General features: G+C 71.3%; 82 protein-coding genes and 1 pseudogene. 8 read left to right on the top strand and 75 right to left on the bottom strand.

What is annotated here, in order from left to right:
- The first annotated feature begins 3 nt into the window (after nt 1–3).
- Entirely contained in the window at nt 4–300 is a 297-nt protein-coding gene (locus D1825_RS13505) for a hypothetical protein (RefSeq protein ID WP_118767936.1), read from the top strand.
- Here the strand turns inward: D1825_RS13505 and D1825_RS13500 are convergent.
- From D1825_RS13500 to D1825_RS13450, 11 genes are all read right to left on the bottom strand, one after another.
- Nucleotides 284–553, bottom strand: a complete 270-nt coding sequence (locus D1825_RS13500; RefSeq protein ID WP_118767935.1) for a hypothetical protein — start codon at nt 551–553, stop codon at nt 284–286. The two genes, D1825_RS13505 and D1825_RS13500, sit on opposite strands and share 17 nt — an antisense overlap.
- A gap of 32 nt (nt 554–585) precedes the next feature.
- Nucleotides 586–1,275, bottom strand: a complete 690-nt coding sequence (locus D1825_RS13495; protein WP_118767934.1) for a hypothetical protein — start codon at nt 1,273–1,275, stop codon at nt 586–588.
- A gap of 88 nt (nt 1,276–1,363) precedes the next feature.
- Nucleotides 1,364–1,876 carry a phage tail tube protein gene (locus D1825_RS13490; protein ID WP_118767933.1) on the bottom strand — a complete coding sequence of 171 codons (513 nt, stop codon included), beginning with the start codon at nt 1,874–1,876 and terminating at the stop codon, nt 1,364–1,366.
- Nucleotide 1,877: 1 nt separating this feature from the next.
- The gene (locus tag D1825_RS13485) at nt 1,878–2,063 is read right to left on the bottom strand and encodes a hypothetical protein (RefSeq protein WP_118767932.1); all 186 of its coding nucleotides are present in this window, start codon (nt 2,061–2,063) and stop codon (nt 1,878–1,880) included.
- Nucleotides 2,064–2,131: 68 nt separating this feature from the next.
- Nucleotides 2,132–2,494, bottom strand: a complete 363-nt coding sequence (locus D1825_RS13480) for a hypothetical protein (RefSeq protein WP_147356272.1) — start codon at nt 2,492–2,494, stop codon at nt 2,132–2,134.
- Nucleotides 2,495–2,541: 47 nt separating this feature from the next.
- Entirely contained in the window at nt 2,542–2,913 is a 372-nt protein-coding gene (locus tag D1825_RS13475) for an HK97-gp10 family putative phage morphogenesis protein (RefSeq protein ID WP_118767930.1), read from the bottom strand.
- A 1-nt stretch (nt 2,914) separates the two neighbouring features.
- On the bottom strand, nt 2,915–3,355 hold the full coding sequence (locus tag D1825_RS13470) for a DUF6093 family protein (protein WP_118767929.1): 441 nt from the start codon (nt 3,353–3,355) through the stop codon (nt 2,915–2,917).
- A gap of 4 nt (nt 3,356–3,359) precedes the next feature.
- The gene (locus tag D1825_RS13465; RefSeq protein WP_118767928.1) at nt 3,360–3,743 is read right to left on the bottom strand and encodes a hypothetical protein; all 384 of its coding nucleotides are present in this window, start codon (nt 3,741–3,743) and stop codon (nt 3,360–3,362) included.
- Between the two features lie 186 nt (nt 3,744–3,929).
- Nucleotides 3,930–4,985 (bottom strand): phage major capsid protein, encoded by a 1,056-nt coding sequence (locus tag D1825_RS13460; protein ID WP_118767927.1) that lies wholly within the window; start codon nt 4,983–4,985, stop codon nt 3,930–3,932.
- A gap of 11 nt (nt 4,986–4,996) precedes the next feature.
- On the bottom strand, nt 4,997–5,356 hold the full coding sequence (locus D1825_RS13455; protein ID WP_118767926.1) for a capsid cement protein: 360 nt from the start codon (nt 5,354–5,356) through the stop codon (nt 4,997–4,999).
- Nucleotide 5,357: 1 nt separating this feature from the next.
- Nucleotides 5,358–6,953, bottom strand: coding sequence for a hypothetical protein (locus D1825_RS13450; protein WP_118767925.1), 1,596 nt, complete (start codon nt 6,951–6,953; stop codon nt 5,358–5,360).
- Between the two features lie 92 nt (nt 6,954–7,045).
- Between D1825_RS13450 and D1825_RS18275 the strand changes: the two genes are divergently transcribed.
- Nucleotides 7,046–7,192, top strand: coding sequence for a hypothetical protein (locus tag D1825_RS18275; protein WP_158580735.1), 147 nt, complete (start codon nt 7,046–7,048; stop codon nt 7,190–7,192).
- Here the strand turns inward: D1825_RS18275 and D1825_RS13445 are convergent.
- Genes D1825_RS13445 through terL form a run of 4 tightly spaced genes read right to left on the bottom strand, consistent with a single transcriptional unit; the run spans nt 7,189 to nt 11,597 of the window.
- Complete coding sequence (locus D1825_RS13445) at nt 7,189–8,247, bottom strand: phage minor head protein (RefSeq protein WP_118767924.1); 1,059 nt, start codon at nt 8,245–8,247, stop codon at nt 7,189–7,191. The genes D1825_RS18275 and D1825_RS13445 overlap by 4 nt on opposite strands.
- On the bottom strand, nt 8,244–8,432 hold the full coding sequence (locus D1825_RS13440; RefSeq protein ID WP_199721597.1) for a P-loop NTPase family protein: 189 nt from the start codon (nt 8,430–8,432) through the stop codon (nt 8,244–8,246). Before D1825_RS13440 ends, D1825_RS13445 begins: the two co-directional genes overlap by 4 nt.
- Before the next feature lie 2 nt (nt 8,433–8,434).
- Nucleotides 8,435–10,054, bottom strand: coding sequence for a hypothetical protein (locus D1825_RS13435; RefSeq protein WP_118767923.1), 1,620 nt, complete (start codon nt 10,052–10,054; stop codon nt 8,435–8,437).
- A 10-nt stretch (nt 10,055–10,064) separates the two neighbouring features.
- The gene (gene terL, locus D1825_RS13430; RefSeq protein WP_233549900.1) at nt 10,065–11,597 is read right to left on the bottom strand and encodes a phage terminase large subunit; all 1,533 of its coding nucleotides are present in this window, start codon (nt 11,595–11,597) and stop codon (nt 10,065–10,067) included.
- Nucleotides 11,598–11,694: 97 nt separating this feature from the next.
- On the opposite strand from terL, the gene D1825_RS13425 reads away from it, so the two are divergent.
- Complete coding sequence (locus D1825_RS13425; RefSeq protein ID WP_118767921.1) at nt 11,695–11,883, top strand: YegP family protein; 189 nt, start codon at nt 11,695–11,697, stop codon at nt 11,881–11,883.
- Nucleotides 11,884–11,903: 20 nt separating this feature from the next.
- Here the strand turns inward: D1825_RS13425 and D1825_RS13420 are convergent, their stop codons facing one another.
- The 56 genes and pseudogenes from D1825_RS13420 to D1825_RS13165 all read right to left on the bottom strand — a co-directional run bounded on the left by D1825_RS13420 (nt 11,904) and on the right by D1825_RS13165 (nt 41,568).
- The gene (locus tag D1825_RS13420) at nt 11,904–12,140 is read right to left on the bottom strand and encodes a hypothetical protein (RefSeq protein ID WP_118767920.1); all 237 of its coding nucleotides are present in this window, start codon (nt 12,138–12,140) and stop codon (nt 11,904–11,906) included.
- Nucleotides 12,141–12,446: 306 nt separating this feature from the next.
- On the bottom strand, nt 12,447–12,968 hold the full coding sequence (locus tag D1825_RS13415) for a hypothetical protein (RefSeq protein ID WP_147356270.1): 522 nt from the start codon (nt 12,966–12,968) through the stop codon (nt 12,447–12,449).
- A gap of 256 nt (nt 12,969–13,224) precedes the next feature.
- Nucleotides 13,225–13,752, bottom strand: coding sequence for a DUF6221 family protein (locus D1825_RS13410; RefSeq protein WP_118767918.1), 528 nt, complete (start codon nt 13,750–13,752; stop codon nt 13,225–13,227).
- A gap of 2 nt (nt 13,753–13,754) precedes the next feature.
- Complete coding sequence (locus D1825_RS18270; RefSeq protein WP_158580734.1) at nt 13,755–13,901, bottom strand: hypothetical protein; 147 nt, start codon at nt 13,899–13,901, stop codon at nt 13,755–13,757.
- The gene (locus tag D1825_RS13405) at nt 13,898–14,194 is read right to left on the bottom strand and encodes a DUF3039 domain-containing protein (protein WP_118767917.1); all 297 of its coding nucleotides are present in this window, start codon (nt 14,192–14,194) and stop codon (nt 13,898–13,900) included. The genes D1825_RS18270 and D1825_RS13405 overlap by 4 nt, the downstream gene beginning before the upstream one ends.
- An 82-nt stretch (nt 14,195–14,276) precedes the next feature.
- On the bottom strand, nt 14,277–14,561 hold the full coding sequence (locus D1825_RS13400) for a hypothetical protein (protein ID WP_118767916.1): 285 nt from the start codon (nt 14,559–14,561) through the stop codon (nt 14,277–14,279).
- On the bottom strand, nt 14,558–14,845 hold the full coding sequence (locus tag D1825_RS13395) for a hypothetical protein (RefSeq protein WP_118767915.1): 288 nt from the start codon (nt 14,843–14,845) through the stop codon (nt 14,558–14,560). Before D1825_RS13395 ends, D1825_RS13400 begins: the two co-directional genes overlap by 4 nt.
- Nucleotides 14,842–15,522, bottom strand: coding sequence for a hypothetical protein (locus D1825_RS13390; RefSeq protein ID WP_118767914.1), 681 nt, complete (start codon nt 15,520–15,522; stop codon nt 14,842–14,844). The genes D1825_RS13395 and D1825_RS13390 overlap by 4 nt, the downstream gene beginning before the upstream one ends.
- A 3-nt stretch (nt 15,523–15,525) precedes the next feature.
- On the bottom strand, nt 15,526–15,741 hold the full coding sequence (locus tag D1825_RS13385; protein WP_147356269.1) for a hypothetical protein: 216 nt from the start codon (nt 15,739–15,741) through the stop codon (nt 15,526–15,528).
- Between the two features lie 77 nt (nt 15,742–15,818).
- Nucleotides 15,819–16,241 carry a hypothetical protein gene (locus D1825_RS13380; RefSeq protein ID WP_118767912.1) on the bottom strand — a complete coding sequence of 141 codons (423 nt, stop codon included), beginning with the start codon at nt 16,239–16,241 and terminating at the stop codon, nt 15,819–15,821.
- Nucleotides 16,241–17,299 (bottom strand): hypothetical protein, encoded by a 1,059-nt coding sequence (locus D1825_RS13375; protein WP_118767911.1) that lies wholly within the window; start codon nt 17,297–17,299, stop codon nt 16,241–16,243. Before D1825_RS13375 ends, D1825_RS13380 begins: the two co-directional genes overlap by 1 nt.
- 91 nt (nt 17,300–17,390) lie before the next feature.
- Complete coding sequence (locus D1825_RS13370; protein WP_138067671.1) at nt 17,391–17,690, bottom strand: hypothetical protein; 300 nt, start codon at nt 17,688–17,690, stop codon at nt 17,391–17,393.
- Nucleotides 17,687–17,926 (bottom strand): hypothetical protein, encoded by a 240-nt coding sequence (locus D1825_RS13365; RefSeq protein ID WP_118767909.1) that lies wholly within the window; start codon nt 17,924–17,926, stop codon nt 17,687–17,689. The genes D1825_RS13370 and D1825_RS13365 overlap by 4 nt, the downstream gene beginning before the upstream one ends.
- A complete protein-coding gene (locus tag D1825_RS13360) occupies nt 17,923–18,240 on the bottom strand; it encodes a hypothetical protein (RefSeq protein ID WP_118767908.1) in 318 nt (105 codons plus the stop codon). The genes D1825_RS13365 and D1825_RS13360 overlap by 4 nt, the downstream gene beginning before the upstream one ends.
- Nucleotides 18,237–18,446, bottom strand: a complete 210-nt coding sequence (locus D1825_RS13355; RefSeq protein ID WP_118767907.1) for a hypothetical protein — start codon at nt 18,444–18,446, stop codon at nt 18,237–18,239. Before D1825_RS13355 ends, D1825_RS13360 begins: the two co-directional genes overlap by 4 nt.
- Nucleotides 18,443–18,595, bottom strand: coding sequence for a hypothetical protein (locus D1825_RS18265; RefSeq protein WP_158580733.1), 153 nt, complete (start codon nt 18,593–18,595; stop codon nt 18,443–18,445). Before D1825_RS18265 ends, D1825_RS13355 begins: the two co-directional genes overlap by 4 nt.
- On the bottom strand, nt 18,592–18,969 hold the full coding sequence (locus D1825_RS13350) for a hypothetical protein (protein WP_118767906.1): 378 nt from the start codon (nt 18,967–18,969) through the stop codon (nt 18,592–18,594). Before D1825_RS13350 ends, D1825_RS18265 begins: the two co-directional genes overlap by 4 nt.
- On the bottom strand, nt 18,966–19,238 hold the full coding sequence (locus tag D1825_RS13345) for a hypothetical protein (protein WP_118767905.1): 273 nt from the start codon (nt 19,236–19,238) through the stop codon (nt 18,966–18,968). The genes D1825_RS13350 and D1825_RS13345 overlap by 4 nt, the downstream gene beginning before the upstream one ends.
- Nucleotides 19,239–19,309: 71 nt before the next feature.
- A complete protein-coding gene (locus D1825_RS13340; RefSeq protein WP_118767904.1) occupies nt 19,310–20,071 on the bottom strand; it encodes a hypothetical protein in 762 nt (253 codons plus the stop codon).
- Complete coding sequence (locus D1825_RS13335; protein ID WP_118767903.1) at nt 20,068–20,397, bottom strand: hypothetical protein; 330 nt, start codon at nt 20,395–20,397, stop codon at nt 20,068–20,070. Before D1825_RS13335 ends, D1825_RS13340 begins: the two co-directional genes overlap by 4 nt.
- On the bottom strand, nt 20,390–20,761 hold the full coding sequence (locus D1825_RS13330) for a hypothetical protein (protein WP_118767902.1): 372 nt from the start codon (nt 20,759–20,761) through the stop codon (nt 20,390–20,392). Before D1825_RS13330 ends, D1825_RS13335 begins: the two co-directional genes overlap by 8 nt.
- Nucleotides 20,758–20,946: a hypothetical protein gene (locus tag D1825_RS13325; protein ID WP_118767901.1), complete on the bottom strand. Its 189-nt coding sequence runs from the start codon at nt 20,944–20,946 to the stop codon at nt 20,758–20,760. Before D1825_RS13325 ends, D1825_RS13330 begins: the two co-directional genes overlap by 4 nt.
- Complete coding sequence (locus D1825_RS13320) at nt 20,943–21,128, bottom strand: hypothetical protein (protein WP_118767900.1); 186 nt, start codon at nt 21,126–21,128, stop codon at nt 20,943–20,945. The genes D1825_RS13325 and D1825_RS13320 overlap by 4 nt, the downstream gene beginning before the upstream one ends.
- Complete coding sequence (locus D1825_RS13315; protein WP_118767899.1) at nt 21,125–21,367, bottom strand: hypothetical protein; 243 nt, start codon at nt 21,365–21,367, stop codon at nt 21,125–21,127. Before D1825_RS13315 ends, D1825_RS13320 begins: the two co-directional genes overlap by 4 nt.
- A 44-nt stretch (nt 21,368–21,411) precedes the next feature.
- Entirely contained in the window at nt 21,412–22,722 is a 1,311-nt protein-coding gene (locus D1825_RS13310; protein ID WP_118767898.1) for a replicative DNA helicase, read from the bottom strand.
- The gene (locus tag D1825_RS18470) at nt 22,719–23,525 is read right to left on the bottom strand and encodes a hypothetical protein (protein WP_199721596.1); all 807 of its coding nucleotides are present in this window, start codon (nt 23,523–23,525) and stop codon (nt 22,719–22,721) included. The genes D1825_RS13310 and D1825_RS18470 overlap by 4 nt, the downstream gene beginning before the upstream one ends.
- Nucleotides 23,525–23,719 (bottom strand): hypothetical protein, encoded by a 195-nt coding sequence (locus D1825_RS13300; RefSeq protein ID WP_118767897.1) that lies wholly within the window; start codon nt 23,717–23,719, stop codon nt 23,525–23,527. The genes D1825_RS18470 and D1825_RS13300 overlap by 1 nt, the downstream gene beginning before the upstream one ends.
- Nucleotides 23,716–24,135 carry a hypothetical protein gene (locus D1825_RS13295; protein ID WP_118767896.1) on the bottom strand — a complete coding sequence of 140 codons (420 nt, stop codon included), beginning with the start codon at nt 24,133–24,135 and terminating at the stop codon, nt 23,716–23,718. The genes D1825_RS13300 and D1825_RS13295 overlap by 4 nt, the downstream gene beginning before the upstream one ends.
- Nucleotides 24,135–25,022 carry a hypothetical protein gene (locus D1825_RS13290; RefSeq protein WP_118767895.1) on the bottom strand — a complete coding sequence of 296 codons (888 nt, stop codon included), beginning with the start codon at nt 25,020–25,022 and terminating at the stop codon, nt 24,135–24,137. The genes D1825_RS13295 and D1825_RS13290 overlap by 1 nt, the downstream gene beginning before the upstream one ends.
- 103 nt (nt 25,023–25,125) lie before the next feature.
- Complete coding sequence (locus D1825_RS13285; protein WP_118767894.1) at nt 25,126–25,668, bottom strand: hypothetical protein; 543 nt, start codon at nt 25,666–25,668, stop codon at nt 25,126–25,128.
- A gap of 148 nt (nt 25,669–25,816) precedes the next feature.
- Nucleotides 25,817–26,008, bottom strand: coding sequence for a hypothetical protein (locus D1825_RS13280; protein WP_118767893.1), 192 nt, complete (start codon nt 26,006–26,008; stop codon nt 25,817–25,819).
- Nucleotides 26,005–27,633, bottom strand: coding sequence for a DNA cytosine methyltransferase (locus D1825_RS13275; protein ID WP_118767892.1), 1,629 nt, complete (start codon nt 27,631–27,633; stop codon nt 26,005–26,007). The genes D1825_RS13280 and D1825_RS13275 overlap by 4 nt, the downstream gene beginning before the upstream one ends.
- Entirely contained in the window at nt 27,633–28,526 is an 894-nt protein-coding gene (locus D1825_RS13270) for a phosphatase domain-containing protein (protein WP_118767891.1), read from the bottom strand. The genes D1825_RS13275 and D1825_RS13270 overlap by 1 nt, the downstream gene beginning before the upstream one ends.
- Nucleotides 28,523–29,626: an RNA ligase gene (locus tag D1825_RS13265; RefSeq protein WP_118767890.1), complete on the bottom strand. Its 1,104-nt coding sequence runs from the start codon at nt 29,624–29,626 to the stop codon at nt 28,523–28,525. Before D1825_RS13265 ends, D1825_RS13270 begins: the two co-directional genes overlap by 4 nt.
- Complete coding sequence (locus tag D1825_RS13260; protein WP_118767889.1) at nt 29,623–29,859, bottom strand: hypothetical protein; 237 nt, start codon at nt 29,857–29,859, stop codon at nt 29,623–29,625. The genes D1825_RS13265 and D1825_RS13260 overlap by 4 nt, the downstream gene beginning before the upstream one ends.
- Nucleotides 29,856–30,542: a hypothetical protein gene (locus D1825_RS13255; protein WP_138067669.1), complete on the bottom strand. Its 687-nt coding sequence runs from the start codon at nt 30,540–30,542 to the stop codon at nt 29,856–29,858. Before D1825_RS13255 ends, D1825_RS13260 begins: the two co-directional genes overlap by 4 nt.
- Nucleotides 30,539–31,078: a hypothetical protein gene (locus D1825_RS13250; RefSeq protein ID WP_118767887.1), complete on the bottom strand. Its 540-nt coding sequence runs from the start codon at nt 31,076–31,078 to the stop codon at nt 30,539–30,541. Before D1825_RS13250 ends, D1825_RS13255 begins: the two co-directional genes overlap by 4 nt.
- A complete protein-coding gene (locus D1825_RS13245; protein WP_118767886.1) occupies nt 31,075–31,290 on the bottom strand; it encodes a hypothetical protein in 216 nt (71 codons plus the stop codon). The genes D1825_RS13250 and D1825_RS13245 overlap by 4 nt, the downstream gene beginning before the upstream one ends.
- Nucleotides 31,287–31,490: a BldC family transcriptional regulator gene (locus tag D1825_RS13240; RefSeq protein ID WP_118767885.1), complete on the bottom strand. Its 204-nt coding sequence runs from the start codon at nt 31,488–31,490 to the stop codon at nt 31,287–31,289. Before D1825_RS13240 ends, D1825_RS13245 begins: the two co-directional genes overlap by 4 nt.
- Before the next feature lie 117 nt (nt 31,491–31,607).
- Nucleotides 31,608–31,916, bottom strand: coding sequence for a hypothetical protein (locus D1825_RS18655; RefSeq protein WP_233549899.1), 309 nt, complete (start codon nt 31,914–31,916; stop codon nt 31,608–31,610).
- Nucleotides 31,917–32,395: 479 nt separating this feature from the next.
- Nucleotides 32,396–32,518: pseudogene (locus D1825_RS18825) on the bottom strand (HNH endonuclease); the annotation flags it as partial.
- Nucleotides 32,519–32,652: 134 nt separating this feature from the next.
- On the bottom strand, nt 32,653–32,865 hold the full coding sequence (locus tag D1825_RS13230; RefSeq protein ID WP_118767883.1) for a hypothetical protein: 213 nt from the start codon (nt 32,863–32,865) through the stop codon (nt 32,653–32,655).
- A 112-nt stretch (nt 32,866–32,977) separates the two neighbouring features.
- The gene (locus D1825_RS13225; RefSeq protein WP_118767882.1) at nt 32,978–33,631 is read right to left on the bottom strand and encodes an exonuclease domain-containing protein; all 654 of its coding nucleotides are present in this window, start codon (nt 33,629–33,631) and stop codon (nt 32,978–32,980) included.
- Nucleotides 33,631–34,569 carry a hypothetical protein gene (locus tag D1825_RS13220; RefSeq protein ID WP_118767881.1) on the bottom strand — a complete coding sequence of 313 codons (939 nt, stop codon included), beginning with the start codon at nt 34,567–34,569 and terminating at the stop codon, nt 33,631–33,633. Before D1825_RS13220 ends, D1825_RS13225 begins: the two co-directional genes overlap by 1 nt.
- Nucleotides 34,566–35,465 (bottom strand): YqaJ viral recombinase family protein, encoded by a 900-nt coding sequence (locus tag D1825_RS13215; RefSeq protein ID WP_118767880.1) that lies wholly within the window; start codon nt 35,463–35,465, stop codon nt 34,566–34,568. Before D1825_RS13215 ends, D1825_RS13220 begins: the two co-directional genes overlap by 4 nt.
- Entirely contained in the window at nt 35,465–35,824 is a 360-nt protein-coding gene (locus tag D1825_RS13210) for a hypothetical protein (RefSeq protein ID WP_118767879.1), read from the bottom strand. The genes D1825_RS13215 and D1825_RS13210 overlap by 1 nt, the downstream gene beginning before the upstream one ends.
- Entirely contained in the window at nt 35,821–36,300 is a 480-nt protein-coding gene (locus D1825_RS13205) for a hypothetical protein (RefSeq protein WP_118767878.1), read from the bottom strand. The genes D1825_RS13210 and D1825_RS13205 overlap by 4 nt, the downstream gene beginning before the upstream one ends.
- Nucleotides 36,297–36,494, bottom strand: coding sequence for a hypothetical protein (locus tag D1825_RS18015; protein ID WP_138067667.1), 198 nt, complete (start codon nt 36,492–36,494; stop codon nt 36,297–36,299). Before D1825_RS18015 ends, D1825_RS13205 begins: the two co-directional genes overlap by 4 nt.
- A gap of 143 nt (nt 36,495–36,637) precedes the next feature.
- Nucleotides 36,638–36,877 (bottom strand): hypothetical protein, encoded by a 240-nt coding sequence (locus D1825_RS13195; protein ID WP_118767876.1) that lies wholly within the window; start codon nt 36,875–36,877, stop codon nt 36,638–36,640.
- Nucleotides 36,878–36,960: 83 nt separating this feature from the next.
- Nucleotides 36,961–37,131, bottom strand: a complete 171-nt coding sequence (locus D1825_RS18465) for a hypothetical protein (protein ID WP_199721595.1) — start codon at nt 37,129–37,131, stop codon at nt 36,961–36,963.
- Between the two features lie 60 nt (nt 37,132–37,191).
- Nucleotides 37,192–37,428 (bottom strand): helix-turn-helix domain-containing protein, encoded by a 237-nt coding sequence (locus tag D1825_RS13190; RefSeq protein ID WP_118767875.1) that lies wholly within the window; start codon nt 37,426–37,428, stop codon nt 37,192–37,194.
- A complete protein-coding gene (locus D1825_RS13185; protein WP_118767874.1) occupies nt 37,425–37,742 on the bottom strand; it encodes an XRE family transcriptional regulator in 318 nt (105 codons plus the stop codon). The genes D1825_RS13190 and D1825_RS13185 overlap by 4 nt, the downstream gene beginning before the upstream one ends.
- Before the next feature lie 575 nt (nt 37,743–38,317).
- On the bottom strand, nt 38,318–38,515 hold the full coding sequence (locus tag D1825_RS13180) for a hypothetical protein (protein WP_118767873.1): 198 nt from the start codon (nt 38,513–38,515) through the stop codon (nt 38,318–38,320).
- A 184-nt stretch (nt 38,516–38,699) separates the two neighbouring features.
- Nucleotides 38,700–39,848: a tyrosine-type recombinase/integrase gene (locus tag D1825_RS13175; RefSeq protein WP_158580732.1), complete on the bottom strand. Its 1,149-nt coding sequence runs from the start codon at nt 39,846–39,848 to the stop codon at nt 38,700–38,702.
- 404 nt (nt 39,849–40,252) lie between these two features.
- Nucleotides 40,253–41,110 (bottom strand): siderophore-interacting protein, encoded by an 858-nt coding sequence (locus D1825_RS13170; protein ID WP_118767871.1) that lies wholly within the window; start codon nt 41,108–41,110, stop codon nt 40,253–40,255.
- Between the two features lie 14 nt (nt 41,111–41,124).
- On the bottom strand, nt 41,125–41,568 hold the full coding sequence (locus D1825_RS13165) for a MarR family winged helix-turn-helix transcriptional regulator (RefSeq protein WP_199721594.1): 444 nt from the start codon (nt 41,566–41,568) through the stop codon (nt 41,125–41,127).
- 50 nt (nt 41,569–41,618) lie between these two features.
- On the opposite strand from D1825_RS13165, the gene D1825_RS13160 reads away from it, so the two are divergent.
- Entirely contained in the window at nt 41,619–42,851 is a 1,233-nt protein-coding gene (locus tag D1825_RS13160) for an MFS transporter (RefSeq protein ID WP_118767869.1), read from the top strand.
- 60 nt (nt 42,852–42,911) lie between these two features.
- Here D1825_RS13160 and D1825_RS13155 read toward each other — a convergent pair whose 3' ends face one another.
- Both D1825_RS13155 and D1825_RS13150 read right to left on the bottom strand, forming a co-directional pair.
- Nucleotides 42,912–43,757 (bottom strand): ABC transporter permease subunit, encoded by an 846-nt coding sequence (locus D1825_RS13155; protein WP_118767868.1) that lies wholly within the window; start codon nt 43,755–43,757, stop codon nt 42,912–42,914.
- Complete coding sequence (locus D1825_RS13150) at nt 43,754–44,710, bottom strand: ABC transporter ATP-binding protein (RefSeq protein ID WP_118767867.1); 957 nt, start codon at nt 44,708–44,710, stop codon at nt 43,754–43,756. Before D1825_RS13150 ends, D1825_RS13155 begins: the two co-directional genes overlap by 4 nt.
- A 188-nt stretch (nt 44,711–44,898) precedes the next feature.
- On the opposite strand from D1825_RS13150, the gene D1825_RS13145 reads away from it, so the two are divergent.
- The 3 genes from D1825_RS13145 (at nt 44,899) to D1825_RS13135 (ending at nt 48,288) form a co-directional block, all read left to right on the top strand.
- Nucleotides 44,899–45,738, top strand: a complete 840-nt coding sequence (locus D1825_RS13145) for a Bax inhibitor-1/YccA family protein (protein ID WP_118767866.1) — start codon at nt 44,899–44,901, stop codon at nt 45,736–45,738.
- Nucleotides 45,739–45,841: 103 nt separating this feature from the next.
- Nucleotides 45,842–47,227 carry a cystathionine beta-synthase gene (locus tag D1825_RS13140; RefSeq protein ID WP_118767865.1) on the top strand — a complete coding sequence of 462 codons (1,386 nt, stop codon included), beginning with the start codon at nt 45,842–45,844 and terminating at the stop codon, nt 47,225–47,227.
- Nucleotides 47,228–47,271: 44 nt separating this feature from the next.
- Complete coding sequence (locus D1825_RS13135; protein ID WP_118767864.1) at nt 47,272–48,288, top strand: acetylxylan esterase; 1,017 nt, start codon at nt 47,272–47,274, stop codon at nt 48,286–48,288.
- On the opposite strand, the gene D1825_RS13130 is transcribed toward D1825_RS13135, so the two are convergent.
- Nucleotides 48,222–48,812, bottom strand: a complete 591-nt coding sequence (locus D1825_RS13130) for a TetR-like C-terminal domain-containing protein (RefSeq protein ID WP_118767863.1) — start codon at nt 48,810–48,812, stop codon at nt 48,222–48,224. The two genes, D1825_RS13135 and D1825_RS13130, sit on opposite strands and share 67 nt — an antisense overlap.
- A complete protein-coding gene (locus D1825_RS13125; protein ID WP_118767862.1) occupies nt 48,805–49,668 on the bottom strand; it encodes an alpha/beta fold hydrolase in 864 nt (287 codons plus the stop codon). The genes D1825_RS13130 and D1825_RS13125 overlap by 8 nt, the downstream gene beginning before the upstream one ends.
- A gap of 116 nt (nt 49,669–49,784) precedes the next feature.
- Between D1825_RS13125 and D1825_RS13120 the strand changes: the two genes are divergently transcribed.
- Nucleotides 49,785–50,192 (top strand): FKBP-type peptidyl-prolyl cis-trans isomerase, encoded by a 408-nt coding sequence (locus D1825_RS13120; RefSeq protein ID WP_118767861.1) that lies wholly within the window; start codon nt 49,785–49,787, stop codon nt 50,190–50,192.
- Nucleotides 50,193–50,248 lie beyond the last annotated feature (56 nt).

Genomic DNA, 50,248 nt, shown 5'->3' with positions numbered 1-50,248 from the left:
ACGGTGATCGTCGTGTTGGTGGTGCTCGGGTCAGCTGCCCTGCTGTCGTGGCTGCTGATCACGCTGCTCGGCGCCGGGCAGGTCACCTCCGACGAGAAGGCCCGCGAGCAGGCCGCCGCGCAGGCGGATGCCCTGCTCGATGAGCAGTTCGCGGGCGACCCGCACGTCACCGCGAAGGTGACGCCCCGGACGTTGCCGTTCGAGGCGGTCGTGATCGGTGCCCAGGCCCGCGGCTACGACCTGACTGCGCAGAGCGCCGTCGACGACGAGCAGACGCTCGTGTTCACGAAGCGGGCGTAGCCGCGTCCTGCGCGGGCCTCACCGTCACGAACACGTGCGGCTTCTCGTTGCCGTCTTCCTTGGCCTTCTGGTCGCGGATTTCGCACGCCTCGCAGGGATGCGCGTCTGCGACCCACCCGCCCATCGAGCGCGGATCCCACGCGGCGTGCCGAGGCATCCCGCACCCGGGGCACAGGCTCGCCTCGTACTCGAGCAGCGCTTCCGCCTGACCGCGGTCCTGGGTCGACCACTTGCGGTAGGCCGACGGCTTCACGCCCCACGCGCGCGCGGCGCGCAGGGACAGGACTAGTTCTGGCCGTGCTTCGAGGACGGCCGCTGCCAGAAAGGGGCGGGGACCTCCACATCGGAGGCGGTGGCGTCCTGGGAGGCGTTCAGGAGCTGCTTCACGTCGTTCTGCCGGCCGGGCCGGGCGTGCATCGCCCGGAGCTGGGCGGCCGTCACGGCGGGGCGGAAGTCCTCGTCGAGGACTGTGCCGCGGGCGGTGGCGACGCCCTTCGACGTCGTGATCGAGACGATGGCCGCCTCGAGCTGTGCGTACTGGATGGCTTCGAGCGTGTCCTGCATGCGCTCGGCCCACGCCTTGAGCAGCGCCTCGTGCGCCTCACGGGTGCCGCGCGACGCGCCCTTGCCGGGCGTGGGCGGCTGGTCCTCGACGGGGTGCCGGGTGCGCAGGAGCTTGATCTCGTCGACGGAGAGCGCGCGGACGAGCCAGGTCTCCTTCGACTCCTCCCACTTCACCCACAGCGCCTCGAGTGCGGCGTCGATCTTGACGACCTCGGGGATCTCTGTGACCGAGGCCTCGGTGTCCTCCGCCTCGGCGACGGCTGCGGCGACCTCGCGGCGCTTGGACAGGACGTCGAGCTGGTCGGGGATAGAGCGGTCGTTGTGGAGCTCGACGGTGCGCTGTGCGATCGTGCCGGTCTCGAGCCAGGCGTCGAAGTCGAGCGGGTGGGTCTGGATCTGGGTCTTCGGCATAGCGGGTCAGCCTCCGGGTCTGCTCGGGTCGGCGGGTCGAACCGGTGGCGTCGCGGGACCCGTACCGCGACGCCACCGGGGTCTGGGGTCAGGAGACGACGGCCTTCTCGATCGAGAAGCGGCCCTGCTGGAGGATCGGGAACTTGGCCTTGAGGAAGCCGTCGCCCTGCCCGCCCGTGGTCTGCGGGTTGTCGATCATCACGAGGAAGCACGACACCTTGTCGGTGGCGATGAGCGGCAGCGCGGACGCCTTGCCGACGCGCTTCACGAGCCAGCCGACGACGCCGACGGTCGCGCCGATGACGGTCAGCGGGTCGTTCGCGCTCGGGGCGCCCGTGGTGAAGTCGCGGAACGTGTCGAGGGTGCCGCCGTAGTTGCCGACGGTCGGGATGACCGCGTTGGTCACGTCCGTGACGGCCCGCTCGTTGACGGTGTCCGACGCCTGGACCTGGATGTCGGTCGTCGTGACGACGTACGACGAGATGTCCTTCGCGGCGACGGCCGTCACCTCAGCGACGGTCGGGGCGTTGGGGTCGGCGATGCCGGCGACGCCGGGGATCCAGACCCACTTCGTGACGCCGAGGTCAGCGGTGCGAGGCATGTCAGTTCTCCTGCTTCTCGACCGCACCGGCGGTCGTGTCGGTGGGGCGGGTCCGGCGGTGCGGCTCGGAGACGAGCACCTCGCCGGGGACGTCGACCTCGATGGGCTCGAAGCCGGGGAGCTCCGTCTGGTTGACGACGGGGACCTCGATGGGCTGGAAGCCCGGCGAGGCGTTCTGCTTGGCCATGGGGACCTCCGTGGGCATGGCGAGGACCCCGCACGCGGTCGCGGCGGGGTGATGAGGGGGCGGTGGGGTCAGGCGGTGAGGCAGGCGAAGAACAGAGGCACGAACCAGCGGGGCGGGGACACGTCGGTGTCGCGCTGCAGGGTCACGGACCGCGGGGTCTCGTCGACGAGCGGGCCCGCGTTGGCGACCAGGACCCGACCAGCGAGCGTGGCGCGGACCGTGTGCACGGCCTTGAGGCACCAGATGACGTCGCCGGCGGCGACGGTGACCTGCTCGGTCCAGTCGAGCGCCCCCGACGTGTCGTGCACAGCGGACTCCTCCGCGGCGCCGCCCGGCGAAGGCCAGGCGACGGCGTACGGAAGGGCACGCCCGTCGGTCGACGTCGGGATGTTCGTCGGGACGGTTGCGTCGTACCCGGTGACCGTCGGCATCGCCTTCAGTACGGCGACGAGAGCCTCATGCAGCTCGGCGGGCGACGTCACAGAAGGCTCGCGGCGATCTGCTGCATCGCTGCCACGTACCCCGGGGTGATGCGGTCCAGGGCCGGACCCATGAACGCTTGTGGGCCGTGCTGCGACGTCCCGAACTCGACGTAGGCGCCGTACGACGCGGTCGGCCCGATCTCGATGAACCAGTCGCCCGTGTACCGCGACCCCTGCAGCTGGCTGTGGTTGATGCTGTTCCGCAGGAACCCGGTGTCGACGGGGGAGAACATCTTCGCCTGCGCGGTGACGTCCGTGGCGGCCTTGCGGAGCACGGCCTTCACGCGCGGCTCCGCGGCGCGGCCGGCGGCACGCAGCTCGGCGGCGATGACGTTCAGCTGGGATGCGTCGATGTTCGCGCCGGCCATGTCACACCTCCGGCTGGTTGGCCTGGTCGTCCGTGCACTCGAGGAGTTGCTCGAACGTGAGGGAGTCCGCGGCGACCGAGCCGACGGTCAGGACCCGGCCGACCAGGGCGTGGGGGCCGTTGCCGTCGACGGCGGTGATCTTCACGCGTGCGCCGTTGGCCTGGGCCGCGGCACTGCGGGGCAGGCCGACGAGGACGGAGCGGCTGGTGATGGTCTGATCGGCGGCGTCGGCGTCGCGCGCCTGCGTGGCGGCGTAGTCGACGCTGCACCGGCCGGTGTACGTCACAGTCGGGGTGCCCGGGGTCGCGCCGAGCTCGGGGTCCCAGTCGCCGCCCGTGCCGCCATGGGTGATGCTGCACGTCGCGTTCATGCCGCCCTCGGCGACGCCCGCGTGGTGCGCCGCCCAGTCGGGGTGGATGACGGTCGTCGACGGAAACGGCATCAGGTCACCAGCCGCCGTGGCTGCCGGGGTAGGGGGAGAACTCGATGACGTCGAACGCGCCGTCGCTGCCGCCCTCGTCGGTGTCGGCCTGGGCGCGCAGCGTCGCGGCCTGCTTGCGCAGGGCGTCGGCGACCTTCGCGCCGTCCGTGGACGTGCCAGCCTGGGTGCGGATGACCTTCGAGACCAGCGCCTCAGACGTCGCGATCGCGTCGAGTGCGTCGGCGGCGGCACGGGAGATCGCTCCCCGGTTGGCGACCCCGTCGGTGGGCTCGAGGCCCCAGCGGCCGAGGTAGCCGGCGATGTGGTCGTCGGTGAGGATCTGCCGGGTCTCGTCGAGGTCGGAGATCAGGAGGCGGACCTGGCCGGCCGCGGTCGCGTAGTTCGGCATGGCTCCTCCGATCGGGGGGGGTGGGCGGTGCCGGGCGCAGGTCGCGCTGCTGGCAGCGAGGAAAGGAACCCGGATGAGACTCGCCCAGCGGCCTTCGTGCGGTAAGCGTGGTTCCCCGGGCGCACGTTGACGCCCGGCACCGCTGGTCCGGCCACCCTCGCGAGGAGGATGGCCGGACCGGATGGGTCAGGACCCGATGCCGATGTACAGCGCGTCGTCCCAGAGGGCCGCCGCACCGTTCTCGTGACGGACCCGGTAGCGGATCTGGTCGTCGTCGAAGCTGCCCTCGAGCGGGTCGATGCTCCCGCCACCGACCCGGTCGCCCGCGTCGGACTTGACCCGCAGGTCGGGCGTCTCGTGACCGGCGAGGAAGGCCTCGACGATGTGGGGACGAGCCGAGTTCGGGTCGGGCAGGAGTGCCCACATCTTCGACACCGACGCGTAGCCGGAGCCGACGACCGTGAGCCACGGGTTGACGACGACCTCGGGGGTCGCCGACAGGCCGTTGCCCTCGATCTCGCGGCCCGTGGTCGGGTCCTTGACGCGCAGGGTCTTGACGATCGCGTTCGCGACGTTCGCGAGCGACGGCGGGACCATGAGACGCAGCCCGGGCGTGATGACCGGGCGGCCGTCCGCGTCCGTGCGGGTCGAGATCGCGTCGATCCCGCCCTGCAGGTTGTCCGCCGTGAGGTTCTTGCTCGTGACGTCACGGGCATCCGCCCACGTCGACAGGCCGGTGCCCGCGGCGTTGAAGAACACCGAGGCGGCGTTGCGCTCCTCGGTCTCCCGGGCGGCCGTCGCGAGACGGTCGGGCAGGCTGTCGAACGCGCCGAGGTCGTCGTTGATGAACATCTCCCAGGTCAGGGGGATGACCGCACCGTACTTCTCGACCTTGAACGACTTCTTGGACTCGGTGACGCCGCGTGCCTTGTACTCGGCGCCCTCCTTGACCTTGTCGAGACCGGCACGACCACCGAGCAGGTCGATGAGCGTGCGGTCCTTGAAGTTCGGCACGGTGCGGCGGGTCGCGAACGACGGCCAGATCGGGTCGATCGCGTTGTACGCCGAGATGAGCTCGCGGTCGTAGCCAGCACCGAGGAGGTACGGGAAGTCGCTGGTGGACAGCGCCTCCTGCAGGTCGGCGCGGGCACGGATGCCGCCCTTGAGGGCGCGCTCGAACAGCTCGCGGGCACCGAGCACGCGCTTGTTGCGCGGCTGGCCCTCCATGAACATCTTGGGCATCGTGGTCCTCCTCAGACCTGGGTGAGCACGATGACCAGGCTGCCCGCGGATGCGAGCGTCTTGGCCTCGAGCGAGTAGCCGATGACAGTGCCGGTCGTGGACGTCTTGTCGATCAGGCCGACACGACCGCCGGCGACTGCGCCACCGCCGGAGGCGTGGGCGTAGATGGTGTCGCCGGCCGCGTAGGTCGCGGCGGCGGCCGTGACGCGGTGGCCACCGTTGCGCTTGACGGTCGCGTTGCCGTCGGCGTCACGGTCGGTCTGGGCGACACCGACGAGGGCGCCGACGACGACGACCTCACCGGAGACGACACCGGAGGGGACGGGCAGCGGGATGCTGTTCGCGTCCTTGTAGACCTCGTTGGTTGCCATGTCAGGCCCCCTTCACGGTGGTGCGGCCGGAGAGCTTGGCGAGGGACTCGTCGAGCTCGTCGTCGGACAGGTCCTTGTCGGCCTCCTCGACGGGGGCGCCGACACCGCGGACGGAGCCGATGCCCGAGGCCTCGGCGACCTGCGCGAGGTAGGTCTCCTCCTCGGTGCGGGCCTTCTCGACGACCGGCGTGAAGGCGTCGGTGTCGAGGCGACCGGCCTCGGTGAGCGGCAGGTCGCCGCGGATCGCGTCGCCGACGATGCGAGCGACGCTGGCCTCGGCGAGGTCGCCGTTGGCCTTCGTGACGAGCTTGCGGGCGAAGTCCCGCGCGTAGGTGCCGGCCTCGGCCTGCAGGCGAGCCGACTTGGCCTCGTCCCGCTCCTTGACCGCGGTGTCACGCTCGGACTCGAGCGCGTGCACCCGGCCGGCGTCCTCCTCGAGCTGGCGCAGTCGCGCCTCCTCGATCTGGGGCATGGTGTCCTCCTCGGACTCCTGGGTGGTCTGCCCGGCCGGATGGCCCGGGACATTGGTGGGGGCGGCCTGCTCGGCCGCCGGGGTGGGGTCCTCAGCGGGCGCCGCGGCCTCGACGGGGACGAAGATGGTGGTGCGGCGCACCTCGGTGCGGTCACCGGTCAGGACGGTCGCGACGTCGTCGGTGACCGTGTACTGCTGGGACCAGGTGGACGACTCGTCGGGGGTGTCGATCTGGAACCAGACGGTGGTGGTCTCGTCGTCGAAGTCCGCGACCCACACCCACGTCTTGTCGCCGCCGTGCTCCTCGCGCAGCAGCGCGTTGAGCTGATCGCGGCGGTCGTTCGTGGGCGCCTCGGTGACCTCGCCGGTGGCTTCCTCCGCGGTGCCGGTGTCGGCTGGCGGGGTGTCCCACAGGTCCCGCTCGTACAGCTGCGGGGCCTTCTCCTCGAGCACGGCCGTGAACGCGTCGAGCGCGGCGCCGATCCCGTTGGAGAGGGTGATGCGCTCCGCGCGGGTGAGGCGGCCGTTGCCGAACATGTCGTCGGCGATCTCGGTGAACCCGGCGTGGATGCGGGACTCGACCCACTGCCCGACGTTGCGGGCCTCCTCGACCCGGCGTGCCGACTCGATGACCGCCAGGACCTTCCCGCCGCGGCCGGCGCGGGTCACAAAGTCGACGCTGATCGCCTCGGTGAGCTCGGTGATGACCTTCGCGGGCTGCCCGTTCCACTCGCCGGTCGTGGACTCGGCGTAGGCGCGGATGCTGACCCCGATGTCGTCGGCCATCTCGGCGAGGGCGGGCGCCCAGCGGGAGTAGACGCGGGCTTCGGCGACGAGCGCCTTCGCTTCCTTGTCCCAGCGGGCGTCCTCGACGAGCACGGCGGCCAGGTCCTTGAGGGTGCGCTCGGGGCGGTCGTACGACTCGTTCTCGCCGGGGTGGTCGATGAACATGTGGGTGCCGGCGGCGAAGACCTTGGACTCGGCCGCGGCCTTGAGGACCTCGGCCGGGTACACCCCGGACGAGCCCTTGCCGGCGTCGATGAGCCGGATGAGGAGCCGGCCGCTGCCGGCGGCCGGGGTGGCGGCCTCCGCAAAGGCGACGGACTCCGTGAGGATGACGGGCACGGGCACCTCCTGGGATGCTGGCCGGAATCGGACATGCGCGGGATGGCGCCGGTGGGGGCGCACGTTGAACGGGGTATGCGTGTGGCGACGGGATGACGGCCGACGAACCTGAGCACCTGTGGCGCCTGGTCGGTGTGGACGTCGACGAGGACCTCGGTGCGGTGACGGACTACGACTGCGAGTTGTGCGACGTGGTCCTCCACGTGATGCCCGGCGAGCCGCACCCACCGACCGCCTAGGCGATCCGGGCGCGCAGGTCCTTCACCGGTGTGGTCACCCACGAGTCGCGCCACCCGGGCGTCGACTTCAGCTGAGTGAGGTGCGGCAGGTCGAGATCGCCGTCGTCGAGCATCTTGAGGCGGGCCGGGCCCATGACCGCGAGCTGGTCCTTGCGGGGCATCGCGTCGAACACCTTGCGAGCGTCCGGCATGAGCGACTCGGGCTCGTCGATGTCGAACCCGAGCTGCTTCCACGTCTTCGACGTCGGGACCGCGGTGCAGCGCCCCTGCTGGTGGTCCTCGGGGCCTTGCTCGGCGATGTCGTGGTGCGACCCGTGTTTCGCCCAGCACGACGGGCACGTGCGGCGGTCGAGTTGAGCCAGCCACGTCCACCCGGTGCACACGTCGGCGTTGCCGACCCGCCACCCGCGGGCGGCTTCCCGGTGGGCGTCGAGCATCTCGGTGCGGGCGATGACCATGGCGCGGGTCAGGCCGCCGTTGAACGCACCTTCGACGCGGCGCAGCATCTCGGCGGCCGCGACGCGCGGGTTGTCACCGACGGCGACGCCGCGGATCAGGACCCGGCGCATCTGGTCCTGGGCCTGTCGGCTGAGGCGGCGTGTGTCGGAGGTGATGATCTGCCGGGTCCGGTTGACCATGGCGTCGAGCGCGAGCTCGTCGAGCCGGTTGAACGTGGCCGCGATCTTGGCTCGCTCGAGCGGCGGCAGCTGGGACGCGAGGATCTCCGCGAGTGCCGGGTCAACGGCCTCGATGACGTTGCCGACCTTGTCGATGATCGTGACGCCGGTGAAGTTCGCGAGGTCCACGATCGAGTCCATGGTTGCCGCGAGCGCCGCCTGCGCGCGTTCAGCCCGGGCGATGACCCAGGGGCTGGGCCAGTTCCCGTCGGTGGACGCCTGAGCGAGGTCCATCATCGCGTCAGACCACGTGGCGTGGAGCTCGTCCCAAGCGCGCGCCCAGGACTGCACGATGGCCCGCACGGTGGCGTCCACGTCCTTGTCGATGCGGATCCGCAGGGCGCGGGCGAGGCGCAGCGTCTCGTCGTTGATGCTCACGGTGTCTGGCCGGGGCCGGGCTTGGGGAGGTCCCGGTCGAGGGCGTCGCCGATGTCGTCGGCGATCGCCCGGTACCGGCGGGCGAGCATCGGGGTGTTGACCTCGATGTGGTCGGCCTGCTCGAGGAGCGCGTCGACGACGCGGGCGGCGTCGTGCGGGTCGGTGAACGTGACCTGCAGGGCCACGGTCAGGCCTCGTTGTCTTCGGGCGGCGGCTCGGGGTCGTCTTCGCCGCCGGCGCCGACGAGCGCGGCGGGGTCCTGGCCACGGCGGAACGCGTCTACCGCGGCCTGGCCAGCCGACGCGAGCGGGTCCACCCAGTGGCCGTCGTCGTCGAAGAACTCCTCGAGCAGCTCGTCGATGTCCTTCACACCCAGGGCCCGCAGCAGCAGCTTGACGGTCTCCTCAGGCGGGAGCTTGCCCGTGCCGTCGGCCGCGACGATCGCCTTCACGAGGGTGTCCATGTCGACGTCGTCGATCGCGGGCCACGTGATCTCGACCGTGGCGTCCGTGTCCTGCGCGAGAACGAGGGACTCACGCCCCGTGACGGGATCACGCGGCAGGCTGCCCTTCAAAGGACCCTGGGGTGCGCGGACGGCCTCACGGATGACGTGCTCATGAACGCGGTCGAGGAGGGACGTCCAGAACGAGCGGCGGCCGTTCATCTCCATGGACGTCGGCCGGTCGAGCGTCTCCGCGGTGGCACGGTTACCGGTGGTGCCCGGGTCGGCGAGCAGCATCGTGACCGGCACACCGAGTGCGGCGGCGACCATCGCAGCCAACGGGCGCCCCGACTCGGAGTCGATGGTCGCACCCGACTTCGGGATCGCTTCGAGGTTCTGCCCCTCGTCGAGCAGCACGGTCGCGCCGACGTTGTTCGGGTTCGCCGCTGGCGCCGGGGTGGTCGGCCGGCGGGTGAGTGCCTCACGGGCGCGCTGCGCCTTCGAGCCCTTGCGGGAGCCACGCCACGCGAACTGCGACAGCGCCTTGACCAGGGTCGCCCAGTCGATCAGGAAGTCCCGGTACAGGCGCGCCCACGTGATCGCCGCGTAGGCGTCGCCGATGCCGAACTTCCACCCGTCGAGCCGGTTCACCGAGCCGTGGATCATGGGGGCGTCCCACACGACTGGGTGCCCGTCGATCGTCTTGTACCGCGACCGGGGCCGGTACCCGACCGCCGGGTAGTACGCGACCATCTGGGTGGTCGTCCGGTACGCCGTGGCGGGGTCGATGGTCTCCTGCACCCACTGGCGCCGGTAGAACCACGGGTCGTCCCGGTCGTCGGGGTTGCAGATGACGTCCGTGATCTCGTCGAACAGGATCGACCGGACCTGCACGAACCCGGTGCGCGGGTTGGTGAAGCATGCCAGGCACACGTTGCCGTCGGTGCCGAGCGCCCGCTCGAGCTCCTCACGGGCCTGCGCACCGGTCAGGGCGGCCTTATTGCCGGGGTCGTCCATGAACGCGGTGATGACCGCGTTGACGTCCTGGGCGCCGTTGTTGCCGTCGGCGCGGGCCGCGATCTCAACGCCCTGACCCCACACGTACGAGTGCCGGAGCGCGAGGCCCCGCTTGATGAGCGGGTGCTGGATCGCCAGGACGCGCGCGACCTTCGCGGCGCGCGTCAGGCCTGCGCGGGAGAACTCCCGGTCGGCGCCGCCGACGAGCCGCTCCCAGCCCTGGTCCTCGAGCATGAGCTCGAGGTCGGCCATACCTTCCTGCAGGATCTCGACGGACGCCTCAGCGGCGTAGGCCCGGCTGCTGGCCTCGGCGATGGCGGTGTCCCGCTTGCGGGTGAACAGTCCCACGGGCACCTCCTCAGTAGCCGCCGGCCCACGAGTGGGGGTCGTCGTCGATCAGGTCGTCCGACGTGACGGTGTCGTCGTCGGGGTCGTGCAGCGGCCACAGCAGGAGGCGGTTGATGGCCTGCGACAGGGCGTCGACCGTGTCGTCGTGCGCCCAGTTCGGGAACGCCTTGGCTTCTTCGAGGAGGTCCTCGACGTTGGGCAGCAGCTCCGGCTCGGGCAGGTGCACGTTGCCGGAGTGCGTGAACGGGGAGATCGCTGCGGCGCGCGCGAACTTCGACCCCTCGGGTTCCACGGGGATGAGGCCGGGGATCTGCCGGGCGAGCGCGTTGATGACGGCGGGCCCGTTCGCCTTGTCCTCAACGAACTTCGCGGCCGCCTGCGGCCACTTCGCGGACAGGGCCCGGATCGCGGCGAGGGTCGCGGTGAACGACAGGCGGGCACGGACCTGGTCGAGCAGGTAGGCATCGACCCCGACCCGCAACCACACCTGCCCGACGACGTAGTCGGAGGACTTCGTGTCCTTGAACGCGAGGTCCCAAGACTGGACGATCTCGTGGTCGGTGCCGGGCACCCAGCAGGATCCGTCGGCGTGCACGACGTGCAGCGGAGTCGAGTACCGGGACCACTCGGCGGGGAACAGGTCACCGGCGTCCGGCGACGGGCGCCCCTGGTAGAGGCTGTTCCAGACGCGGGGCCCGACCTCGCGACGGGTCCGCTCCCAGTCGTCGGGGGAGCGCTCAGCGCCGGTGCGTTCGTCGCGGCGCGCGGACCCCATCCACTGACCAGGCTCGCGACCGAGGACGTCGCTCTCGCCGCGCTCGGGCTTGTGTTCAGCCTGGGCGGGGATGTTGATGACCCGCCACCGGTGACCTTCCTCGGAGGCGAGGATCCGCCCGGCGAGATCGTCGTGGTGCCACCTGGTCAGGATCAGGACGACCGGGGCGCCCGGGGCGAGGCGGGTTCGGCCGACGGACGTCCAGAACGACCACGCGCGGTCGCGGTACGTCTTCGACTCGGCCTGCTCGAGGTTGCTGATCGGGTCGTCGATGAACAGGACGTCCGCGGGGCGGCCGGTCAGGCCACCGGCGATGCCGACGGACCGGACACCACCGATGCCGAGGTCGGGCCGCAGCTTCCACGCGGTGACGGCGCCGTTGTCGTCCGCGATCCGTAGCCCGAGGTCGAGGGTGTCGTCCTGGCCGGCGTTCGAGGTGATGTACCCGCGGATGTCGCGGCCGAACTCCATGGCGAGGGATTCGGCGTAGGACGCGACGACGATGCGCCGGTTCGGGTTGCGGAGCAGGAACCACAGCGGCCCGGTCTTGGTGACGCGGGTCGACTTCCCCTCCTGTGGGGGCATGCTGATGATGAGCCGGTCGCAGCGCCCGGCTTCGACGTCGACGAGCGCCTGGTCGATGACGTCGAGGGCGGCGGTCTGGATGGTGCCGGGCTCGATGGCCTTCGCGAGGACACCGGGCGTGGGCCACGGGTCGGCGCGGGCCTCGAACGCGCGAGCTGCGTGCTCCCACATGGTGAGGCTCACACGATCACCCGCCCGGGGAATGTGCGGCCGGCGCGAGCACCGTTACCGTCGAGCGAAGCGCGGCGACGGGGCCGCGCACGACGCAGGGGAGTAGATCGTGGCCGATCAGAGCGAAACGAAGTTCGAGGTGTACGAGCGCACCGATGGCCGCTGGGCGTGGCGGCTCCGTGCGGGGAACAACCTGATCATCGCGACCGATGGAGGCCAGGGCTACGAGAATCGGGAGACGTGCGAGTCGCTCGGGTGGGGTGTCGTCTCCGGCTACTTCAAGCCCTCGGAGCGATAGGGGAGCCCGTCCCGGTCGGGCTAGGCCTTCTTCTGCTGCTCGCGTTCAGCCTTCGCCTCAGCGAGCCGGCACGTCTCGGCGCACGTCTGCGCCGCAGCGGGGGTCCCGCGGTACGTCTTGCAGACCACGCAGTGGGAGTCGCGGTGCACGCAGTGCGCGCACGACTTCGGGCAGGAGGCCGGCTGCAGGACGTCGCAGTGCGGGCACTGACCGGTCGGCATGCGGTTGCGTCCGCAGCGGCACGTCGCGTTGGCCATGGTGACCTCCGGGGTTAGTCCCGTCACGGGCAGGTCTCATCCACCAGGGTCCCGTGGCCGTGTGAGGTGGGGTGCGCTGCGCTGTGACGGGGGCTGGGGTGCATGCCGCGCACGGGCCCTAGGTGTGTGACCGCGACGGGCCCGTGCGCGCGCTATGCGGGGCGGCAGGCACGCCGCCCGGTTGTACCCAGCTGCGCCGCTGGGGGCATGCGAAAGGCCCGGGAGCGGATGCTCGACCGGGCCTTCTCTGGGCGCGCTTGTAACCACGTCCGATGTCAGGAAGGTAGCAGGTGGTGTCGTCTCGTGTCACGCACTGATCGCGCGGCGTGGCGTGATGACCGGAGGCCCGTACTCGTCTCGCACCGCGGCGACGTGCCCGAGCAGCTCGTCGACCGCATCGAAGTCCTCGGTCTTGCCGTGACGGATGGCCCCGAACTGTGCGTGGCGCAGGATCTCGAGGTCCCGACCACCGGGCTCGGTGGCGAGGACGGCGTCCTGGCGGATGCGGAGCGCTCTGATCCGGGTGTACAGGTCGGCGGTGTAGCCGATCTTGATGAGCCCGTCGCGCATGCGCGCGTAGTAGACGACGCCCGGGCGTGGGGTCTGCGGCGTCTTGGTGGGCACGTCGCCGCGCATGAGCGCATCGATGTCGCTGAGCCAGTACAGCGCTCGCCCCTGGGGTGTCTGCTCGGCTGAGGTGAGGCGGCCGCGGAACGTCCAGACGCGCAGGGTCATGGGCTTGAGGGCGGGGAGCATGACGAGAGCCTGCTCGGCGGTGACGAGCCAGTCGCCGGGCTTGGCAGACGCGGCGGCGAGCTCGTCGCTCATGCCGCGCCATGCGCTGACGCCGTGGTACTTGCACAGCGGCACGCGGAGGTTCGGTAGGGCTGCCCGACGGCAGCCGGGGGAGCAGCACTTCTGGGTCCATCGATCCGGTGGGTCAGGCCTCGGAAGTGGTGTTCGAGCACCCTCCGGGGCCGCTTTCATGCTACGGGCGACCACCCACACGACTACCGCCTGCGGTCGATCACCCATGCGGTGATGAGGCCCAGGCCGACCGCGCCGAGCCCGACCGCCACGTAGATCACGGCCGCCATTCCTCGCGGTAGTCCGGGTGGTCGGCGTAGGGCAGGGCCAAGTACCTGAGCGCACGCTCAGCCATGTAGCCCTCGCCGTTCCCGCCGTCGACCGCGTCGACGAACTCGGCGACCGCGGCCCGCTTCGCCTCGCACTCGGCCAGGACGCGGGCGGCACTGACGGTGTAGCCGCCCTGACGGTAGTCGACGTCCCAGTAGACCGCCGCGGCCGACCCGTCGGCGTGCTCGTAGTAGCCGGGGTACCCGCGGTCGCCGACCTTCGCCTGCACCTCGCGCACCACCGCCTCGTCCTCGGCGATGCGCGCGAGCAGGAACACGAACATGACCTTCGGGCCGTGCGCGGTTCCGTCGCCGCTCATGACCGAGTGCGTGGGCACGCCGGGCGCGGGGCCGACGTCTTCGCCGAGCCACTCGAGGATGTCACGGAGGCCGTGCCGGACGATCCTGACGGCGTCCTCGCCCGGGGTGGGTTCCATGGGCAGCAGGGCGCTGACGATGACGGGGATCCCGAGCATGGTCAATGGCCCTTGCCGGCGCGCGGGAGCGCCTTGCCGGCCCGGCACCAGTCGGCGTCGGTGATGTCGCCGAGGCCAGCGTCGTTGCGGAGTCCGCGGCGGATGCGCCACGCCAGGTAGCGGTCCAGGAGCGACCGGCGGCGGGTCACCAGCGTTCCTCTCGTCCGATGGCGGCTGCGGCCTCGAAGCACGTGCCGCACGCGGTCAGCGCGACCGTGGAGTGCTTCGGCACGAACCGGTGACCGCACAGGGCGACGACCTCGGTGCCGTTGAGCCGTGCCAGGTCGATGACGTCCTGTGCGGTGACGCCCTCACCCTTCGGTCCGTTCGGCACCCCGTTGTCGATGGGGCGGACGATGTGGGCGCGGAGGTTCGGGTCGTCGGAGTGCTCGAGCGGGGCGAGGTCGATCTCGACGTCGAGTCGGCTGTCGGTGTCGGTCACGTGCGTCTCCGGTTCCTGCGTCGGGTCTTGGCCCGGTACGCGGTGTGCATGCGGGAGAGGCTGACCTCGACGCTGCTGCGGCTCACGGGGTCACCCCTACGCGCGCCTCGAGCTCGTCGGCCTTCCGGGTCGCGTTGCCCCGAACCTCAGCGAGGGCGAGATACAGCGCGCTCGTCGCTGCCGCAGTGAACTCGAGCGGGCGGACCGACGGGTCCTCCTTGTGGCGCCGCCAGAACCCGACCCGCCCCTTGCGCACCTCGGGCTTCTCGCCGAGCCGGATCTTCGTCATCGCCCAGTCGGCGCCGTCCGCGAGGGCACGCTGCTGGTCGGCTTCCGCGAGCAGTTCCCGCGGTGTCTGCTCGGTCACTGGTCCACCCACGTTCCACGCTCGACGCAGTACGTGTACGGGGTCATGACCTTCCCGACCATCGTGTAGCCCGTCTCCTCGCGCAGGCACGGGCCCTTCGCTTCCTCGTCGCGGGACGCCTGCACGAGCAGGGCGACGCCCACGATCACGAGGATGGCGAGCGGTGCGAAGCGCACGATGATCCCGCAGTCGAACTCGTCCGCCGCCGCGACCGCCCACCAGATCGCGGCGAGGAAGGCGACGAGCCCGACGAGGACGATGACGCCGATCAGGAACGGGTTCACCGGGCCGCCTCCGTGACTCGGACGCCTTGGGCGTGGAGGTCGCGTGCCATCGCGTCGAGCGACACCCGGCCAGGGCCACCTGTCTTCGCGAGGGCGGCGACGATGCGGGTGATCTCGGCCTCGTCCACGGGCGGGTGCTCGCGGAGGTACTCGGAGCCGGCCAGCCACCGCAGAGCGATCTCGCGAGCGCTCTCGGTCGTGTCGCCTTCGAACAGGATGAGCGCCCCGCCCTCGACAGCCAGGCGGCCCCTCGCGCCGACGGGCTCCACCTCGGGCAGGTCCGCCCGCTCGATCACGATCGCGTCGATGGGCACGACCGGGACCTCTTCGATGGTGGGGTCGGCTGCCTCGAGCTCACCCATCTCGTGGATGTGGCCCTTGTGGTTGCGCCAGTAGCGGGGCGTGCGGTGGACCGGCGTGGTCTGCACGGCGCCGGCGTCGCGGCTCAGGACGTTGGTGACGTTCAAGACGTTCACGGTCTTCTCGCCGCCGATCGTGACGTCGAGCTCGGTCTCGATGGCTGCGAGGAGGTCGGTGCGGGGGACGTGGATGTCGGCGAGGTAGCCGTTGGGGCCGTGGCCGATGCGTAGGTGAACCTGCTGCTCGGGGCCGGCGGGGCCGGCGGCGAGCGAGAGCTCGCGGCCCGTGCCCTGCGCGCTCTTGACGTTCGTGGTCATCGGTCAGCCCTCCGGAGCCTCGAGGGCGGCCAGCTCGCGCAGGCGGTTCTGCCCTGCCTCGCGTTCCCGCTCCGGCTGGCGCAGGCGCCAGTCTTTGATCCGGGCGCCGACGATGTCCCCGATCGCGTCCGCGTCCTCGAGCGTGAGGGCGCCGCTGTGCGGGAACTGGTAGTCGATGGGGCTGGTCTTGGCGGTGCGGTCTTCGCAGTCGGCGGCCATGGACGGGACCGCGAACCCGGTGCCGTGACAGGTGCAATGCCACGGGGTGGGGCCGTGCCCAACACGCTGCGGGGCGGTCACGGCCGCTTCCTTCGGTACGAGCGCCGGTGGTGCCAGGCGAACCAGATGACGTGCCGCCACGGGTAGCCGACTGCGCGCCCCTCCCAGATCCGGCCGACGAACATCGCCACGGGCCCTTCCGAGGTGAGCGTCCAGTGGCTCAGACCCCACCGGGAGCCGTCGGCCCACGGCATCGGGTCTTCGTAGTAGACGTGCCCGTCTCCGATGTGCAGGTAGTGCGGGTCGGGCCAGGTGGGCTCCGCGGCGACACGGGCTGGGCCCTTGCGGGTCATGTAGTTGCGGGGCTGTCGGAGCGTGCCACCCATGACCGGCACGGCGTCTGGTGTGGGCGCCGTGTCCCCGGGGACGAACCAGCCGAGCAGCTCGTACCCGTGCGGTTCGTAGGACCATCCGGGTTGGGCGTCCTCATCGCGGGCCATCAGCCGGCCGCCTTCCGTTGGACGCGGGCGTCGATGTCACCGAGCCGGTACAGGAACTGCCCGCGCACATCCCGCACCGGCATCCCGTGCTCGTCGACCTCAGCGTCGAGCCGGCCGCGCTTCACCCACGTGTCGAACAGGTTCGGACGCACCCGCCCCTTGTAGATCCGCTTCGCGTCCTCGATCGTCACCAGTTGGTCCGGGTGCGTCTGCGGCAACGCGGAGTGGGCTTCCCGGACGGCGAGCATGAAATGCGCCTCCGACGCCCACGTGAGGTGGCAGGTGTCGCACTCGTGGACGTCGTCGAGCCCGGACCGCCCCCACCTCTGGATGATCGACCCGGAGCAGTACGGGCAGGGCACCCCGGCCTGCTGCGGTGCGCTCGACTGGCCGGTGAGGTTCCGGAGACGGCCGCGGAGCCCGGCGAGGTCAACCAGGTACTCGGCCCACAGGCCGGAGTGCTGCGCGGCCCACGTGGTGTGCAGGACGAGGTACTCGACGGCGGCGTCGACGGAGGTCCGCATGGCGGCGTTCTGGTCCTGCTCACCCCGCCACGTGTCTTCCCACCCGGTGAGGACGGCCAGGACGGACGGCGGGTCGGCGGCTTCCGCTTCGAGGAGGGCCGGGTCGATGTGGGTTTCGTTGCGGCCGGCGCGGGTGAAGGTGGCGCCTCCGCCGGCCATGACGAACGCGGTGCCGCCGATGATGGACGTGTCGGTGGGCTTCTTCGTCTTGGAGCTGCCGCGCTGGTCGTACCGGATGGCGTGGAGCCCGGCGGCGGCGGCGATCACGTCGGGGAGTTGCCTGTACATGTCACGGATCTCGCGGAGGTTGTTGCGGGCGCGGGAGACGCAGTCGTCGCAGGTGCGGCCCGCGGTGAGCAGGACCCGCCCGCAGGGGACGGTCTTCCCGTCGCGTCGCAGGGGGCTGGTGCAGGCTTCGGCGGTGGCGGGGCACTCGGGATCGGCGCACACGAACGCGGCCGCGTCGGGGTCGTGGTGCTCGTGCTCGACGTCAAGGACGGGGTTCGGGGTCCACGAGTGCCGGTGCAGGGTCATCGCTCGTACCACGTCCCGATGCCTGAGATGTGCGGGCAGTGGCGGCCGTTGCGGAGGCGGCACAGGATCAGCGCGGCGATGTGGCGGAGGCTCACGCGCCACCTCGCAGGGGGTCGAACTTGAACCCGAACGTGCTCATCGGGCCCGTGTAGTCGCACTGCTGGCAGGCGCCGAGCGTGGCGCCCATGACCTTCTGCCGGCGGCCCTCACATGCGGGCTTGGTGACGACGTTCCCGCACGCGGGGCAGGTGCTGCGCATCCACCACTCGGCGGGCCCGGTGGCGGTGTGCCGGAACGGGTGGGTGTCGCCGTGGTGGTTCGCCTCGCACGGCAGCTCGGGTTGGAAGTCGAGGGCGGCGAGCTCGTCGACCGCGGGCGCAGTGGTGGTCATCGCGACCACCCGTCAGGGATCAGCTCGGCGGGCATGTCCTCGTCGGTGATGACGACGTGCGACTGCGGGTGCCACCAGACGGAGGGCAGCCACATGTACGCCCAGTCGTCGCCCGCGCGCACCGCGGCCTCGCACGTCAGATCGGTGACGCGGGTGATGCCGGCGTCGGTGAGGAAGACCTCGTCGAGTGTCGTCGTGAGCGGCAGGAAGATGAGGCGCGGCTGGTCGGCGGTCATGGGCGGTCCTGCGGGGGCGGCGGGGCCGCGGGGGACAAGCCCGAGGCCGCATCCTCAACCGGGTCACCTGTCTCCGGCGCGGGGTCAGCCGCGTCGTGCCCCGGGGTGGTGTCGGGAGCGTCAGCCCCCGCAGGAACAGCGGCTGGTGACAGGAACCCGACGACGATGTGCTGGGTGATGTCGATGCCGTAGGCGACCCCGTCGGCGTTCATCGCGACGAGGCGGCCGGCGCCGTCGTCTACGAGTGCGTCGGGGTTGGTGATGGGGAACCAGGTGACGCGGCCTGCGGTGAGGTCGACCGGGCGGGGGCTCATGAGTGCGCCCCGTGCGGACGCAGTCCCGGTTCCACACCCTCCGCGGTGAACCGCGTCGCCACCTGGTGCTGGTGCATGGCCCGCCAAGTGGCGACGGCGTTCTCCTCGGCGACGTTCCGGTAGCCGGTGTTGTCGGCGTCGCGGGTGGTGATCGCCGTGTAGTCGATGACGATGCTGGCGCCGCAGCTGCGGGTTTCGCTGATCATCGGACGACCACCGCGCCTGTGCTGAACCCGGGCGGTGGGGTAGTCGTCGCGGCGGGTTCGATGGTGAGCTTCCACCCGAAGGCGGCGACGACGGCCTTGACCTCGTCGAGGGTGAGGGTGCCCGGCAGGTCCGGCAGCGGCGTGCTCACTGGGCGCCCGCCTCACGGTCGTAGGTCGCCAGCGCGAAGAGCTGCTCGACGGCTGCGAGCTTCGCGCGCTCGTCACCGTCCGAGGTGATCGGGTCGACGCCGTCCCCGGTGATGTCCCACCCGAGGACGACCCCGTCGTCGAGGCCCGTCTCGGCCTCGACGTACAGCGCGAGCGCGAGCCCGCGGGGCCACAGGGCGGTGCGGTTGAGGTACCAGAGGAGCCCGGTGGTCTGCAGGTCCCGGAACGAGCGCCCGACCTCGAGGCGTTCGGGTGCGACCGCGGCCCGGAGCTGCTCGACGACCTGGTCGGCGGTCCACTCGCCGCGGTCGTGACCGGCGATGAGGTCCCGGAGGTACTCGATGGTGGTGGTCACAGCCCGTTCACCTTCCCGGTGACGACGCCGCCCGCGAACCGGACGTCCACCCGGGACGGGTCGGTCAGGCCCGCATACCAGGGGCCCACCGCAACGATCGTGGTCGTCCGGCCTGGCACGGGCGTCGACTCGAGGTCCGTCAGTGCCCGGTCCTCGACGGACTCCGTCTCGGTCTGCACCCCGTTCAGGCGGCCGGTCACGGTCCAGTTGGGGTGGGTGAGGGTGACACGTTCGCCCACGTGGGCTGGTGTCAGGTCGAGGACGTTCACAGGGTGCCTCCTGGGGTCTCGCGGTGAAACTACGTCCGCCCGGGTGGTGCTGTCTAGTGACTCGCCGGACATTAGTCACCGGCGATGCTGCGGAGTTCGCGGGGCACGATGTCGGCGATGGCGGCCTGCCAGGCGTCCCGGAGCTGGTCGTCGGTGAGGCCGGCGGCGAGGAGGGCGCGGTAGAGGCCGTCGAGGATGCGGCGGATGAGGTCCACGACGATGTCGCCTTGCTGCTCGGCCAGGCGCACACGACGCTCGTCGCAGCCTGCCGAGCGGGCGGAGGCCGCGAACTTCACGAGCTGGTCCTCCGCGGTGCGGAGCATCTGCCACCAGATGTTCGCGCCCGCAGCGGCGGTGATCTTCGTCGCCGGGCCCTTGTCCTCCGGGGCGTCGTCGATGTCGCCGTGCCCCGCCATCTGCTCCGACTTCGTCGTGCCCCACACCCGCTGCGAGTCGTCGAGCTGGGCGACCTGACGGCGCAGGGCGACGCACTCCGCGTACTTCCAGGCGACTGCCTTGAGCATCGCTTCGGCGAGGTCGATCTCGGGGACATCGTCGCCGTAGGCCTCGGCGAGGCCGCGCGCGAGGGCTTTCGAGGCAGCTTCTTCGTCGAGTCGGCGTTGCGCGGCGGCGAGGGCGTTGGGGCTGCTGCCGCCGTGGAACCCGCACTTGGTGGCGCCCTTGCGGGGGTCCTTGGTGCAGGGCACGAGGTTGCCGCTGGCGTCGCGTTCGGACTTGTGGCCGGTGCAGGCGGGGCCACCACGCCAGGTGAGGTGCGGCAGCCCGCACTTCGCGCATGGACCGTCGGGGTTGACCTTTGCGCGCGTGCTCACGTGTCGCCTCGCTCGATCCGGTCAGCGCGTTCCCGCAGGAACTCTCGATCGCTGGTGCCGAACCAGTACGGCCCGCCGCCCGCGTAGGCCGCCGCGTCCCGCAGCGCCTTCGCAGCCACCTCGGCGTCGTGCTTCGCGAGCCACCTGCGGAACGCCCGGTGCGGGTCGATGCCGGGGCGCCCGTTGATGCGCATGGCGACGACGTAGTTCGTGAGGACCGCGTCGGTGTCGGGCGTGTAGGCCAGGTCCTCGGCGGTGGGCTCGACGTGCTCGAGCTCGGCACGGGTCTGCGCCGGGCCGAGCCTCACCAGCTGGTCGTCAGGCATCGAAGTCCTCCGTCTCGGGGGTGGGGTTGAGCGGGTCGACTGCGGGGGCGATCAGCGGGAAGGGCTGCACCGGGGCGGGCGGCTCGGGGTGGACGTAGCCCGTCAGGATGGGCCGCCCTGCGTACTCCAGGCGGACGTGCGCCGGACCCTCCTGAGTCGTCGTCACGGTCCAGGCCGTCGGCTGCACCGGGGCGAGAGCGGCCAGGGCGGCGAGGAACCGGTCGGCCTGCTTGTGCCACTCCGTCTCCGGGTGGCGGGCAAGAATGCGCCCCCACATGTCCTCGCCAACTTCCGGCGTCACGGGGTCCATCTCGGACAGGAACAGCGCCCGCGCCACCGCCTCCCGCTGCTGGTCGCCGCTCACGGCCGCACCTCCTTCGCGTGCTCGGGGCAGAACGCCTCGTCCTTGGTCCGGTCGACCTTCCACGTAAACAGCGGGTCAGCCTCGGGGACCACGTAGCGCCCACCTGTCGCCTCGGTGTCCAGCTCCCACTGGTCGCAGCCTTCCTCGTGGTCACACATCTGGATCGGGTGCGTGGTTGCGCTCACGGCCGCACCTCCTCCTTCGCGTCGAGCTCACGGACGAAGGCGTCTAGCGCCCCTTGCCAGCCTTCGGCGTAGGCCGTACGGACGCGCTCGTCCCACGAGTTCCAGTCGGCCGCGAACTCTCCGGGCGTCACCGGGTACGCACCTTCCTGGCTCGGCGTCGTGGCGCCGTCGATCGCGCTCACCTGCCCGCCCCCAGGAGGTCGAGCGCAGCACGGATCGCGTCGTCGGCGAGGTTGATGCGCTTGCTCAGGTCGCTCTCGTGCGTGTTGTTCAGGTTCGAGATCGCGCAGTCGAGCCATGCCTTGACGGTGAGGACCGGCTGGTCCCGCGTCTCGGTGACGGTCGTCTCCGGGTGCTCAGCCGCGTACTCCGGCTTCACGAACCGGCCCGACCCTGCATCCCTGCTGTCCTTCGCGTTCATCACTACCTCCATGGGGTGTGTGTAACTACCAGACATTCCTTGGGTCACCGAGGACCGCCCTGCGGCGGCTGCGAGTTCAGCGCCCGCGTGGGCGACCACTGCGCCGTGTCCATCCGGGAGAACCAGCCCCGGCGAGTGAGCTCCACAGAACCGCGGGCTCCGTGACGGTTCTTCGCGATGAGGACGTCGATCGCCGTGTCGTCTTCCTCGTGCTCGTGGAGCAGCAGCACGACGTCGGCGTCCTGTTCGACCGCGCCAGATTCGCGAAGGTCCGCGAGGGAGGGGCGCTTGTCCTGCCGGTTCTCCGAGGCCCGGTTCAGCTGGGACAGGGCGATGACGGGGCAGGCGAGCTCCTTCGCGAGGAGCTTGAGCTGCCGGGAGTAGTCCGCGACGACTTCGTGCCTGGGGCGGCGTTCGCCGCGTGGTGAGGCCATGAGTTGCAGGTAGTCGACGATGACGGCGACGAGGGGCCCGCGACGGCTGACGGTGCGGGCGTGCGCCCGGACATCGGTGGTGGTGACGGCGCCGCGGTCGTCGATGGCGACGGTCATCGCACCGATGGCGGCGCGGACTCCGGCGATCTTGCGCCAGTCGTCGTCGGTGAGGGTGCGGGAGTCCATGCGGTTGATCGGGACGAGTGCTTGGTGGGCGAGGATCCGGTGCATGAGCTCGTCGCGGGGCATCTCGAGGGAGGAGAAGGCGACGTGGCCGCGTTCGGCGAGGCCGATGGCTGCTTCGATGCCGACGATGGTCTTGCCGATGCCGGGCCTGGCGCCGACGACGTAGAGGGCTCCGGGGCGCCAGCCGCCGATGATGTCGTTCAGGTCGGTCCAGGGGGTCGGGGTGGCGGGTGAGGGCTGTTCGAGGGCGTCGAGGGTGTCGTCGATGGTGTCGCCGACGTACGTGACGGTGGCTGCTGCGGTGGCGGAGACGGCGTCGACTTCGGCGCGGGACTGTTCGACGATCTCGGCGACGTCGCCTTCGCCGGAGGCGGAGAGCTGGACGATGCGCGTGCCGGCGGCGTGCAGGCGGCGGCGGGTGGCGTGTTCGGCGACGATCCGCGCGTAGTAGGGCGCGTTGGATGTGGCTGGGGGTGTCGCGTACAGGTCGGCGAGGTAGAGGGCGCCGCCTGCTGCTGCGAGTTCTCCGGTGCCAGTGAGGTACTCGCCGACGGTGAGCGGGTCGATCGCGAGGCCGCGCGCGTCCATGGTGATGATCGACCGGTAGATGACCTCGTGCCGAGGGGCGTACATGTCGGCGGGCTGCACGATCTCGACGACGTCGCTGACGAGCGCCGGGCGGTTCAGCAGCGAGCCGAGGATGTGCTTCTCGGCTTCGTCGTGGGGGATGGTCATGCTGGCCCCCGGGTGTACGAGCGGTCCCAGGCGGACACGCCGGTTGGTCGGGCACCGCCGGGGCCGGTTGAGCGGGCGGGCAGTGGTTCGTCGTCCCAGCGGCCCTCGTTGAGCCAGGTCGAGGGGTGGGGGATGAACTCCTTCTCGGGGAGGTTCGGGTCTTGGGCGTACCGGTGTGCTGCTGCGAGGAGCTTCGCGGGTGTGACCGTTCTGGTGGCCTTGCCGTAGGCGGTCCGGGCTGCCTGCTTGCCGACCTTGCGGGGGTACTGCTCCCAGAACTGGTCGAACCCGTGGGTGATCGGGGTGGCGCGCGGCGTCGCCGGCGGAGCCGGTGACGGAGAGTCTTTCTGCCCTGTTCCTCTGTTCCCCTGTTCCCCTGTTCCAGGCGCGAGGGCTCGCGAAGTTTCGCGAGGGCTCGCGAGGGTCTCGCGAATCTCGGACGAGCCGTACTCGGTTGTGCCGTCTGGCCTGGGCAAACGTCCCTTGCCGGGCTTGTCGATGCGCTGGAACGACTCCCAGAAGGCCACGTAGAGCAGCGGGGTGCCTGCGCCGTCGTATCGCCACAGGAGACCGGCGGTTTCGAGCTCGGTGAGGGCTTCGGACACCCTCGCGAGGGTTCGCGAGGGCTCGCGAACGAGGTCGCGTTGGAACAGGTCGCCGACGATGAGGGCGAGGTCGTCCTTGCCGACGCCGTTGTCGTCGACGTACGACTCGAGGCCCTTGAGGACGAGCCGGGCGTCCCAGGTGACGGAGGCGACGCGCTCGGAGCGCCAGAACTCGGGCTTGGTGGAGCGGATGCGCATCAGGCGTCCTCGCAGTCGCAGGGCTGAGTGAGCCAGCAGGTGGTGCACACGACGGCGGGCTTCTCGGGTGCGGGCGGCTGGCAGTCGACGTGCACGAGCTCGTCGTCGACGTAATGCACGGTGTCGCCGGGCTCGATGGGCTGCCCGCAGGCGGCGGCGCAGCGGCCCGGGTAGCGGGCGGTGAACGTGGTCACCAGAGGCTCCCTTCGACGTGGGTGGAGCCCTCGGGGCCGTAGTCGCTGTCGTCGAGGTCCCAGACCTCGTCGGTGCGGCGGTCGTGGACCTGGTCGTGGCCGCAGCCGGTGCAGCGGCGTGCGAACAGGGCGAGCACGGGCGTCGCGGCGCGGGTCTCGGTGCGCCAGTAAGTGCGCCCGGACGGCAGGCGCTTCTCGTGCTGCACGGTGGTGGTCTCACCGGGCAGGGGCCGGACGGTGCCGACGGCGCAGGGTGATTCCTCGATGAGGCCGCAGGCGGGGCACGCGAAGTCTGCGGGCGGCAGGTGCCACACGAGGCTGGTGCGCACGTCGTGCCACGGCCCCCAGATGACGGTGCGCCCGTCCCACGCGCGCGGCAGCTCGCGCGGTGCGGAGACGACGGAGAGGTGGACCATCACCAGCGCCTCCGATCCGGGGCGGTGGCGGGCAGGCCCGCGCGCGCTCGGCGCAGCCCGGCCTCGAGGTCGTCGAGGGCCTTGCGGACGTTGGTGAGGTCGGTGCGTCCGTACCGGTCGGCCAGTGCGTCGACCGCGCCCTGCAGTTCGGTGTGGTGGGCCAGGAGCGCCGCGAGGTCCGTGAGCCGGTCGGGGCCTGCGGTGTGGAGGCTGCCCTCGTCGTGGGTGACGAGCTGGACCCCGAGGGCGTCCTCGACGACCTTGAGGCGCTGGCGCAGGCTGTCGGTCTGGGCGCGGCTGGCCTCCATCCACTTGGTTTCGGCGTCGGCGGCGGCCGCGAGCTCGTCGGCCACGCGCTGCCGCTCCTCGTCGCGGATGGCCGCGCGCGCTTGGCTCTGCAGGGTGTCGAGTCTGGCGATGATCGACCGCGTCGCGTCCCACGACGGTGAGTGGGTGTCGGGCCGGCGTCGCGCCGGGGTGACGACGCGCATGCGGGTCCTGCTCGGGCCGGGCACCATGTGACCCCAGCCAGCAGGCAGTTCGCCGGGGTGCACGATGCCCGGGGCGGTGACGAGCCACCACTCGTGGCACTGATCGGCCCACGCGTCGGCCTTGCCGGGCTTGCTCAGCTCGTTGAGCCAGTCGGAGCGGGAGGCCTTGACCTCGTGGCCGACGAGCATCCGCCCGGACGATCCGGTGAACCCGATGAACAGGGCGTCGCACCGGCTCGGGTGGACGCCGCCGTTCCACCCGACCTCGGGGAGGAACACCCCACCGGGCAGTGGCGCGGACGGCTTGATGTAGTGCCGCTGCAGCCGGGCCATGAGGTCCTCGGTGATGGTGCGGTCGCTCGCCTTGGGGGTCTCGAGGTCGTCGAGGACGCTCATCGGAGCTCCTTCCCGAGGGCGCGGTAGGCGATCGCCTTGACGACGAGCGCCCACGCGCGGACCAGCCAGACGAGGGACGGGATGAACCCGATGCGGTTCGTGGTCATGACGCGGCCGCCATGGCGAGAGCACGGGCGGCACGCTCGCGCTCGCTGTAGGCGTTGCTGCACGGGCGGCAGTAGTAGACGGTCCCGCCGTTACGGTCGTCGACGTCTCGCCGAGGGTCGATCTCGGTGGCGATCTGCTCGAGCCGTCGCGCCACGTACGTCTCACCATCGATGAACCGCCCGGCGGGGATGCCCACACAGGCGCGCTCGTCGAGGTGGTGGGTGCACCAGCGGTCCCAGCCCCAGGGCTCGCTGAGCGCGGTCACCGCGGTCGCGCCACGCCCTGGTCCGCTGGCGTACACGTACCGCATGCCGTAGCCGCACGGGACCTTGCGGACCCACGTCTCGGTGACCTCCCACTCGCGGAGGCCGGCCTCCCAGTCGTAGTCGTACTCACCCTCGACCTGGCTGTGCAGGAAGAGCTCGACGTCGTCGATGGTGTGCCCGTGCCCGAAGAGGTGGAACCCGGAGGTGCGGCCGAACTCCCCGTCCTCGTCCTCACAGACCGTCTCGAAGGGGATCGGTGACATGAAGCTCATGACGCGCGCTCCTCTCTTGGCCGTGTGCACGTGTGCGCGCGTCGCCAGTCGGCGAGCACGGGCACCCGCCACAGGGACGTCTTGGACGCCCCGCATGCGTCGCACATCAGCGTGTGCGTGCCGTCTTCGGTCTCCCGCAGGGTGAAGCTCATGCGCGGGCCTCCTGGTCCAGGCCCAGGGCGGCCAGGAGCCGGCGGGCGTCGTCGAGGTTGGTGGCCGCCTGGCAGACGGTCAGTGCGGCCGCCCGGCACACGGCCGGGTCCGTCGCGATGAGCGGCTCGAGCTGGGTCATGGCGGGCACGGGCGAGGCCCCGATGCGGTCTGGGGCGGTCCTGGTCATGCGGCTTCCCCGGTGATGGCGGCGACCACGGTCGCGACGAGGTCGCGCGCGGCCGGCGGGGTGACGGCGTTGCCCGAGAGCTTCACCTGCTCGCGGCGGTTGCCGACCATGACGTAGTCGGCGGGGAACGCCATGGCCTGCTTGATCTCGCCGGGCTCGAGCATCCGAAACCGGACGTCCTCGATGTTCACCGTCTGGCCCTGCAGCACCGACTGGTGGCCGCCCGTGGTGAGCGTCCGGACGGGCTCGTAGTCGGGCGTCGTCATCTCGGCGCCGCCCTCGTTGTGACGCATGACCAGCCCGTAGGCCTCCCGCGTGTGCAGGGTGCGCAGCGGGTCGCTCGTCGGGCGCGCGTCGTCGTTCCACGTGCCGCCCGCGGGCACGACGAGCCCGTGGTGGCGGCCGGACGCCGTGACCGTGGAGAGCGGGTCGGACGACGCCCGGACGGTGGAGCCGCCGCCGCGGAGCTCGGTGAGGAACGGCGGCAGGGCCATGCCCGTCTCGGACCGGGTGGTCATGGTCCGCATCGGGTAGAGCATCGACGCGGGCTGCTTCCCCTCCCGGCCCTCGACCGGGACCATCACCGGGTCGTAGGCCAGGGCCTTGGACTCACGGGTGTGCATGGTGCGGGTGACATCGTCGAGCGGCCACGCCCGGTAGTAGGACGACGGGTCCATGAACCTCGGGTGCTTCGGGTCCGCGGCGTCGTACCCGTTGCCCTTCTCCTCGAGCAGCACCGGCGACCAGTAGCGGTCGATGCCCATCTGGATGCGGCGCATCGTCTTGTCCGCCAGGGGCTTGTCGCGGTCACCGATGCGGGTCCCGGGCAGGGACCAGTCGATGATCGACGACGCCGGGAGCCACGCGGGCTCGACGATCTGCCCACGGCAGGAGTGCTTCGGGCAGCGGTAGACGTACTGCGAGCGGTACCGGCCCGTGCGGGTGCCGGGGCGCTTCCACGTCTGGATCGACTCGACGACCTCGGTGCAGCTGGGGCAGTACGCGCGCGGCCGCTGCATGTGCTCGAAGTCCGGGGCGCGCTCGCCCTTGCGCCAGAACGCGATGTACACCCGGTCCCGGGACTGCGGCGCCGGGAGCCCGTGGGCCTGGGCGTGCATCGAGTTCATCGAGATGATGCGGTGCTGGTAGCCCATCGCGAGCATCGTCGAGAGCCACGCATCGAACAGGACCCCGACCGGGGCGCCGTCGGGCGCCCAGTCGACGACCTCGACGACGTTCTCGACGAGGATCGCCCGGTACATGTGCGCCTCGGTGAAGCGCACGACGTCCCACATCGTCGCGCGGGACCGGTCGGCGGCGGCGTCAGGCAGGGTGTCGCCGAACAGGTCGGCCTGGAAGATCTTCTTGCGGCCCTTGGCCCGGGAGTGGTTGGTGCACTCCGGCGAGGCCCAGAGGATGTCCGTGGACGGGATGTACCGCGGGTCGGTCTGGGAGATGTCGGCCTGCAGGTGGTCCGTGTCCGGGTGATTCGCGTTGTGCGTCTCGATCGCCCGGTCCCAGTGGTTCGCCGCGAGGCGCACCGTCAGGCCCGGGACGGACACGGCGCCCGTCGAGCTCCCGCCGGCGCCGCAGAACAGGTCGGTCATCGTCAGGTTCGCGCTCATCAGAAGTTCCCCTCGGCGACCTGCAGGCACGTCAGGCCCATCGCCCGCCACATGCGGACGACCTGGTCCCGGTCGTCGAGGACCCCGACGACGTTCCACCGGTCACGCACGTGCTGGTCGAAGAGCTCGGCCTTGACGATGTAGTCGGCGCGGCCGTCGCCGGCTGGTCGCATGTGGAGGGCGGCGTAGTCGCCGAGGTTGTGCTCAAGCCACGTCTCGGTGTCGGCGCGGCAGCCCTCGTCGCGCCCGGACATGACGACGATCGAGGCGCCGGTGGCGCCGAGGAGGCCCACGAGGTCGGCGATCACCGTGTGGCAGGTGTCCTCAAGGACGCGGGTGATGTCGTGGGGGGACCGCTCGCCCATGTTGGCGAGGGTCCCGTCGACGTCGACCATCCAGGCGGGCGGCAAGGACAGGTTCGCCTCGTACGCCGCGGGCGGGGTCTCGGCAGTGCGTTCCGACGGCAGGACCGGGGGGAGCGGGAACCGGAAGCGCGCGGCCATGTCGCGGATGACCCGCTCACCCACGACGCGGGCACGGTTGGCGTCACGGCGGATGCACTCGTCGACGGGCGTGTCGACGTCGATCACGACGAACGGCACGTCCTTCTCGACGGCGAGGTCGGCCCAGTTGCGGGCGTGCCGCAGGCGCAGGTTGGTGTCGTCGACGATCACGTCGCGGCCAGCCGTGAGCAGTGCCCGAACGGCGGCGTGCTGGGCGGCCGTGATGGTCTGCTCCTGGGCGAAGGTGAGGCCCTGGTGCTGGCAGTAGAGGTTGCCGCGCAGGTCGTCCCGGTTGACGCGGGCGCGCTGCTCGGGGTCTTCCGCGACCCACGCCTGGGCGTAGGTCGTCTTCCCGGACCCGGGGTATCCGCGGGTGATGATGAGGGTCACGCGACGTCCTCCGAGGTGTGCATCATCGGGGTGAACCCGACGGGCTTGATGGCGCGCCACACGGCCTGCGAGGGGTCGCGGCCGTCGAGCAGCTGGAAGCAGTACGGGGCGAGGTCGGGGTCGCTGTCGCGGATGGCGAGCGCGTAGGCCTTGCGGCTCTCGGCGCCGACCTGGGCGACGGTGGCGTCGTGCGCGACCTGTGCGCGCTGCACGATCAGCCAGTGCTGACCGCGCAGCCGCTCGGCGACTTCGCGGACCCACCCGTGGAACTCGTCGGGGATCGCGGCGAGCAGCTCGGTGTAGGCGCCGTCGTGGGCCGACAGGTGCTCCCACACGGACTTCTCCGACAGGCCGGTGACGAGCCGGTGCAGGGCGACGTAGTCGTCCTGCTTGAGCTTGACCATCAGCCCGGTCGCGTGGAACCGGACGACGACGCCCTCGGCGTTCGGCCGCGGCGCGAGGGTCAGGGCCTCAGCGAGGGTGCCGGCAGCGAACGACGCCGTGCGCGGCCCGGGCCAGTCCGGGACGTCGAGCGGGCCGAATGCCTGCCCGTCGCTGATCCGGACAGCGCCCAGGAGCAGCAGGTCGTCGGTGGTGCCGTAGTCGACGACGATGCGGTTCGCGGAGTAGATGATCTCGAACAGGTAGGTCCACCCGGTGGCGGGCTCGAACGTCGCGTACCGGTCGCGCAGGACGGCGGTGGCGTGCTCGGCCTGCTCGGACGCGAACGAGCCGCGAGTCGCGATCGCCCACCCGTCCGGGCCGGGGTACAGGATCCCGAGGGACCCGTCGAGCTTGTCCGTGACCTCGACCGGCGCGGTCAGGTCGAGGGTGCCTTCGGGGTGCTGGCCGTAGTTGAAGAACTTCGACCAGGGGCGGGCGATCACGGTGTCGTCGCCGTCGACGATCAGGCCTCGGCAGGTCTGCGTCTCGTTCGTCCAGACGTGCTCGTACTGGGCCTTCTCGGTGTAGTTCAGGATGCGCAGGGTCGGGTCGGTCGGGTGGGTCCGGACCCGGACGTACCCGTCGGCGAGCGCGGCCGCGAGGGCGTCGCTGTCGACGAGGTCGTAGAGGCCGACGGCGGTCGTCGTCGTGGTCATGGTCGGGTCCCTTCGGCGGTGCGGACGGTGGCGGCGGTGAGCGCCCGGTTGTAGGCGGCGGTGGCGGTGTCGAGTCGGCCGGACGCGGCTGCCCAGTCGGCGGGCGCACACTGGTGGCGGCGGTTCGCGTGGTCGGCCTCGTCGAACGCGGCGCGCGCTTCGGCCATGACCTCGCGGGCGCGAACCACCGTCGGGTCCTGCATCGCGGCGGCGACCTGCTCGTCGTAGGTCATCGCTCACCTCGCAGGTGAGCGGCCGCACGCTGGACCTCGTCGAACGAGACCGGGATGCCGGGCCACGCTGTGTCGGGATGGGTGTTCCGCTTCGCGAGCCGGATCACGGAGTCGCGGTCGAGGTCGCCGTCGAGGAACGCGTCGACGTCGTGCTCGCGCGTCCGCTCGGAGGTGTTGACCCGTGCTCCGCGGACCAGGATCTCCGCCGCGCGCCGGGCGGTCATGGGCGCGTCGGTGACGATCGCGGGGCCGCGGCCGATCTGCCGGTAGCCGCGGTACTGCTCGCCGGAGCGGGCGGCACCGTACCGGTCGACCGCGCGGAGCGCTTCGAGGGTCTTCGCGACCGCGTAGACGTTGTGCTGCCAGACCTCCATGGACGAGCCCCAGGAGCCCCACCCGTAGGCGTCCGAGCGGTAGAGCAGCGGGCCGTGCTGCGACTCGAAGGCGACCACGACCGCGGGCGCGCCGATGGGCTTCGCGTTGGCCCGGAGCATCCCGTCGAGGCGTAGGTCTTGCTCGCGGATGTCGATCTCGATGACGAGGTCGTGCCCGTCGATCCATTCGAGCTCGCGCTCGAGGAGGTCCGACGCCTGGGACCACGAGACCTTGAACTGCGAGCGCGTGCGCTCGTCGTCGGCGCGCAGCCACGTCCGGTCGGACAGGGGCCGGGTCGTGTACCTCATGCCGCCACCGCCGCTTCGCACTTGCGGCACGTCACGGTGTCCGAGGTGTGGCTTCGGTCTGTGCTCCACGAGGCGGCGTGGCGCGAGCGGACCGCGCCACAGAGGGCGGGCGGGACATCGGCCCAGGCGTCGACCGCAGCCTCGGGGACGATGTGTCGGCGACGGGTCCTGCGGCCGGAGTGCCACCGGTCGGTCGTGGCCCACGCGTGGCCCTCGGGAGCCTTGATCTCGACGACACCCCACTTCGGTTCGTGCTCGCATCCGAAGGGGGTTGCGCGGTACTGCTCCTGGGACATGAGCCGGAACACGAACCCGTCCTCGGCGTTGCGCTCGGCGAGCGCTTTGATCCCGGCGTTCATGTCGAGGCGCGCCTGGTCGGCGGTGAGCAGGACGTCGCCGTTCCCGCGGTCGACGGTCATGGCGCCGCAGAGGCAGCCGCACGGCGCGAACTCGCCCCAGAACAGTCCGGACGCCGAGACGGGCTGGCCCTCGAACTCGAGGAAGACGCCACTCAGGACGCGGGCGCTCGGGCTCATGCCGCCACCGCCTGCCGTGCGGCGAGGTGCCGGTCCATGCGTCGCGTCGCCATGACGACGCGACGCGCGGTCGGACGCTCCACGTTCTGCTCGAACATGACGCGTAGGACCTCGGCGTCGAACAGGTCGGCGCGGGACTCCGCCTCAGCACGCTTCACCTCGCGGTGCGCGCGGGCCGAGCCCTTGCCCTGGGGGCCGGAGAAGGCGCTCATCGCGCACCCCCGCTCGTGGTGGAGGCGATGAGGGCGCGGACGTCCCGGTCGCGGAAGCGGCGGTGTCCGCCGAGGGTCCGCAGGCACGGGAGCTTGCCAGCCTGGGCCCAGCGCGTGACCGTCTTCGGGTCGACGCGGAACAGGTGGGCGACTTCGCCCGGTGTGAGGAGCGGTTCGGGCTCGCTCGTGGGAGTGGTCACGATCGTGCCTTTCGTGAGAGGCCCCAGCAGATGACGCCGAGGACGGAGAGGATCGCGACGGCCATGAGGCCGACGCCTGGGTCGACGCCAGTGACGGCGAGGACGTGTGCGGACGGTTCAGGACCGTCCGAGGGCGTCGCCGAGGGCACGCCGGATGTCGGCGTCGGGCTCGGGACCGAAGACGTGGTCGACGGCGACGGGGAGTCGGTCGGCACGCTGGTGGGGGATGGAGTCGAGGTAGGCGAGCTCGATGGGTGTGAGGTGGGCGCAGAAGGGGAAGGGCCGGTCGGTGATGGGCTGGGCGCAGTCGGCTCGGGGGCAGGTTCGGAGGCCGTCACGGATGGTGTCGGGGTCGCACTCGGCTCCGCCGTCGCTGTAGGCGTCGGGCTCTGTGTCGGGCTGGGGGACTGGGTCGGTGTCACGCATGGCGGCTGCTCCTCGAAGGTCCAGGACTTCGCCCACCCGTGGTCCTCGCCGTACGTGAGGAGGCCGTCGTCGAGCAGGGCGTCGGTGCGGGCGCGCTCCGCGTCCGTGCTGTACGGGTAGAGGTCCCACTGGACCCAGACGCCGCACTGGCCGGTGAACACCGGCTGCGGCCACGTAACTCGGGCAGGCGTACCGCCGTCAGGCAGGACCCAGCCGAGCCGGATCGTTCCGTCGTGGTCCCCGCCGGCCGCCGCGGGCAGCGAGAGGCCGACCAGGGCGACGCCAGCAAGGGCCGTGGCGGCGAGCGCCCGGGCGGCGCGGGAGCGCCGTGTCGACGCGCGCTTGCATGCGCGGCAGAACCGGTGCCCCTGCGCATTGCGCAGCGTGTTCAGCTCGTCGTACTCGTGACCCGCCGGGCAGTGCGTCTTGGCGGCGTTCTGGGCTGAGATCACGTACGGCGAACGGTGGACGTGCTCAAGGCGCGTCACGGGCTCGACGTGAGCGGGGTTGCAGCAGAGCCGCACGCGGCAGAGGTGGTCGAGGTCGAGCCCGGGGCCGATGGGGCCGACCAGTGTCGAGAACGCGTGTCGGTGCGCGAGCACGGGGTGGTGGTTGATCCCGAACTGGCCGTAGCCGGAGCCGTTGAGGCTCGCGGTCCACTCCCAGCACCCGGTCTCGGCGTTGACGGCGACCTTGTCCCAGAACCGCTGGGGGAGGCGCGGGTCTCCGAAGGCGCTCACAGCAGCGCATCCACGATGACGGCGACCACGGTCGTGAGCGCCGCGATGAAGATGACGGCGGCTACGAGGACGAACGCGGCTCCGAGGCCACGTGCACGCCGGTACGCGGCGTCACGCTCGTCCTCCCAGGCGTCCTCGGCGCGCAGCTCGCGCTTGATCGCGGAGTCGAGGGCGTCCTGCATGTCCTGGGGAAGACGGTCCGCGCTCATGCCGCACCGTCCTCGTCGTTCGACGAGACGAGGGGGCAGACACCGAACTCGAGCGCGGCGAGCAGCTGGGCCCGCCGGTCGCCGGTTGGGTCAGGGATCGGGCGGTGGCCGGTCATGCCGCACCGCCGATCCCGGCGAGCTGACGGACCGGGTGGACCAGGGACCGGCACTGCTCGGCTCGCCAGATCACGAGCCGACGGTGCAGCTCGGCCGCGTCCTCCGGGGCGCCGGGGTACTCCCGGGCGATCGCACGCGCGACGTGCACGGCGGCCAGGGCGTCAGCCTCGGCGGTGTGCGCGTCGAGCAGCTCGACGCCGTAGATCTCGCAGCAGCGGGCCAGGGTCCGCTTGCCGCGCCGGTACTGGTCGACCTTCTTGTCCAGGACGAACGGGTCGATGACCCGGTCCGGGTCGAGCGGGGCCAGTCCGTGGCGGCGAGCCTCGCGGTCCAGGACCGTGAAGTCGTAGGCGGCGTTGAACGCGACCAGCGGGTGCGGCTGCGAACGCAGGACTTCGAGGATCCGCGAGACGGCAGCCACGGCGGGCCGGCCGTGCTCGCGTGCGTGGTCGGTCGTGATTCCGTGCACGGCGGTCGCGCCCTCGGGGATCTCGACGCCGGGGTCGACGAGCCAGTTCATGACCACGGGCTCCCCACCCGGGATGTCGACGACGACGCACGCGGTCACGATGAGCGCGGTCTCGGGGTCGGGGCCGGTGGTCTCGAGGTCGAACCCGACGAGCGGGCCCTCCCACCACGGGGCGCCCATCAGGCGACCTCGGATCCGGGCTCGGCGACCTCGGGCCACTCGACGTCGTCGGCCGGCACCGGCGTGGTCTCCTGCTGCGACTTGCGGGCCTTGAGCGCGTCGATGATGAACGCGGCCTCGGCCTGCGTGAGCGACTTCTTGCTCTCCACCTCGCGACCGAGCGACTTCGAGATCCCCGCACGCTGGACCGTCTCGTCGTCGATGCCGAGGTCGCGGAACAGGGCGTGCATCTGGCGGTTCTGGTACGCCGTCATCATCACGACGGCCTCCGTCGACGTCGCCTCGTCGGCATCCGCCGCCGGGGTCTCGAACGCCTCGTCGACCTCGTCCTTCGGCGGGACCGCTGCGCGTAGCCGCGAGACCCCCGAGCGCTCGGACCGCGCCGCAGCCGACTCGGGGGTGATGCCGAGCTCGAGCTCCTCGACCGTGTAGGCCATGCCCATCAGTGCGTCGGGCGCGATGCGGCGGGCGATGTCACCCGAGGCGCGGGCGTACAGCATGGCCCGCGGGTCGGTGTCGTACTTCTTGTTCGAGGTGTAGCCCGCGCGGCGCGCGTCCTCGGTCGTCCAGGTGATCTTCTGGACCCGGTCGGAACCCTTGCGTCGGCCGGCGACGGTGACCTTGCCGGGCGCCTCCTCCTCGACCCAGATGTCGTGGCCCTTGGACAGGACGACGGCGACCATGGCGCGCGCGTACAGGGCGGGCTTGCCGCCGATCACGTAGATCTGCTGGATCGCGGTGACGGGGTCGAAGTCGATGGTCGCGCCGTACAGGATCGCGACGGCGCACTCGTCGGGCTTCCCACGGAAGTGCTGCGGGACGAACGACGTGCCCGCGATGGCCGAGGCGATCTGGTGGGCCGCGGTCAGCTCGAGCGCGGTCTGCTGGATCAGGGACACCGTGCCGGCGGCGCCGGGGACGGTCAGTTCGGTGCTCATGCTGCGTGCTGCTCCTTGGTAGTGGGGATGGCCTTGGCGACGGGCATGAGGGTCACGCCGTGCGCGTTCGGCTGGCGGCGGGCGATGGTCACGCCGCCGTAGGTGGCGAGGCGGGCGTCGCCCATGACCTCGCGGAGGCGGGACTGCACGGCCCGCACGTCGGCCTCCCGGGCCTTGATGTCGACGAACGCCTGGGCCAGGTCCCCGTCGAGCTCGACGGTCTTGTCGAGGTCGATGTCGGGGTGGCGGCGCTTCTCGGCACGCCACGTGGCCTGGGACCCGTCGACGGGCGGGATCGCATCCGGGTCGTCGAGCGACCGCAGGAACGCCCGGCACTGGTCCTCGATGTCGTGCCCGAGCTCGGCGTCGTACTCGATGACGTACTCGCGCAGGTCGAGGAACTGGGTGAGCAGCGCGATGTGCGCGGTCTTCACGGCCATGCCGCGGCGCCCGTGCGACAGGTGCATCGCCCAGGTCAGCTGCGCCGCGTAGTACGCGGGCACCTCGTCGGTGCCGGGCGTGCCCCACTCGGCGTCGTCGCGGGACGTCTTTGCGTCGAGGTACAGCGGCGCGCCGATCCCGGTGCCGATCGCGTCCGGGGTCGCGGCCGCCCACGGCAGGCGCCGGTTCGTGACGATCGGCTGGCGGCGGACCCGGGCGATCTCGGGGTGCTGGTCGGCCCACCAGTCGATGAGGCCGTTCTCGAGGTAGTGCCCGCGGGACTTCTCGGCGACGTTGCGGCCGTCGTCCCAGGGAATGTCCCCGCGCATCTTGAGCCACAGGGACCGCTTCGACTCCCAGTTCTCCGGGGAGACACCCAGGATCGCGGCGACCTTCGATGCGGTGATGAGGCGGGTCCACGCCGGCGAGCCGGGCGCGAGGTCGATGGCGGCCATCAGGCGGCGCTCCTTCGGTGAGGGTGGGGTCCGATGTGGTGCGCCCAGCCGGGCCAGTCGATGGCCAGGACGTGCGGGCGGACGGCGTGCCAGGCGTGGAACGCGTGGTCGCAGGTCGCGCACAGGCGGGCGCGCAGCGCGGGCACGACCGCGGTGTCGCCGTGGTGACCGCACGCGGCGCAGGTGCGGCGGGCGACGCGGCCCGCGTACCGCTGCGCGCGCCGGTCGGACATGCGCCCGCGGAAGAACCGGTGCACGGGGCGCCCGTCGTTCACGACGGTCACGACCCACCCGGGGGTGGGCTCGTCGATCTCGGTCGGCTGCCAGTGCGGCTCGAACCGGACCCGGGGCGCGTTCACGACGCGCTCCCGTGGCAGGTGCAGCCGCAGCCGACGAGCTCGTCGGCGTGCTCATCCCACGCCGTGCCCGAGCAGGCGGTGTGCTTGCCGTACCGGCAGTCGGGACCCCAAGGCTTCTCGTCCTCGCCGCCCTCGGGGTAGTCGGGAACGGCGTGCGACTCGTACTGGCGGACACGGGATCCGGGAGGGCCCGACAGGAACCGGTCGGCGAGCTGGTCGACCTCGCTGTTCCACTGCGCGGCCCAGGCGGCGTCGACGAGCTCGGACTCCTCGCCGTCGAGCACGACCGCGATGTGCCGCTCGTGCTCACGGTCGAGGTCGGAGGCGCGGCGGAACGCGCCGTGCTCGGTGCCGCAGTCGCAGACGCCGCAGTGCCACCCGTACGGGCCGGGCCTGATCTGCATCACGTGCTCGGCAAGGACGGTGCGGCGCTCCTCGTCCTGCCGGTCCAGGACCGGGTCGGAGAAGTAGCTCATGACGCCACGACCGATGTGCATCGCTCGCAGATCTCCACGGCACGGTGCTCGCAGCCCGTCACCTCGGCACCATCGGGGTCGAGCAGGCCGTACGTGGACGCGAACTTGGCGATGAGGTCGCGTCGGTGTGCAGCCAGTGCCGGGTCTGCGACGTCGACCGCGGTGACGATCAGGGTCGACTGGACCAGGTGCACCGGCCCAGCGGACGGGTGGGCATACGGCAGGCCGGACTCAACGTCGGCACGGTTCGCACGGAACCCCTCACGTTCGGGCTCTTCGTGGTGGCCGTCTGTGCAGAAGCACAGGGCGTACCCCACGGCCCGGGCGACGGCGGCCATCAGGCCACCGCCTCGACGAGCGCCATCGTGTCGTCGATGACCGGGGCTGTCGGTGCGGAAGCCATCAGGTACATGGCCTCGTAGGTAGCGAAGACGGCGACGACGGTGGTGTGGTCTGCGCCGCGGGCGATCATCGGCCGGAGCCGCTTCTCCGCCCGGGCCAAGATGTCGAGGGCCTTCGGCGTAGGCGGAGTCGCGATGGCCTTGGCCGTGTCGCCGGTGATGCGAATCGGGTCCATGGTGTGCGAACCTTTCGGTGTAGGTGAGGGTCGGGTGCTCAGGAGTGGGAGCCCGGCCCTCGCTGTCTGTGAGGTGTGTTTGCTCAGCGGCCGCGGTTGATGCGACGGGAGCGGCGCGCGACCTTGTTCGCGGCGCGGCGGTGGGCGACGACGACCGGGGCGACGGTGCCCTGGTAGACGTGCTTCGACTGCAGGCCGTGCAGGATCGCCAGCTGGTACGGCGAGGTCTGGGGGATCGGCGTCTGGCGGAGCATGGTGGTTCCCTTCGTTGGTGGTGCGCGGGTTCAGGCGGTGCGGCGTTGCTGGGGCGGCCGTTACAGGGACCGCCGGCGGCGGGTGTGCGAGAGGCGCGTGGGGCCGGAGGCCTGGCCCGCGCCGCGATCGACAGCGATGCGCGCGACGTACGTCTCGAGGTCGGTGTCCGTGAACCGCAGGAACCGGCCGGGTCGACGCCCGGGTAGGACGCCGCGGGCGTGTTCCTGGCGAACCTGGTACTCCGTCAAGCCGAGCCGATCGGCCACCTGTGGGACGGTCAGGAGTTCGGCGCTCATCGGGTCATCCCTTTGGTCGGCTGCGGTGCGGGCGGCACGTCCCGCTGGACGGTTGACACCCGGACCACGAACAGGGCGTCGACGGGGACGTCGAGGACCTCGCAGATGGCCTTAGCCCGTTCAGGCCGGGTCTGTTTGACGAAGCCGGACATCAGGTGCCCGATGGTGGCCTTGGAGGTCGGAACGCCGCGGCGGGTGGCGGCGTCGGCGAGGGTCCGAGCGGAGTGGTCGCGGTACGCCATGTACCGGCGAAAAGCGTCTCGGGACACGAGTTCCACGTCGAACCTCCTCTCAATCTTCCTGACCACGAGCATCCACCTGTCTGTCGTTGTTGTCAACCGTCAAGTTGGACGTTAGACGGCTGCGTCTAACCGGTCAAGGGTGAAGTTGGGGCGATATGAGCGTGAAAGTCCAGGTCACACCCGTGTGATTCGTAGACGGGGCGTCTAATCTGCCGTTAGACACCACATTGTCTAGACGCAAAGGTCAGGACCCGTGAGCGACGACATCCCGGTCAGGTGGTTGCAGTACCTGGAGGGCCCGCCCTCGTTGGCCTCGTACCGAAAGCTGGCCACCAAGGCGGGCATCTCGCACGAGACCGCGCGACGGGTCGTCCTTGGCTTCCGCACCAGCCCGCGCTCCGTAGAGAAGATCGCCGCGGCTGCGGGGATCAGCGTGGCGAAGGTCTACGAACTGCGGAACGAGGCACCCCCGGTCGGGGTCCAGTGGGACCCTCCGGCGGGATCGTCGTTGCTCACACAGGAGGAACGGGAGGCGATCAGTCGCCTCATCGGACTCATCGTGCGGGAGCGACATGCGGAGGGAGCTGGTGGCGATGAACGAGACGCCGCCCCCAATAGCCCCGCCGGGGGGAGCCCGGTGCTAGATGTCACGAACGAGCGGGATCTGCCGGCCCCAGAAGTACCCGCGCCAGGAGCCAGACCCCGATCGCCTCGCGACGCTCGGGAGTGAGGCCGCGGCGCACGACGGCGAGGTTCAGACCGGGCACGTAGGAGCCTTCTCTGCACAGCTCGTCGACTTCGACGACGGCCACCCCTAGCCGTTCCATCACCTCGTACTCGTCCACATGGGCCCCCTTCGCGCCGTTGCTGAGGTCAACGAATGCTGCACGTGAGCGCTGACATCGGACAGGGGTTAGGAACCAGGAGTGACCATTCGGACGGGACGACTGGGGCTATACCCGGACAGACTGCGCCGTAGATTCACTCGGACGGCGCAGTGTCGGGCGCCGAGCCCGCCGGGGTTGGCTGCTAGGACTCGATGGCGATCGGTGCGACGGGGAAGGCGAGCGCGGCCGCGCGCTCGGCCTGGACCTGGGCCTCGGGCATGAGGTGGCCATAGGTGTCGGCCGTCGTCTGGATCGACTCGTGGCCCAGACGCTGCTTGAGGTCGTAGAGCGACATGCCGGTGCCGATCATGAACGCCGCGTGGGAGTGCCTCAGGTCGTGGATGCGGGGGACCTTCCCGAGCGACGGGGACCGACGTGTGCGCTCACCAGTCCCGCGGTCGAAGATCCAGTCGGTGATCCACCCCTGCCACAGGTCGTGCAAGGTAGCCTGCTGGACGCGGCGGCCGGCGGTGTTCACGAACAGCAGCTCGCCGGGCTCGCGATCGAGCAGCGGTCCGATCGCTTCCATGACCGGGCCCGGGATGGCGATGGTGCGGCGGCCGGCCGCGGTCTTCGGTGCCCCGTACCCGCCGCCCTTCTTCCAGGCGCGCGAGACGGTCAGCGTCGCGGGCGTGAACTCGGGGTGGATGTCCGAGACGCGCAGAGCGGTCGCCTCGCCCAGGCGCAGGCCTGTCCCGAACAGCAGCATGAGCAGCGGCCGGTAGTAGGGGGTGGCGCGGCCCAGGACGATCTGGAACTCGGCGGGCGTTAGGAACGTCATCTCGCGGCGCTCGGTCCGGGCGATGCGAGCTCGCGCCGCGACGTTGCGCGTGGCGGTGCCGTCGTCGACCGCACGGGTCAGGGCCGCGGACAGCAGGGCGTGCCGGTTCTTGATGGTCTTGGCGGCGACGCCGGCGGCTTCCTGGGTGCGGATCCACCCGGCGACGTCCTCGCGGGTCGCGCGGTCGACTGGCATGGCGCCCAGGGCGGTGACGGCCAGCTGGCGGGCCATGGTGCGGTACGTGGCGATCGTGTACGGCTGGACACCGGACAGGGCGGCGATGTGCCGTTCGGCTTGCTCGGCCACGGTAGGCACAACCTCGGGATCTGGTCGGTGCGTTGCCTCGTAGATGCGGTCAGCGGCCTCAACGCCGAGTCGCTCGATCCGGTCCGCGTGCTGGCGGGCCGAGGCGAGGTCCTGGAAGGTGCGGGACCGCTGTGAGTCCTTCTCGCGGTAGAGCACGGAGTATGAGATGCCCTTGCGGCCGTGCCGTTCGCGAATGGACGCCATGAGTCTGCTCCTGTTGACAAAGCAACTTTCGATCAACAAGAGCCTACCTGTACCGTGGGGTACCGGGGACGAACCGTCCCGCTGACCTGCGTCGTAGCCTGCGACTTCGCAGGTCAGTCGATTCACCCCCGCCGGGTTCGAGTCCCGGCGGGGGCACGAGGCCCGGACGAGACTCCCGGGCGCCGGCCGGACCGCACAACACCTCGCCGATTCGTCATCGATGCGCCGATGTGGACCGGCGAACCGATGACGAATCGGCGATCTGATCGGGCCCGGACGATCGACGGTCGCATCATCACGGTGATCGCGGATCATCACGGGGGTTGCCATCACCGTGATGATGCGGAATCCCCGTGATGACGGCGGGCGGAGAGGGCGGACGCGGCGGCGGCCGGCGTCGCGGGTCAGTCCAGGCCGGCGGCCTGCTCGGCGGACTCGATCGACTGGGTCCACTCGCGCTTGCTCTGCCGCCACCCCTCGTCGTCGACGCCCAGGCGCCAGTAGCCGGAGATCGACATCAGGTCGCGCGGGACGGCCCGCTCGACGCGCAGGTACTGGCGCAGCGCCCGCACCGAGCCGGCCTCGCCGTGCACGAACACTCCGACGGATCCCGTCGGCCACGGCCAGGCGAGTGCGGCCTCGACGAGTGCCGCGCCCGGCTCCCCGTGCCGCGCGTGCACCCACTGTACGGCGACGCCGGCGGGCGCGCCCAGCGGCAGCTCGTCGGCGGCTGACTCGACCTCGACGATCGCGACGCCGCGCGCGTCGGGGGCCAGCCGCTCGAGCGCGACGGCGATCGCCGGCAGCGCGCTGGCATCGCCGACGAGCAGGTGGTGGTCGACGTCGGGGGAGGGCGACCACGCGCCACCAGGCCCCTGGACGACGACCTCCTCGCCGCCGACCGCGGCAGCAGCCCACGGACCCGCGAGGCCCGAGTCGCCGTGCACGACGAGGTCGATCGTGAGCTCGAGCGCCTCGGGGTCGAACCCGCGCACGGTGTAGGCGCGCAGGCGAGGCGCGACGCCCTCGGGGAGTGCGGCGCGCACGGCCTCGAGGTCCAGGCGGCCGTCGGCCTGCAGCGGCCGTTCCCCGGCGGGCAGGAACATGAGCTTGACGTAGGAGTCGGCGTGCGGCGAGGGCGTGAACACCGCCAGGCCGGGGCCGCCGACGACGATGCGCACGAGCCCGGGCGTGAGCCGCTCGGCACGGAGCACGTGGCCGAGGACGGGAGCGGGGCGGGTGCGCGGAGCGGTCACGGTCATGAGGTGAGCCTAAGTCAGCGTCGGGCGCGGCTGTCGAGCGCGTCGTTGAGGCGTTCGAGGAGCGCCCCGAGCTGCTGGCGGTCGTCGGTCGACCAGTCGGCGAGCAGGTCGCCGTAGACCGAGGCGCGCGCGGCGCGGGTCGCCGCGAGGGCCTCGTGACCGTCGGGCGTCGCGGTGATGACGGCGCGGCGGCCATCGTGCTCGTCGCGCGCGCGCGTCACCAACCCTGCCGACTCCATCGCGAGGACCTGACGGGTGACGGTCGAGGCGTCGAGGCGCAGGTGGTCCGCGATGTCGTTGATCCCGGACGGGCCGTTGGTCGCCAGGTGGCGCAGCGCGAGATACGCGGAGCGTTCGAGGGTGCCGTCCAGGGCCGGGTTGCTGCGCCGGTTGTGGTCGGCGAGGCGGAGCAGGAGGGCCACCTGGAGCTCGATGTCGCGGGCGTCGTCGTCGGTCATGGGTGTAGCATACAGAGATAATACCTGCCCCATACAGATAAAGGATCCCCGTGGCAGCCCGGAACGAACCCCACAAGACCGCGATCTACGCGACGACGGTCACCGCCTTCTTCGCCATCGCGGGCATCGCGATCGTCGACCCGATCTTGCCCGCCATCGGCGCCGACCTCGGCGCGACCACCTGGCAGATCGAGCTGCTGTTCACCGCCTACATCGCCGTGATGGCGCTCGGGATGATCCCGGCCGTCATGCTCACGGGGAAGTTCGGCTACAAGAAGATCCTCGCCGCGGGCGTCAGCGTGGTCGCGGTCGCCGCGATCGCCGCGTCGTTCACGACGAGCATCGGCAGCCTCGCCGCGCTGCGCGGCCTGTGGGGCCTCGGCAACGCGATGTTCTTCGCGACCGCGATGGTGCTGCTCGTCTCGCTCGCCAACGACCGGGCCTGGGCCGTCGAGCTGTTCGAGACCTGCGTGGGCCTCGGCTTCGCGATCGGCCCGCTGATCGGCGGCCTGCTCGGCAAGATCAGCTGGCGCGTGCCGTTCCTGCTGTGCGGCCTGTTCATGATCGTCGCGCTGGCCCTGTCCGTGACGCGGCTCAAGGACCCCGAGGTCATGCCCGCGCCGCTGCGCATCGGGAACATCTTCGCGACGTTCAAGAAGCCTGCGTTCGTCGCCCTGTGCGTCATCACGGGCACCTACAACTTCGTGTTCTTCATCGTGCTCGGCTACACGCCGGTGTTCCTGGGCCTGGGCGTCGTGCAGCTCGGGCTGGTGTTCACCGGCTGGGGCGTCGGGCTCGCGTTCGGCATCCTCGTCGTCGGCCACCGCCTGGCGCACCGGTTCGGCGCGGTGCAGACCGTCGGGTTCGCGATCGTCGTGCTGTTCGGCGCGCTCTTCGGCATTGCGACGTCGCACAGCACCGTGCAGACCATCGTCTTCCTGGTCATCTCGGGTGTCTGCATGGGTATCGCCAACGCGAACCTCACCGACCTGGCTCTGGCTACCGGCTCGCCGGACCGCCGCGTCACCACGGGCGCGTTCAACCTCATCCGCTGGGGCTTCGCGGCGCCCGCGCCGGTCGTCGCCGGCCTGCTCGCCGAGCACGTGAGCCTGGCGTCGCCGTTCTGGGTCGCGATCGGCGTGCTTGCCGTGGGCGTCCTGACGTTCCTCGCGTTCGGCCACATGTTGGCGCGCACCGTGGGGGAGAAGGTCCTGTGGTCGCGGTGGAACAAGGGTGCCGCGGCCGCCGAGGGCAGCGCCGAGGAGGCGCTCGAGCTGGTCTGACCGCCGGCACGACGAAGGCCCGCACCGACGGACACGGTGCGGGCCTTCGCGGCGTTCAGGTCAGGCGTCGGACTTCTTGAGGCGGACGAGCGCCGCCACGAGCACCACGACGAGGTAGGCGGCCAGGACGGCGTAGCCCTCCCACGCGGTCAGGTGGGCGACCCCGGGCGGGAACGTCTCCCAGCCGGCCTCCACCTGTGCGTCGGTCTGCGTGATGTTGCTGCCGGCGATGCCGGGGAGGAACGGCTGCATCTCCTGCAGCGGCTTCCACGGGATCTGGAAGAGCAGCGGCAGGACGAGCAGCGCACCCAGCACGGTCGCGATGGCGGCCGCGGAGTGGCGCACGAGCGCGCCCAGCGCGAACGAGAGCAGCGCGATCGTCGTCGTGTAGAGCGCGGTGCCGAACAGCGCCCGCAGGATCTGCGGGTCGCCCAGGTCCAGCGGCAGGTCGTCGCTGAAGAACAGCTGCTGCAGGAGCGCGCCCAGGGCGTTCGCCACGATGGCCACGACGAAGAAGACGACCGCGAGCACGATGAACTTGGCCCAGATGACCGGGGTGCGGCGCGGGGCCGCGGTCAGGCTGGAGCGGATCATGCCGGTCGTGTACTCGCCGGTGATCGCCAGTGCGGCGAGGACGACGAGCGCGACCTGGCCGAGCTGGGCCGCGACCGTGTAGGGCGCGAGCACGTCGTCGGGTCCGGGCGGGCCGTCGTTCGGGCCCGAGCTGACGACCGCGAGGCTCATGAGCGCGATGAGCGCCACGGTGACCACGAAGAAGATCGACAGCGACCAGGCGGCCGAGCGGACGGTCCAGAACTTGATCCACTCGGAGCGCAGCAGGTGCGCGAACGAGAGGCTCGTCTTCGTCGCCGGGCGGGCCGGCGCGGGAGCGGTGACCGTGCTCATCGGGCGACCTCCGTCTTGGTGAGGGTGGCGGGTTCGGTCGTCGGGATCGGCGAGTCGGAGCGGTACTCCACCTCGTCGGCCGTGAGCGTCATGTACGCCTCCTCGAGCGACCCGCTGATCGGCGTGAGCTCGTGCAGCGTGAGGCGGGCGGCGGCTGCCGCGTCACCGATCTGCTCGGCCGTGGCGCCGAACACCTCGAGCAGGCCGGCCTCCTTGGTGGTCACGGTGACCTCGGGCCTGACGAGCGCCGCGGCCAGCTGGTCGGCGTGTGGGCTGCGCACCCGGACCGTCGACTTGGTGCCGCGCGCGATGATCTCGTCGACCGGGCCGTCCGCGATGATGTGGCCGCGGCCGATGACGATGAGGTGGTCGGCGGTGAGCGCCATCTCGGTCATGAGGTGCGAGGACAGGAAGACCGTGCGGCCCTCGCTCGCGAGGTACTTGACCAGGTTGCGCACCCAGAGCACGCCCTCGGGGTCGAGGCCGTTGACGGGCTCGTCGAGGATGAGCGTGCGCGGGTCGCCGAGCAGCGCGGACGCGATGCCCAGGCGCTGACCCATGCCGAGCGAGAAGCCCCCGACGCGGCGCTTGGCCACGGCGGTCAGGCCGGTCATCTCGATGACCTCGTCGACGCGCTTGTCCGAGATCGCGTGCGTCGCGGCGAGCGCGCGCAGGTGGTTGCGGGCGCTGCGGCCGGTGTGGACCGCCTTCGCCTCGAGCAGCGCGCCGACCTCGGTCAGCGGCGAGCGGAACGACGCGTAGGGCGCGCCGTTCACCGTCACGCTGCCGGCGGAGGGCTTGTCGAGGCCCATGATCATGCGCATCGTGGTGGACTTGCCGGCCCCGTTCGGGCCGAGGAAGCCGGTGACCTTGCCCGGCTGGACGGTGAACGAGATGCCGTCGACGGCGGTCTTGGCGCCGTATCGCTTGGTCAGGCCCTGAGCCTCGATCATGGTGTTCTTCCTTGCGTCGGTGGCTTCACAGGAAAGACCCTACGGGCGCGCGAGGGCCCTTGTCCCTCAGGTTTTCCCCCGATCTTGGCCTCAGGGATCGACCGAAAGGACGAGGGAACCTTGGGGGTGTCCCAGGCGTTCGCTACGGTGAGAGAACAGTTTCAGGCCGAGACACCCAGGAGCGTCCCGTGGCCAATCCCGTCTTCAACAGCAGTCCTGTCTTCCAGGACCCCAAGGCCCGCAAGGGCACCAACGGCCGCACGGCCGCGCCCGAGTCGACGATCGACGCGGTGACGCTCGAGAAGATGTACGGCACGCCGAGTGCCACCCCGCGCGAGACGGGCCGCCTGACGTACGACGACGTCATCATGAAGACGGGCGGGCTGCTCGCCCTCCTCGTCGTCGTCGCGGCCGGCACGTGGGCCATCACGCCCGACTACCCGTGGCTGTACGTCGTCGGCGCGATCGTCGGCCTCGTCCTCGGCCTCGTGAACTCGTTCCGCCGCGAGCCCAGCCCGCCGCTGATCATCGCCTACACGCTCGCGCAGGGCGTGTTCGTCGGCGGCATCAGCTACCTGTTCCAGAACTGGGCCGTGCCCGGCACGGTCGACGGCACGGCACAGCCGATCGTGCTGCAGGCCGTCCTCGCCACGTTGGCGACGTTCGCCGCCGCGCTGTTCCTGTTCCGCTCGGGCAAGGTCCGCGTCACGCCCAAGTTCACCAAGTGGCTGCTGATCTCGATGGTCGGCTACCTGGTGTTCTCGCTGGTCAACGTGGTCCTGTCGTTCTTCATGACGAGCGACGGGTTCGGCCCGCTGCGCAACGGCGGATGGGGCATCCTGGCCGGTCTGTTCGCGGTCGGCCTCGCCTCCGCGTGCCTGATCATGGACTTCGACTCGATCAAGCGCGGCGTCGAGGGCGGCGTCCCGGCCAAGTTCGCCTGGACCGCGGCGTTCGGCCTCATCGTGACGCTGGTCTGGCTGTACCTCGAGTTCCTGCGCCTGTTCGCGATGCTCAACCGCAACTGACGCCACTCGCCCGAAGGCCCCCGGTGACCTGTCCCGGGGGCCTTTGGCGTGTCCGCCGGCCCGTGGTTTGGCGCAGGGGGCCGATCCGGGTGAGGCTGGCAGCGTGAGATACGCCGAGCACGTCAGCGAGCTGGTGGGCGGCACGCCGCTGGTCCGCCTGCAGTCCGTCACCCAAGGCCTGTCCGCCACGATCCTGGCGAAGGTCGAGTACCTCAACCCCGGCGGCTCGGTGAAGGACCGCATCGCGCTCGCGATGATCGAGGCCGCCGAGGAGTCGGGCGAGCTGCGACCCGGCGGCACCATCGTCGAGCCGACGAGCGGCAACACCGGGGTCGGCATCGCGCTCGTCGCGCAGCGCAAGGGCTACCGCTGCGTGTTCGTCTGCCCGGACAAGGTGAGCCAGGACAAGCGCGACGTGCTGCGTGCGTACGGCGCGGAGGTCGTCGTGACGCCCACCGCGGTGCCGCCCGACCACCCGGACTCCTACTACTCGGTCTCGGACCGGCTGGTGCGCGAGATCGAGGGCGCGTGGAAGCCGAACCAGTACGCCAACGCGCACGGGCCCGCGTCGCACTACGCCTCCACCGGCCCGGAGATCTGGGCCGACACCGAGGGCAGGCTCACGCACCTCGTCGCGGGCGTCGGCACGGGCGGGACCATCACCGGCACGGGCCGCGACCTGCACGACGTCTCCGAGGGCCGCGTCGTCGTCGTGGGCGCCGACCCGCTGGGCTCGGTCTACTCGGGCGGCGACGGGCGGCCCTACCTCGTCGAGGGCGTGGGCGAGGACTTCTGGCCGAGCGCGTACGACCCGGCCGTCCCCGACCGGATCGTGGCGGTCTCCGACGCCGACTCGTTCGCGATGACGCGGCGGCTCGCGCGCGAGGAGGCGCTGCTCGTCGGCGGCTCGTGCGGCATGGCGGTCGAGGCCGCGCTGCGCGTCGCGCGCGAGCTCGAGGACGCGGACCCCGCGGCGGCCGCCCAGGCGGTCATCGTCGTGATCCTGCCCGACGGCGGGCGCGGCTACCTGTCCAAGATCTTCAACGACTCCTGGATGCGGTCCTACGGGTTCCTCGCGGCCGACGAGGGCGCGACCGTCGCCGACATCGTGCGCACCAAGACCGGCGTGCTGCCCGCGCTCGTGCACACGCACCCCAACGAGTCGGTCCGCGACGCGATCGGGATCCTGCACGAGTACGGCGTCTCGCAGATGCCCGTGGTCGGCGCCGAGCCGCCGGTGAAGATCGGCGAGGTCGCCGGGTCGGTGAGCGAGCGCGCGCTGCTCGACGCGGTGTTCTCGGGCGCGGCGGCGCTGTCCGACCGCGTCGACCGGCACATGTCCACGCCGCTGCCGCTCATCGGCATCGGCGAGTCCGTGACCTCCGCGCGCCTCGCGCTGGAGAAGGACGACGCGCTCATGGTGGTCGACGACGGGCAGCCCGTCGGCGTCGTGACGCGGCACGACCTGCTCGGTTTCCTCGCGCGCTGAGCGGCCCGGTACGGTCGCCACGACCGTGCGTCCGAAGGAGAACGATGGCCCTGTTCGACCTGCCCCTGCCCGAGCTCGAGCGCTACCTGCCCGAGCTCGACGAGCCGGCGGACTTCGACGAGTTCTGGGCGGCCACGCTGCGCGAGACCCGCACGCACGACCTCGGCCTGACGCTCACCCCGGTCGACGCGGGCCTGAGCGTGGTCGACGTCGTCGACGTGACGTTCGCGGGCTTCGCGGGGCATCCCATCAAGGCCTGGCTGACCCGCCCGGCGGGTGTCCACGGGCCGCTGCCCGCCGTCGTCGAGTACGTCGGCTACGGCGGCGGGCGCGGGTTCGCGCACGAGCACCTGGCCTGGGCAGCGGCCGGCTACGTCCACCTGCTCATGGACGCGCGCGGGCAGGGGTCGACGTGGGGGACCGGCGGCCACACACCCGATCCCGCCGGGAGCGGTCCCGCGGCGCCGGGCGTCATGACGCGCGGCATCCACGACCCGGGCGAGCACTACTACCGGCGCCTCATCACCGACGCGGTCCGCGCGGTCGACGCCGTGCGCGCGGTGCCGGGCGTCGACCCCGCCCGCGTCGCGGTGGCGGGCATCAGCCAGGGCGGCGGCCTCGCGCTCGCGGTCGCGGGCCTGGCCGACGACCTCGTCGCCGTCATGCCCGACGTGCCGTTCCTGTGCCACTACCGCCGCGCGGTCGCGATCAGCGACGGCATGCCGCACAACGAGCTCACGCAGTACCTCGCGGTGCACCGCGACGAGGAGGACGTCGTGTTCCGCACGATGTCGTACCTCGACGGCGTGCACTTCGCCCGCCGCGCGAGCGCGCCCGCGCTGTTCTCGGTCGCCCTGCGCGACGAGACCTGCCCGCCGTCCACGGTCTACGCCGCCTACAACCACTACGCAGCGTTGGGCGACCGGCCCGCGACGGCGATCGAGGTGTACGCGCACAACGGCCACGAGGGCGGGCAGGGGTACCAGCTGGACCGTCAGCTGCGCTGGCTGCGGGACCTGCTCGGGTCCTCCAGCCCGGACACCAGCCGGTCGACGAGGTAGTCGAAGCTCGCGTCCACGTCGTCCGGCATGCCGAACCCGCCGTCCATCTCGAGCAGCACGAAGCCGTGCACCGCGGCCCGCACGGACCGGACGGCGTCGATGCGGTGCGCCTCGGGGACCTCCAGCTGCGCGACCGCGTCCACGAGCAGCCCGACCGCGGCCGCACCGGCCCGGCGGACGTCGTCGGCCCCGTCCACGCCCGCCCATGCGCCCTGGGTCGCGAGGTAGCGACCGGGGTGCGCCCGCCCGTACGCGCGCAGGGCGCCGGCCATCGCGCGGACCGCGTCGGCCCCGGTACGCGTTCCCCGGGCGCCCGTCAGCGCGGCCGTCACCTCGTCGATGCAGGCAGCCGCGACCTCGAGCCGCAGCGCGGGCAGTCCGGCGACGTGCTTGTAGAGGCTCGGCACAGCGACGCCGGCCCGTGCCGCGACCGCCGCGAGCGTGAGCCCGGGCCAGCCGTCGGCGTCGACGACGTCGAGCGCGAGGCCGACGACGACCGCCCGGTCGAGGCCCGCCCTAGGCACGCAGACCGGCCGCGAACGCGCCCGCCTCGGCCCGCGGCAGGTCCGCGAGGAACGCGAGCGTGCGCGGCACGACGACCTCGGGGGCCTGGTGCTGCGGGTAGTGCGCCACGCCGTCGATCATCACCACGTCCGCCCCGATCGCGGTCCCGATCCAGGCGCCCTCGGCTGCCGGGTCGGTGAAGTCGGGGTCGAGCGTGCCGACGAACGCGAGCGCGGGAGCCTGCACGTCGCCCACGCGAGCCTCGACCGGCGCATGGGTGAGCTGGCGGCACAGCGTGCGGAACTGGCGCAGGTGCGCGGGGTCGGACAGCGCGGCGCGCAGGTCCGCGACGTGCTCGTCGAGCCAGGGCGCGGTCCGGCCCTTGTTGAGCGTGCCGCGGTAGTACCGCGCCCAGACGCGGGCGCCCCACAGGCGGGCGAACAGCACCGAGTAGGAGCCGCGGATGATCGCGCGGCTCGTGCGGCTGAGCTTGGGGTCGCGCAGGAAAGGGCCCGTCAGGACGAGGCCTGCTACCAGGTCGGGGCGGTCCGCCGCGACGAGTGCGACCGCGCCCGCGCCCATCGAGTTCCCGACGAGCACCGCGGCACCCCCGAGCTGCTCGAGCAGAGCCTCGACGTCGGACGCGGTCGCGACGTCGCCGTGGGTGGAGAACGTGGTGTCGGAGTCGCCGTGGCCCCGCAGGTCGGTGACGGCGACGCGGTAGCCGGCGTCGACGAGGGCCGGGGTGAGCTCGCGCCAGGTGCTGCGCAGGTCGCCCATGCCCGGGACGAGGACGACGAGGGGGGCATCGGCGGGCCCCCCGACGGTGAAGGCGATGCGCCCCTCGGGACGCTGGAGGTGCTGCGTGGTGGTCATGACACAAAGCTAATGCCATTAGCCACGGTTGGCAAGAGTGCGCGATTGTCCGTCCCCTGGGGCACGATGGGTGCGCACCGCATCGGGTGCACGAGTCGAACCGAGGAGACATCCGCATGTCCGCTGCACTGCCCGAGGTCTCGGGTTCCTACGGCCAGAAGCCCACGCTGGCGTTCCCCGCCGACGCCGCGTCCGGCGAGCTCGAGGTCCTGGTCCTGTCCCGCGGCGACGGCGAGCTCGTCGAGGCCGGCGACAACATCGAGGTGCACTACCTCGGCCAGTCCTGGAACGGCGGGGTGTTCGACAACTCCTACGACCGCGGCGAGTCGATCAGCTTCCCGATCGGCGTCGGCGCCGTCATCGCCGGGTGGGACGAGGGCCTCGTCGGCCAGCAGGTCGGCTCGCGCGTGCTGCTGTCGATCCCGTCGCACCTGGGCTACGGCGACCGCGGCGTGCCGCAGGCCGGCATCAAGGGCGGCGACGTCCTGGTGTTCGTCGTCGACGTCGTCGGCACCAGCCGCTGACCTCCTGACACGCGCGAGGCGCGGCACCCCGCCGGGGTGCCGCGCCTCTGTCGTGC

The sequence above is a fragment of the Cellulomonas rhizosphaerae genome (assembly GCF_003470205.1).
In the GTDB taxonomy this organism is placed as follows: domain Bacteria; phylum Actinomycetota; class Actinomycetes; order Actinomycetales; family Cellulomonadaceae; genus Cellulomonas; species Cellulomonas rhizosphaerae.
The sequence above is the reverse complement of the archived record's forward strand: the minus strand, read 5'-3'. Positions and strand labels throughout refer to the sequence as shown.

What these genes read in the sequence shown, in the direction of transcription:
- D1825_RS13495 (WP_118767934.1), bottom strand. Translation starts at nt 1,275, where the DNA reads ATGCCGAAGACCCAGATCCAGACCCACCCGCTCGACTTCGACGCCTGG.
- D1825_RS13490 (WP_118767933.1), bottom strand. Translation starts at nt 1,876, where the DNA reads ATGCCTCGCACCGCTGACCTCGGCGTCACGAAGTGGGTCTGGATCCCC.
- D1825_RS13485 (WP_118767932.1), bottom strand. Translation starts at nt 2,063, where the DNA reads ATGGCCAAGCAGAACGCCTCGCCGGGCTTCCAGCCCATCGAGGTCCCC.
- D1825_RS13480 (WP_147356272.1), bottom strand. Translation starts at nt 2,494, where the DNA reads ATGCCGACGGTCACCGGGTACGACGCAACCGTCCCGACGAACATCCCG.
- D1825_RS13475 (WP_118767930.1), bottom strand. Translation starts at nt 2,913, where the DNA reads ATGGCCGGCGCGAACATCGACGCATCCCAGCTGAACGTCATCGCCGCC.
- D1825_RS13470 (WP_118767929.1), bottom strand. Translation starts at nt 3,355, where the DNA reads ATGCCGTTTCCGTCGACGACCGTCATCCACCCCGACTGGGCGGCGCAC.
- D1825_RS13465 (WP_118767928.1), bottom strand. Translation starts at nt 3,743, where the DNA reads ATGCCGAACTACGCGACCGCGGCCGGCCAGGTCCGCCTCCTGATCTCC.
- D1825_RS13460 (WP_118767927.1), bottom strand. Translation starts at nt 4,985, where the DNA reads ATGCCCAAGATGTTCATGGAGGGCCAGCCGCGCAACAAGCGCGTGCTC.
- D1825_RS13455 (WP_118767926.1), bottom strand. Translation starts at nt 5,356, where the DNA reads ATGGCAACCAACGAGGTCTACAAGGACGCGAACAGCATCCCGCTGCCC.
- D1825_RS18275 (WP_158580735.1), top strand. Translation starts at nt 7,046, where the DNA reads ATGACGGCCGACGAACCTGAGCACCTGTGGCGCCTGGTCGGTGTGGAC.
- D1825_RS13420 (WP_118767920.1), bottom strand. Translation starts at nt 12,140, where the DNA reads ATGGCCAACGCGACGTGCCGCTGCGGACGCAACCGCATGCCGACCGGT.
- D1825_RS13415 (WP_147356270.1), bottom strand. Translation starts at nt 12,968, where the DNA reads ATGAGCGACGAGCTCGCCGCCGCGTCTGCCAAGCCCGGCGACTGGCTC.
- D1825_RS13410 (WP_118767918.1), bottom strand. Translation starts at nt 13,752, where the DNA reads ATGCTCGGGATCCCCGTCATCGTCAGCGCCCTGCTGCCCATGGAACCC.
- D1825_RS13390 (WP_118767914.1), bottom strand. Translation starts at nt 15,522, where the DNA reads ATGACCACGAACGTCAAGAGCGCGCAGGGCACGGGCCGCGAGCTCTCG.
- D1825_RS13385 (WP_147356269.1), bottom strand. Translation starts at nt 15,741, where the DNA reads ATGGCCGCCGACTGCGAAGACCGCACCGCCAAGACCAGCCCCATCGAC.
- D1825_RS13380 (WP_118767912.1), bottom strand. Translation starts at nt 16,241, where the DNA reads ATGGCCCGCGATGAGGACGCCCAACCCGGATGGTCCTACGAACCGCAC.
- D1825_RS13375 (WP_118767911.1), bottom strand. Translation starts at nt 17,299, where the DNA reads ATGACCCTGCACCGGCACTCGTGGACCCCGAACCCCGTCCTTGACGTC.
- D1825_RS13370 (WP_138067671.1), bottom strand. Translation starts at nt 17,690, where the DNA reads ATGACCACCACTGCGCCCGCGGTCGACGAGCTCGCCGCCCTCGACTTC.
- D1825_RS13365 (WP_118767909.1), bottom strand. Translation starts at nt 17,926, where the DNA reads ATGACCGCCGACCAGCCGCGCCTCATCTTCCTGCCGCTCACGACGACA.
- D1825_RS13360 (WP_118767908.1), bottom strand. Translation starts at nt 18,240, where the DNA reads ATGAGCCCCCGCCCGGTCGACCTCACCGCAGGCCGCGTCACCTGGTTC.
- D1825_RS13355 (WP_118767907.1), bottom strand. Translation starts at nt 18,446, where the DNA reads ATGATCAGCGAAACCCGCAGCTGCGGCGCCAGCATCGTCATCGACTAC.
- D1825_RS13335 (WP_118767903.1), bottom strand. Translation starts at nt 20,397, where the DNA reads ATGCCTGACGACCAGCTGGTGAGGCTCGGCCCGGCGCAGACCCGTGCC.
- D1825_RS13315 (WP_118767899.1), bottom strand. Translation starts at nt 21,367, where the DNA reads ATGAACGCGAAGGACAGCAGGGATGCAGGGTCGGGCCGGTTCGTGAAG.
- D1825_RS13310 (WP_118767898.1), bottom strand. Translation starts at nt 22,722, where the DNA reads ATGACCATCCCCCACGACGAAGCCGAGAAGCACATCCTCGGCTCGCTG.
- D1825_RS18470 (WP_199721596.1), bottom strand. Translation starts at nt 23,525, where the DNA reads ATGCGCATCCGCTCCACCAAGCCCGAGTTCTGGCGCTCCGAGCGCGTC.
- D1825_RS13295 (WP_118767896.1), bottom strand. Translation starts at nt 24,135, where the DNA reads ATGGTCCACCTCTCCGTCGTCTCCGCACCGCGCGAGCTGCCGCGCGCG.
- D1825_RS13290 (WP_118767895.1), bottom strand. Translation starts at nt 25,022, where the DNA reads ATGAGCGTCCTCGACGACCTCGAGACCCCCAAGGCGAGCGACCGCACC.
- D1825_RS13285 (WP_118767894.1), bottom strand. Translation starts at nt 25,668, where the DNA reads ATGAGCTTCATGTCACCGATCCCCTTCGAGACGGTCTGTGAGGACGAG.
- D1825_RS13280 (WP_118767893.1), bottom strand. Translation starts at nt 26,008, where the DNA reads ATGACCAGGACCGCCCCAGACCGCATCGGGGCCTCGCCCGTGCCCGCC.
- D1825_RS13275 (WP_118767892.1), bottom strand. Translation starts at nt 27,633, where the DNA reads ATGAGCGCGAACCTGACGATGACCGACCTGTTCTGCGGCGCCGGCGGG.
- D1825_RS13265 (WP_118767890.1), bottom strand. Translation starts at nt 29,626, where the DNA reads ATGACCACGACGACGACCGCCGTCGGCCTCTACGACCTCGTCGACAGC.
- D1825_RS13260 (WP_118767889.1), bottom strand. Translation starts at nt 29,859, where the DNA reads ATGACCTACGACGAGCAGGTCGCCGCCGCGATGCAGGACCCGACGGTG.
- D1825_RS13255 (WP_138067669.1), bottom strand. Translation starts at nt 30,542, where the DNA reads ATGAGGTACACGACCCGGCCCCTGTCCGACCGGACGTGGCTGCGCGCC.
- D1825_RS13250 (WP_118767887.1), bottom strand. Translation starts at nt 31,078, where the DNA reads ATGAGCCCGAGCGCCCGCGTCCTGAGTGGCGTCTTCCTCGAGTTCGAG.
- D1825_RS13245 (WP_118767886.1), bottom strand. Translation starts at nt 31,290, where the DNA reads ATGAGCGCCTTCTCCGGCCCCCAGGGCAAGGGCTCGGCCCGCGCGCAC.
- D1825_RS18655 (WP_233549899.1), bottom strand. Translation starts at nt 31,916, where the DNA reads ATGCGTGACACCGACCCAGTCCCCCAGCCCGACACAGAGCCCGACGCC.
- D1825_RS13230 (WP_118767883.1), bottom strand. Translation starts at nt 32,865, where the DNA reads ATGAGCGCGGACCGTCTTCCCCAGGACATGCAGGACGCCCTCGACTCC.
- D1825_RS13225 (WP_118767882.1), bottom strand. Translation starts at nt 33,631, where the DNA reads ATGGGCGCCCCGTGGTGGGAGGGCCCGCTCGTCGGGTTCGACCTCGAG.
- D1825_RS13220 (WP_118767881.1), bottom strand. Translation starts at nt 34,569, where the DNA reads ATGAGCACCGAACTGACCGTCCCCGGCGCCGCCGGCACGGTGTCCCTG.
- D1825_RS13215 (WP_118767880.1), bottom strand. Translation starts at nt 35,465, where the DNA reads ATGGCCGCCATCGACCTCGCGCCCGGCTCGCCGGCGTGGACCCGCCTC.
- D1825_RS13205 (WP_118767878.1), bottom strand. Translation starts at nt 36,300, where the DNA reads ATGAGCTACTTCTCCGACCCGGTCCTGGACCGGCAGGACGAGGAGCGC.
- D1825_RS13195 (WP_118767876.1), bottom strand. Translation starts at nt 36,877, where the DNA reads ATGGACCCGATTCGCATCACCGGCGACACGGCCAAGGCCATCGCGACT.
- D1825_RS18465 (WP_199721595.1), bottom strand. Translation starts at nt 37,131, where the DNA reads ATGCTCCGCCAGACGCCGATCCCCCAGACCTCGCCGTACCAGCTGGCG.
- D1825_RS13190 (WP_118767875.1), bottom strand. Translation starts at nt 37,428, where the DNA reads ATGAGCGCCGAACTCCTGACCGTCCCACAGGTGGCCGATCGGCTCGGC.
- D1825_RS13185 (WP_118767874.1), bottom strand. Translation starts at nt 37,742, where the DNA reads ATGCTCGTGGTCAGGAAGATTGAGAGGAGGTTCGACGTGGAACTCGTG.
- D1825_RS13175 (WP_158580732.1), bottom strand. Translation starts at nt 39,848, where the DNA reads ATGGCGTCCATTCGCGAACGGCACGGCCGCAAGGGCATCTCATACTCC.
- D1825_RS13170 (WP_118767871.1), bottom strand. Translation starts at nt 41,110, where the DNA reads ATGACCGTGACCGCTCCGCGCACCCGCCCCGCTCCCGTCCTCGGCCAC.
- D1825_RS13165 (WP_199721594.1), bottom strand. Translation starts at nt 41,568, where the DNA reads ATGACCGACGACGACGCCCGCGACATCGAGCTCCAGGTGGCCCTCCTG.
- D1825_RS13155 (WP_118767868.1), bottom strand. Translation starts at nt 43,757, where the DNA reads ATGAGCACGGTCACCGCTCCCGCGCCGGCCCGCCCGGCGACGAAGACG.
- D1825_RS13150 (WP_118767867.1), bottom strand. Translation starts at nt 44,710, where the DNA reads ATGATCGAGGCTCAGGGCCTGACCAAGCGATACGGCGCCAAGACCGCC.
- D1825_RS13135 (WP_118767864.1), top strand. Translation starts at nt 47,272, where the DNA reads ATGGCCCTGTTCGACCTGCCCCTGCCCGAGCTCGAGCGCTACCTGCCC.
- D1825_RS13125 (WP_118767862.1), bottom strand. Translation starts at nt 49,668, where the DNA reads ATGACCACCACGCAGCACCTCCAGCGTCCCGAGGGGCGCATCGCCTTC.
- D1825_RS13120 (WP_118767861.1), top strand. Translation starts at nt 49,785, where the DNA reads ATGTCCGCTGCACTGCCCGAGGTCTCGGGTTCCTACGGCCAGAAGCCC.